Source organism: Raskinella chloraquaticus (SeqCode) (genome assembly GCF_021731865.1).
GTDB classification, from domain to species: Bacteria; Pseudomonadota; Alphaproteobacteria; order Rhizobiales; family UBA4765; genus Raskinella; species Raskinella chloraquaticus.
Genome location: NZ_JAKFWN010000004.1, coordinates 1 through 57,671 on the forward strand (window position 1 = coordinate 1; position 57,671 = coordinate 57,671).

A 57,671-nucleotide genomic window follows, 5' to 3' on the forward strand; every position below is an offset into this window, starting at 1 on the left:
TCACCTGCAGACCGGCCGCACCGAGCGGCGCTGCTATTTCCTCAGGCCGCACCAGCTTGTCGTAGTGGTGGGTACCGCGCGGCAGCCATCCCAAGACATATTCTGCCCCGATGATGGCAAGACCCAGCGCCTTCATCGTCCGGTTGATGGTGGCAATGAGCGCCACACCGCCAGGCTTCACCAGCCCGCCCACCGTGCCTAGGAACCCCGGCACATCGGCCACGTGCTCGACCACCTCCATGGCAAGCACAATGTCGAAGTGCTCGTCATCAGCCAGCAATGCCTCGGCACTAGTCGCCCGGTAATCAATTATAAGCCGGCTGTCCTCGGCGTGGAGGCGCGCAATCTCGACATTGCGCTCGGCCGGATCAATGCCAACCACCTCGGCGCCAAGCCGGCTCATCGGCTCGCACAGCAGGCCGCCACCGCAGCCAATATCAACAAGACGCAGGCCGGAAAGCGGCTGGGCTACAGCCGGATCAAGCGCAAAATGCCTGAGCGCCATCTCGCGGATATAGGCGAGCCGCACCGGATTGAATTTGTGCAGCGGCTTGAACTTGCCGTGCGGGTTCCACCATTCGCGGGCAAGCCTGGCGAAGCGCTCGACTTCCGCCGGATCAACGCTGGTCGTACTCTGCCGGTCGGCCTGACTCATATCGCTTATGCCCATTCGTCCTCGACCCCCCTCCTCGTCGGCGCCCCGGGTGCAATTGTCAAGATAACGGGATTGCGAATGCGCCCGCCAGCGGCTATCGAACCGGCGCACACCGTTTCAGGCCGGCAGGGTTCATGGCTAGATTGGTTCTTAAATTCGGCGGCACATCGGTTGCCACCATTGAACGTATCCGTAACGTCGCCCGCCATGTCGAGCGCGAGGTGAAAGCCGGACACCAGGTGGCGGTCGTCGTGTCAGCCATGTCCGGCACCACCAATCAGCTTGTCACCTGGGTCAAGGAAGCGAGTGAATTCTACGATCCGCGCGAATATGACGCAGTGGTCGCCTCCGGTGAACAAATCACCAGTGGGCTCCTGGCCATTGTGTTGCAGTCCATCGGCATCAAGGCACGCTCCTGGCAGGGCTGGCAGATCCCCCTCAACACCGATGACAGCCATGGCGCGGCGAGCATCCAGGATTTTACTGGCGACCGGCTGATCGCCGGCATGGATAGCGGCGAGGTGGCGGTGATTGCCGGCTTCCAGGGCGTCGCCTCAAACGAGCGCATCGCCACCCTCGGACGCGGCGGCTCGGACACCTCCGCAGTGGCCATTGCCGCTGCCGTCAAGGCCGATCGCTGCGATATCTACACCGACGTTGATGGCGTCTACACCACCGACCCGCGTGTGGTCGCCAAGGCGCAGCGCATCGAGCGTATCGCCTATGAGGAAATGCTGGAAATGGCTTCGCTCGGCGCCAAGGTCCTGCAGGTCCGCTCCGTCGAGATGGCGATGGTTCATCGCGTGCCGGTCTATGTGCGCTCATCTTTCGATGCGCCTGACGCCAGCAACTGGAATGGGACGCTTGTCTGCGACGAGGATGAAATCATGGAAAGTCAGGTTGTCACCGGTATCGCCTTTTCCAAGGACGAGGCCAAGATCACGCTCGTGCAGGTGGCCGACAAGCCAGGCGTCGCCGCCAAGGTCTTCGGTCCGCTCGCTGACGCCTCCATCAATGTCGACATGATCGTCCAGAACGTCTCGTCTGACGGCAAGACAACCGACATGACCTTTACCGTGCCGGCGGCTGAATTTGCCCGCGCCATGGATGTGCTGACCAAAGCCAAGAGCGAGATCGGCTACGGCGAATTGCGTGGCGACAAGGATGTGGTGAAGGTGTCGTGCATTGGTGTTGGCATGCGCACCCATGCGGGCGTTGCCGTCAAGATGTTCAAGGCGCTCGCCGAGCGCGGCATCAACATCCAGGCGATCACCACGTCGGAAATCAAGATTTCGATCCTGATTGAGGCTGCCTATACCGAGCTGGCGGTGCGCACCCTGCACACGCTCTATGATCTCGACAAGGTGTGATCGGCCGCAAGCGCGTCGGCTTCACCAAACATAACGCCACATGTGGTTAGCGAGCTTAGCGCTTCGTCAAGCGACGCCCACGCCTGAGCATCATGCGCCAGATGATGGGTGAGGAAGCCAACGGCCCGCCCGCCCTCCGCGCGCGCCAGGGCAAACGCTGACACCAGCTCCCGTTCGAGGCGCGCTGGCGACTTGCCGACACGTCCGCCGCGCCAGTCGATCAGGTCGACGTGGCAATTGAGTTCACCAAGGCCGGCGATGCCATCAAAGCGCGGCGGCCCAAACGTTGACAGCGTGGCAAAGCCCAGCGCCGGCAACCGGCCGGCAAGGTGTGCATCGATACGGTTCCATGGCGGCACAAGGATCCTCGACAGCCGATCACCAAACAGGGCGATGAGGCGTTGCTGCCCGGCTGCAAGGTCATGCGCGATCACCTCGAGGCCGCGCGCTCCTCCCAGCTCAACCGCGCGCTCGCCGGCACCCGCGTGGTTGCGATGCGCATAGCCGTGCTGGCACGGTGTGAAGAGCGCGACATCGGCAAGGCGCTCGGCAAGGGCTGGCTGCGCCGGCTGCGCGATGACGGCAAGGAGCACCGGCGCCTGACAATGAGCGCTGAGCATGATCAGCCGCTCAAGTGCTGGCGTGGGTGCGACGGCGTCATCATCACGCAGCCACAGCCGGGGCGACAGACCAGCATCGCGCCAGCGCGCGAGTTCATCGGCAAGTGCGATGAACGTCATGGCATAGTCCGCAGGCGCGAGCGCGATGCGGGTACAACAAGTCGTAACGCTGCCTCAAGCCGGTTGGCTGCAACGGCCAATGATCGCTCTCCCAGGACCATCCTGCGGGCCTCGGACCCGAGACGGCCTCTAAGCTCACTGTTTTGCAACAGACGGCGGATTGCGGTGGCAAAACCAGCGTCATCGCCTTCACTCACCAGAACGCCCGTTTTACCGCCCGTCACGCAGGCCGAAACCCCACCACTATCATAGGCAATCACTGGCAGACCGGCAGCCTGCGCTTCGAGATAAGCAAGCCCGTAAGCCTCACCAAGGCCCGGCCACACATAGAGATCAGCACGCGCAAGCGCGTCCGGCAGGTCTTGCGCCGCGATGCGCCCGGCAAAATGGATACGCCCTGCGGGAAGCATCGCGAATGCTGCTTCAACTGCCGCGCGCTGGGGCCCATCGCCAAAAAGCGTCAGCTGCCAGTCGATATCGCCAAGCCGGGTCAGGGCCTTTGCAAGATCATGGAAGCTCTGCAGCTTGCGCCCGCCCCGCATCATCGCCACGCACACCAGCTGCGCGCGTCGGTTATCAGGCCGTGGCCTCATCGGCGGCTCAAACAATGTGGTATCGATAAACGGCGGCAGATCGACCATCGCTGATTGCTCGACGCCGCCCGCCAGTAACCCTTCGCGGTCGCGCGCGGTGAAGGTGAAATGACACGCAGCCCTCGCCAGCGCCGGCAGGGATGCCTTGTGCCAGGCGGCCCACGGCCCAGCCGCCCGTTTGCCGGCAAAGGATGCTTCCGCTGTTACGTAGGGGATGGCGAGGGTCTGTGACAGCATCGGCCCGATGAGATCGGGCGCTTTGTAATAGGGGTGGTAGGTGAACCACAGATCGGGCGCCCGCTCGCCATCGTCAAACCGCCGGGTGAGGTGGTTGCGGTCGCGGCTGGCCTCTTCCTCAAGCCTCGCCAGACGAGACGCGTCGGGGTCCTTGCCATAGCTGCGCAATCTCGACGCGATCACCACCTCATGCCCGGCAAGCCGCAGCGCCGCCATCAGCAAATCGGCCATGCGGCGGTCGCCTGAGGGTGTATCGTCAGACAGATCAACCGTCGGACAATAGAAGGCAATGCGCATTGCGCTCCCGCCGGCCTTCAGTGATAGGGGTCGGCGGCGTCACGCATGCCATCGCCCATGAAGTTGAAGGCAAGGATGACGATGATCACCGGCACCACCGGCCACAGCAGCCAAGGGTAGAGAGCAACCACGTTGATGTTCTGTGCCTCGTTCAGCATGACGCCCCAGCTCGTGACCGGCGGCCGCAGTCCCAGACCAAGGAAGCTCAGCGCTGTCTCGCCCAGGATCATGCGCGGGATGGTGACGGTTGCTGACGCGATCAGATGCGAGATGAAGCCTGGAATCAGGTGAAGCGCAATGATGCGTGCCGGCCGCGCTCCCGCGAGCTGGGCGGCCAGCACATAATCTTCCTCCCTCAGCGACAGGAGTTTCGAGCGCACCGCCCGGGCAAGGCCCGTCCAGTCGAGCAGGCCGAGGATGATGGTGATCCCGAAATAGACGAGCAACGGGCTCCATGTCGCCGGCAGGATCGCCGAGAGCGCCAGCCAGAGCGGAATTTGCGGCAGGCTTTGGACAATCTCGATGGCACGCTGAACCAGCAGATCAAACGTGCCACCATAATAGCCGGCAAGTCCGCCGATGATAATGCCCAGAAGGAAGGAGATGCTGACGCCGATCAGGCCGATGGTGAGCGATACGCGCGCGCCATAGATCATCCGTGACAGGATATCGCGCCCGAGCCTGTCGGTGCCCGCAATATAAAGGCTGCCACCTTCGGCCGGGCACATGAGGTGCAGCGAGCCATCGAACAAGCCCCAGAAGCTGTAGCTGTCGCCATGGCAGAACCAGCGGATCGTCTGGATGCTGGATGTGTCGTTGGTGTATTCGCGGCGCAACGTGTCGATATTGAGCTTGAAACTCTCACCGTAAACGAACGGCGCCCTCAAACTCCCCTCATGGAAGATGTGGATCGCCTGTGGCGGCGAGCGGATGAAGGCGGTGTGGCGCGACTGGTAATTGTAAGGCGCGAAGAACTCGGCAAATGCGACAATGATGTAGAGAAGGATCAGCAAAACGGCTGAGATCACCGCCAGACGGTGGCGGCGGAACTTCCACCACATGAGCGTCCATTGCGAGGCGAGATAGGCGCGCTCCTGCGCCTCGCTCATTTTTTCGACCGAGTACGGATCAAATGGCTCGTCACGGAAGGTGTGGGGGAGCGGCGCTCCTGCCGCCGGCAGTGGCGCGTTCACTTCGTTTGCCCTCCCTGCAGCCGGATTCGCGGGTCAAGCAGCGACAAGGCAATGTCGGAGATGAGGACGCCGACCACCGTGAGAAAGGCGAGGAACATGAGAAACGATGAGGCAAGGAAGGTATCGCGCGATTGCAGCGCTCGCAGCAGCAACGGCCCCGTCGTTTGCAGCGACAGAACGATGGCCGTGATTTCCGCGCCAGACACGACATGAGGCAATACGTCACCGATGTCGGAAATGAAGAAATTGAGGGACAGGCGGAATGGATATTTCATCAAGGCACGCCCGGGTGGCAAACCCTTGGCGCGCGCCGTGGTGTAATACTGCTTCTGCAGCTCGTCGAGCAGATTGGCGCGCACCGCCCGGATCATCTTGCCCGTGCCGCCCGTGCCGATGACGATGACCGGTATCCACAGATGCTGCATGATCGACCAGAACTTAGACCAGCTCATCGGCTGATTGAGAAACCGGTCGTCCATCAGCCCGCCAATCGACACGCCAAACCACACATTGGCGAAATAGACGATCACAAGCGCCAGCAGGAAATGCGGGATCGCCAGCCCGAGCAGGCCGAGGAATGTCAGCCCGTAATCCCCCCAGCTATACTGATGGGTTGCGGAATAGATGCCGATTGGAAAAGCAATGATCCAGGTGAACAGAATGGTGAAGCCGGAAACGATGATGGTGAGCACCATGCGATCACCCACCAGATCGTTGACGGGCAGCTGATACTCGAAGGAGTAGCCCAGATCGCCACGCAGAAGATTGCTGACCCACAGGACGTAACGCTCAACCGGGGATTTGTCGAAGCCATATTCCTTGCGCAGAAATTCAATGCGCGTGAGATCGGCCTTTTCGCCCGATGCCAGGCTCTCGGACACGAGGGTGTCGAAATAATCGCCGGGCGGCAGCACCACAATGGAAAAGACCAGCACGCTGGTGACAAACAGCGTGGGGATCATGATGAGGATCCGTCGCAGGATGTATTTAAAAAGCATGTTACTGCCCCGCTGCGCTTTGATCGAACCAGTAACTGTCGGGCATCGTCAGGCCGAAATAACCGCCGGGCTCGTAAGCATAAAGCGCGGTTGCCGGCACGTTGCGCAAACGCTGCGACACCACGACCGGCTGCAATGTTCCGCTGATGATGCCGATGCTGTAGAGTTGTTCGGCATGGATCGACAGCATCTTTTTCCACACCACACGGCGCTCCTCGGTCGAACTTGACGCGAGCCATTGATTGCGCAGATGTACCAGCTCCTTGACGCCCTCCATATCGGGCTCCTGCCCCTCTTTGCCGTTGGTTTCGACCCATTGACCGAACATCGGCCAGTTGAACTGGTTCTGATTGGTGGGCGACAGGTCCTGGGGGTCCATGTCGGGCGAGGCGAGCCCGTTATCAATTCCCGGCCGCACTGACATAACGGTCGACCCTCCGCTGATGCGGCGGCGGAAAACATCGCGATGCGACGAGTGAACCAGAAGTCTGAGCCCAACCTTGCGTGCATCTTTCACCACGAGTTCGAGCGCGTCGGTCTCCTCCATGCTTTCGCCCGCTGATTCAACAATGATTTCCGCCCGTCGCCCATCGGGGAGAAAACGGATACCGTCGAAATCCCGTTTCTTGAGGCCCATCTCGTCCAGCAGGCGGTTAGCTGCCAGCGGATCAAACCGCGCATAGGACGAGGCGAAGACGTCATCGTAGAGAGGACTTTCCGGCATCACAGTCATGGCACTTTCGCGCGCCAGACCAAAGAAGATCACCTGATTGATATCACGGCGATCGACCGCCAGCGATAGGGCGCGGCGGAAGCGGACGTCGCGCACGATGGACCGCCACACCGGATCGCTGGCGTTGAGATTAGGCTGCAGCGCGATGTAGGAGCCTTCGGCACGCCGCCACAAATGGGTGAGAAACCCGTTGCGCTTTTCGGCCACCTTGAGAAAGGTGAAATTGTCGAAGCGCAGGTAGCGCGCCTGCAGGTCGGAATCACCTGCGCCTACCTTGGCGGGTATCAACTGGCTCGACACCACCGACAGCCGCAGATTGTCGATGTAGGGCAGCTGCCTGCCATTTTCATCGACGCGGTGATAATAGGGATTGCGCTCAAAGACAAAAACTTCCGACGGGAGCGGCGTTGTGTTTCGCCACGGGTCAAGTGACGGCAGCGCCGGATTCTCGGGGCGGAACTGGCGTGATTTGCGCTCGTGAAGCGCCCCCCAATCGCGCACTTTTTCTTTTTTGATCAATGCATCGAGCACACCTTTCTCGGCATAGCTCGTATGGAATTGACGCATATAATGCGCCGGCATGTAGATATAAACGGGTTGAGCCGCCGCCAGTGCCGGCAGAAATCCTGGATTGGGGACATCCCAGGTATAGCGAACCGTCAATGCATCAATGACCTCGAATTTCGGCTTGCGACCGAGGGGGCGCAACTGAAGGGGCGGCCCGCCAGGCGACAATCGCGGATTATTGGCGACATCTTCCCAGAAATAGCGGAAATCCTCGGAAGTAAACGGCTGACCGTCCGACCAGCGGTGACCGGGACGGATATGCAGTGTGAAGATACGCCCTTCAGCAATATCGACCTTGTCAAGAATGTCGGGTTCCAGCTGGAGCTTGGTATTGTAGGTGACAAGGCGGGCATAGCTATACATCACCGCCAGACGGATATCGCGCTGATCGGCAATCAGCATACGCAGCGTGCCACCATAACGGCCTGGCATCCGGCCGCTTTCACCCAGATTGATAACGCGCGGGCGCATTGGCAGCCGTTCGGCAACCGGCGGCATGTTTTGCGCGGTGACCTCGGCTTCAAACATCGGCGGTTCAATAAAGCTCTGCGCCCGCGACGCCGGCGCTGAAAGAGCGATCGCGACGCCCAGAAATCCGGTGCAAAAGCGCGCTGTCCTCATGCCACAAGATCCTTTGCATCGACATTGTCGCGCGCGAGCACGAAGTGCTTGTCGCCGACCTGAACCGGTTGCAGCGAACTGCCTCCGGGCGAGGGTGTGAATGCCGCCGGCCAGTGGTCGCTACCACCAGACGCTGCGAGCGCCGCCCGGTAATCCAGCGGCCGATCAAGATCGGCGTAAGGGACCGCCTTGAGCAACATCCGCGTATAGGGGTGGACGGGATTGGCGAAAAGCTGATGACGCGGCGCAATCTCGACAATGCGACCATGGGCCATGACGGCGATGCGCTCGGCCATATAGTTCACCACCGCCAGATTGTGCGAGATGAAAATGTAGGTCAGCCCCAGCTCTTTCTGCAAATCCTTCAGCAGATTGAGGATCTGGGCCTGTACCGACACGTCGAGGGCGGAGACGGGTTCATCGCAGATGATGATCTCGGGGCGCAGAGCCAGCGCCCGGGCAATACCGATACGCTGGCGCTGACCGCCTGAAAACGAGTGCGGGTAACGGTTGAGAAAACGCGGATCAAGCCCCACTGCCTTCATCAGCTCGGTGACGTCGCGATTTTGTTCGGCGACATCGCCGACGCCGTGAATTTGCAACGGCTCACGCAAGATATTGAGGACCGTCATGCGCGGCGACAGCGAACTGACCGGATCCTGGAAAATCATCTGCATCCGCGGACGAAAGCGGCGCAGCTCCTCGCCACGCAGGCCGAGAATATCGCGCCGGGTCACGCCATCATCGAACGTCACCGTGCCCTTGTCAGGCGTGACGGCGCGCATCAGCAGCTTGCTGACCGTGGTTTTGCCGCAGCCGCTTTCACCCACAAGCCCCAGACATTCGCCGCGCGCCACATCGAAGCTTACATCATCAACCGCAACAACCCCGTGCTGCGTGTTGGAAAACCAGCTTTCGCGCCGCGACTGATAGGTCTTGCGCAGATTGCGCACGCTCAGGATCGGCCCGCTCGCCGGAGCGGTGATGGCGGTCTTGGAAATCGCCAGTTTTTCACCAGGCGCGCGCACCACATCACGCAACGACACCAGCCGCTCGTTCTCGCCCATGTCGAAATGGGGCGAGGCCTTCAGAAGCCCTTTGAGATAAGGGTGCTGCGGGCGGCGGAAGATATCCTCGACCGGGCCGCTCTCCATGATCTCGCCATGGTAGATCACCGCCACTTCGTCGGCCATGTTGGCAACCACACCCAGATCATGAGTGATCAGCAGGATCGCCATATGCAGCTCCTGCTGCAAATCCTTCATCAGCCGCAGGATTTGCGCCTGGATGGTCACATCAAGCGCGGTCGTCGGTTCATCGGCAATGAGAAGCGCGGGCCGGCAGATGAGCGCCATCGCCAGCATCGCCCTTTGGCGCATGCCGCCCGACAATTCAAAGGGATACATGCCAAGCGTGCGCGCCGGGTCCTTGAAGCCCACCAGGCCAAGCATCTGCTCGGTCCGCTCCCGCGCCTGCGCCCCGGTCATTGTCGAATGAAGCCGCAACCCTTCCTCGACCTGATTGCCAACGGTGTGGACCGGCGACAACGAGGACATCGGCTCCTGGAAAATCATGCCGATCTGGCCGCCCCTGACCTGGCGATAGGCAAGGCCGTCGGGGGGCAGGGTGGCAAGATCGAGCATGCCGGACTGACTGTCGAAATGGATATGTCCGCCGGTCACTTTGCCCGCGCGTGGCAAAATGCCCATGATGGCTTGCGAAATAACCGATTTGCCGGAACCCGATTCGCCAACCAGCGCCACCGTCTTGCCTGCCGGAACACGCAGCGACACGCCGCGCACAACCTCATTTTGAAGGCCGTGCAAGGAGAAGGCTATTCTCAGCCCTTCGACCCGCAGAATGTCCATGGCGCTCCCTGTCCCTGCTGGCAAATCTAACCGTCGCCTTCCCAAGCGGCAACGTCTTTTTGCCGTTACGTCACTGCTGCGAGTTCGCCAAGCCCTCGGATCGGATAGGCCGAGATCGCGTTCTCGTGGCCAAGGACATAGATGTCCCGCAGACGCGATTGCATGATCGGCAATCCGGCGGCAAGCGCCGTTTCACGCGAGATAACAAGATCACTCATCATATCCTTTGACGCGGCTTCGAGTTTGCTGGCAACCGCCACCGTTTCCCCCAGAGCAAGCGTCACCGCCTGGGCCTGCATGGCGCCGACACGCGCGGTCAGAATACGCCCGGTATGTATACCAATTCCTATTCGCAACGGCAGCGACAACGCGCTCTGGAACTGGACATTCAGCGCCTCGATGGATTTGAACATGTCACGCGCTGCCTTCAGCGCATCCCGACTGCCCTTGTCCTTGTGCCCATCTTTTTTGAACACCGCTGTCAACCCGTCCACGACCACGATGTCGACATGCCCGTGATGGGCGCGAACCGACTGGATCATCTCCTCCTGGAAGCGGTTGAGAAGCACGACCAGCTCATAGGGAACCTGCGTGTTGACGAGGTTGGTAAAGGCGCGCAGGTCGACGACCAGGACGGTTGCCTGTTCCTCGAGTCCCCAGCCGGCATGCTCGCTCTGGGCGGCATGCGTATGCTCTCCCAGCACCGGCAGCAGGATTTGCGCCGACAAATCACGGAAGGGGTGTACCTGGCAGGCCAGACGCACGCCGGGCGGCGCGGCGATCTGTTCCAGAAGTGTGCGCTCGGCAACGCCAATCGGCGGCAGGTCCTGCAAGCCCTTGGTGACCAGAACGCGGCATGTGGCGCAGCGACCCCGCCCACCGCAGAGCGAGGGATGGGGGATGCGCTGGTCACGGCTGATCTCGAGGAGCGACTGCCCCGGCCTCACCATCACCTCGCCATGACCGACATAATTGACAGTGATGATGCGCCGCCGCCGCCGGCCAATCTCACGATAGCCAAGCACGCCGCCGACTGCGGCAAGAAGACCGAAGGCGCCGAGACGGCCGTAGAATTCCGTGCGGTTGACCAGGCTGATGACCGCCGGATCAATCGTCGGCTCGCCGTCATAGGGCTGCGCATCTCGCCCCGACACCAGAAAACCGGCCAGCGCCAGGGCCGGCACGAGGATAGCCACAGCCCACAGCAGATCATCCATGATCGTGCGTACCGACCGCTTGGCGGTGAAAATATAGTGAAAGCCGATAATGCCGTGGAACCATACCACCAGGACGGCCACCGTCTGAATCACGGCAGATTTCGGCCACAGGCGATGAAGGACGGCAACATAGCTCTCATCAAGCCCGTACATATCGCCAGCCAGACGCGTACCCGCAACATGGCCGATGATGAGGAAGGGGATGCTCAATCCCAGGATGAGCTGCAGCGCTTCCTTGAACGGCATGCGAAACGTGCCACGCCGCAATATGCGCGCCAGGGTGAAGGAGACATGGACGAAAAATGAGCCATAGAGCAGCCAGGTTCCGGGGCGGCTCTTCCAGATCACCCATCGCCATTCCTGCATTACCGACATTTGCGCAATGCCGATCAGACCGAGCGCATGGTTGACCAGATGCATGGTAACGAAGGCGAGCAGCACAAGACCCGACGTCAGCCTGAGTGTACGCTTCCAGTCATTGCGCAGTAAACGTGTTGTCAGCGCCTTGATGTTGAACGCGTTGTGACTTTCGACCGTTGACAGCATTTATCGTTCCGCAGCCTGGGCGCAGGCCAATTGTTGGAATTCATCGCAGATGCGGCTGTTGGCAGGCGCGCACGGTACCGTCTTGTTCTCAATGATGCGAGGCAACAGACACACGATCAATCAGGCGTTCGACGAGACCCGCCATAAAGGCGGTGATACTGGCCGCGCAGGCCGGGCAATCATGGATGAGATCGGTTAAAACTTCCGAAGGGATACGCAAAACATTTGTCCGTGTCCGGGCCCGGATGGAGACGCTTCGTGGATTGCCAGTAAACACTCCAACCTCCCCGACCACTTCCCCGGCACCGAACTGGCCAACCACTACATCTTCCTCTGGCCCCGGGATCGTCGCCTCGACATCACCATCGAAAATCGTATAGGCGGCGTCTGACGGGTCGCCATGGCGGAACAAATAATCTCCCGCCTCGTATGTCATCAATTCCCCCGCGTAGGCCAGGAGTTTGATCCTTCCAGCCGGAAGTTTCCTGAACAGCGGCGCCTTTTGCAGGACTTCGACTTCCCTTGTCAGCATCTGGCATCTCCTCAACGCGAAGTCTACGGAGTAAACGTCCAACCCGAAGGCAGGATGACAGAGAATGGTGTAAACGGAAACACCAATTGATATTGGCAATCTTCATTGCGGTTCGGTGCCTGCAACATGACGGGACGCGGATTCTTTCACCCTGAAGCCTGCTCGAGATCCATACCCTGCGCATTGCCGCCGGGCTGCGTCACCTGCTGCAGCCGCGCACCCTCAAAGCGCATGATCGTGCTGTAGGTCGCAGCGTCAGTACCTTCGTCAAGCGAGACAAAAATCGTGGTCGCCGGCAGGGCCCGGGCGAGGCCGGCCACTTTTTCGTGTGCATTGGGGGCGATGTAGCCTGCTTCATAGACCAGAATCTGCGGGCGCTTCACAAGCGAGCGCGCCAGATTGACCGCGTGCCGCAGAGTGGGTGTCAGCAAGCGGCCTGACTGCCCGCATGGCGTCGACAGGCCGATGCGCAGAATTTCGTCCTCGAGCCCCGTCTCGCGCAGCACATCCGACAGGAATGCCGCCACCCGGCGCTCGGCATTGGCAACGCTGCCGTTCACCCGGCCAAACAACAGATTGTCACGCAGCGGTGCGCCGCGAATGACCCGATCGGGGCGGTAGAATTCGATATAGCGCGCATAGTTTGCCGGCAGAAAATGTGAAAAACTCCGGCGTGCGCGCAAGATGCGCTCCACGAGCACGTCATCGACCAGGCCCAGGCGATGGCGGGCCTCGCAATATCCTAGCGCCAGAGCCACCAGTTTGAAGCGCCACACATATGTCAGATGGGAGCGCCCTTGCGGCGCCTGTGCGGTTTCAACCATCATCCGGAAATCCGGCATGTCGGCAGCCCGGATAAATGACATACGCTCGACGATCGCGCCGCCCGGCGGCAGGCTTGAAAACATGTCGATGGTGAATTCCGCCATCCTCAGGCCGATATTGATCAACGGGTCGACCAGGGCCTCGGCCTCGAGAATCGAGCGCACGTAGCGATCAGCACACAGGTCGTTATTGGCCAGCCTGTCGCCGATCGGCAGGCCAAAAAGCAGATTTTCGGCAATCGACGCATTGCGATTGAAGCCATCGGGATCAAAGAATGTGATGAGTTTGGAGAGGCCCGACGTTTCAAGTCGCGCTCTCGTGCTGGCACGTGCTGCAACGATGCGGGCTTCAAGCGCATGGTCGAGATCAATATCGAGCGGCCCCTCGAGGCCTAGGAAATAAACCTCATCCGCTCCCCCCGCCAGACGCAGCGCAGCAATGACGGCGCTATCGAGGTCAAGGACCTCCTCATCGCCCACAGATGTGTAATCAAGCCAGTCATTGTCCTTGCGCCAATAGGGCAACCCCGCGCGCTTTGCCTCGCGCGCATCGCGATCCTTCGGGTCGAACGCTTCCTGCCCGCCATGCCGTTGTAACGAAAAGAGGATATTTTGCCGGATGGTGGCGTTGATGAGATAGGGTTCGGGACCCACATAGCCAACAAGCCGCCCCAGGCTTTCACTTGACATTTGCGCAAAATCAGTCGCTCCGCAGGTGACTTTTCCGCGATATCCGCTGATCTGCTGACCAAGAATGCGTGCAAGCGAGTCGCGCCCCGACCCAGCCGCCCCCACCAGCGCCACCGTGCCCGGGCGCGCGATCCGCGCGTTCATGCTCTCAAGCATGACGGCGCCGCGGCCATCCGCGACCCTGACATCATCAAACTGGATGGGCTGGTTCACCGATGGCAGATCAACCGGCGCGCTATTGAGCGACGCCAGGCGGCGGGTTGGCGAGAATTGACTGACAATCTGCTCATATTTGATCGACATATCGGCTGCCTGCTGATCCCAGTCGATCAGTTCCTTGACCGGGGCTGGAAGCTCGCGATAAGCGGCAATCACCGCCACCAGCTGACCGATATCAAGACTGCCCTTCAGTGCCAGATAACCGCCGATCGAATAGAAGAAGAACGGCGTGATCTGCGACAGCAGCGCATTGAGAAATTTGACCGCGAATTTGCGATTGTAAAGGGCGACGCGAATATTGAAGAGAACGCTTAGGCGTTGCGAAATCTCGGCATGGGAATATTCACGCACCCCATGGCTCAGCACTGCCGGCGCCGCATCGACAATCTCGCCGATACGCCCGGCCAGTTCACGCGAGGCCAGCTGCCGTTCGCGTCCCAGGCGTAGCTGCTCTTTGCGCAGATAGGGTATGATCACAGCCTGCACGGCAACAATGCCACCGGCCATCAGACCAAGCCACAAGCTCTGGATCATGATGAAGGCAAGCGCCGTCAGGGCTTGTGTTCCCAGCATCGCCGGCTGCACAAACGCATCACCGATAAAGCCGCCGATCGGCTCGACCTCATCCTTGATCATGCTGGCGACTTCAGCCGGCTTGACGGTCCGGATATCTTCGGGACGAAAACACAGAAGCGTCGCAAACAGATCAAAGCGCAGACGGCGCATCATGCGCTCGCCCAGCACGCCCTTGCGCAGATTGATCTCATAGCGAAACCAGCCATTGATAAGCGTCAGCAGGAGAAAGATGCCGCTGAGGACGAGCAGATAATGAAGCTGATTGAAGAGGAAGCCGGAGAAAACCGGAACCGACCAGCCTCCGAGAAAATCAGGCAGATCGATTGAAAAGCTGAGCAGATTTGCCGTCAGCTGGCCATCGCGGAACGCTCCGCCCTGGATACCCTCGTTGACGATGCGTTTGGGCAGTTCGAGGGTGGCGAAGAAGAAGGGCAGTTGCAGCAGGATCAGCACCAGAATGACGAGCTGGTCGCGCCGGCTGTACCGCCAAATATAGCGGAAAAGACGCGGATCGATCTCGTTCATCAACGCTCCCGGCTGGCGGTTTGGCAAAAGGAAAACATAAGGTGCACGGCACAATGCGGATCGTGCACGCCTGAGGACACTGACGCGCCGAGCCCAATCGGTTTGGACCCTAATCGGTCAAATCATTCTGTCAACGCGGACGGGCTCGCTGCGCAACCAGCGCCTCAAGCAGAATCTCGGCCGTCCGCGCCGCCCCGTTCAAAACGATGCGCTGCGCGCCATGCGGCTGGCGCATCGTCTTGTCGATCACATCAGCAAGCGCTGCACTGGTCAGTTTCTCTGGATCCAGCAGGTTTGCAAGGCCTCGCCTCGCGAGAGATTGCGCGCGCTCGTTCTGTTCGCTCTCCCCTGCCGCGGTGAACGGCACAAGCACGCTCCGGCAGCCAGCGGTGAGCACATCGGCAACCGTGTTGTATCCAGCCTGCGAAATGGCGAGCTGCGCCCTGGCATAGCGTTGCGGAAGATCACCCACAAAGCGCACCAGATCGATGTTCTGTGTCCGGCACGATGCGTCAAGGCGGGCGAAGACATCGCCCGGCAGATAGGGACCCGCCACCACCAGCCATCGCGCATCTTTCATGCATGACATGGCCCGCGCCGCAATCGCGGTCTCAAGCAGTGCCCCGCCGACACTGCCGCCGCCAGCTGCCACGATCACATCATGGCTCGGAATATCCTCAAGCGGCACCGCTTCCGGCCCGACCAGCCCGGTATAGGCAAGCTTGTCGCGAATGTCGTCTGCCTCGGGAAAACTCTGGTCGAAGGGCGTTACCGCGCCGTCGCCATGGATGAGGACGAGGTCAAAGGACGAGTGGACGAGATCGAGCATCTCCTGCCGGCGTGCGGGTGATCGACCACCCTGCAGAATATCGCGGACAGACGAGACGATCAGAACATTGTTCTGCCTCTGGCGCGCTGCGGCAAGGAGCGGCAGCAATTCGAAACGCTGCCCGCGCCGCCCGAAAGGAAAGGCCTCGATCAGCAGGATATCGGCATTGCTGCTGGCAAAGGCCGCAAGGAGCGCATCCCGGCGCAGATCGCGGTGATGATCATCAAGGGGCGCCCCGTCAGCCAGACGCAGATCGCTAAATCCCCCGGGCCCGGCTTTCAGTGGCGGCAACTGCACAACATGAGCGGGAGAAAAATCAAGCCCCTCGACGGGTACGCCGCCGCTGGCAACCGTCACCTCGATGCCTTTGTCGCACATGGCGCGTGCCAGACGGGCAGCGCGCACCACATGGCCAATGCCCAGCAGGTTTTGCACGAAGAAGAAAACCCGCACCGTCATCACTGATCAATCGCAGCAAGCGGCACGCCGCAGTCGCGAAACAGACCAAGCAGGGTCATGAGCCCGCGACGATGATCAAAGACATGTCGGACACGCTTCTCGCCAGCCGCGCCCAATGCCGCGCGTCGCGCCGGTGTCGCAATCAGCATCTGCAGGGCCGCCGTCAATGCCGGCGCATCGCCTGGCGCCACCAGCACACCGGTTTCGCCATCGAGAATGAGTTCAGGTATGCCCGAGACGGCTGTCGACAGGCACGCCACCCCCTGGCTTTGCGCTTCCATCAGAACGTTTGGCAGGCCATCACGATCGCCATCCTCGGCGATCCGGGATGGCAGGATAAACAGATCGGCGCGGCGATAGGCGGCAAGCACCTCGATCTGGTCGCGGGCGCCATGCCAGATGATGCGATCCTGCAGGCCCAGCGCCGCAGCCTGCCCCTTCAGCCGCGAAAGCCCCTCGCCTCCGCCGATGTGCTCGAACCGCCAGTTCACGGAGGCTGGCAGGCCGGCCAGCGCCTTGAGAAGGAGGTCATAGCCTTTTTTGTCAACCGCCCTGCCAACCGACAGCAGTTGCACCGGGCGCGCCGGATCGCTGCCGTCAGGCGCCTGAGGAGCGGCACGACCTGCTGCAAAACGCTCGAGATCAAGGCCGTGATAGACGAGATGAACCGCATCCGCTCGTGACGACAGGGCGCAGAGCGTCTCGTACCCGACCTTCGTGCAGGTAACGCTGAAGCGGGCGCTGTCCAGCTTCTGTCGCAGCTCCCAGGGTTGCGACGTCCAGATATCTTTCGCATGAGCCGAAGCGCTCCACGCAAGCCCGCTCATCAGCGAGGCGTAGCGCCCGACCGACGCTGGTGTGTGGATGAAATGCGCATGGAGATGCACGACATCCGCACCAAGCTCGTCGACCAGAACGGCTGCCTGACCGAAACGACGAAAACGGTTGGGCGAGGGATCGCGCGGCAGGTCGGCAAGGATGGCACGAAGGGCGGCGCTGAAGCCGGCGCGCCGGCTGACGCGCCACAGCGCCCGCACCACGCGCCAGGGCTCCTGATAAAGATATTCCGGCAGATAAACGACCGGCGCCATGATGGCGCGATGGATCGGATGGATGCGGCTGTCGGTTGGCCGGCGCATCGAAAAAATGCGGATGGCCATGCCGGCCCGTTCCAGGCCGAAAATCTCCTGAGCGATGAAGCTTTCGGAAAGGCGCGGATAGCCTTTGAGGATGAAGGCGACGGAAATGGTCAATCGTCGTCCCGGCGTTGCTTCAACGAGGCCACGGCTTGCTGGCTTCTGTCGGAAAAATAACTGGCAATCCGGTCGCAGATGCGCTCAAGGCCGTCCATATCAACCGCCTTGAGTGCCTCGGAGGGACGTGGGCGCGTTGGCAGCTCATGAAGTGCTGCGGCAAGGAGGCCCGGATCATTCGCCGCGTCAGGATGCAGGACAGCACCAAGTCCAAGCGCGTTGGCACGTGTGGCACGGATCAGCTGTTCCTCGCGCGGCGCGACGCGCGGCACGAAGAGCGCCCTCTGGTCAAGCGACAGGATTTCACAAAACGTATTGTAACCCGCCATGCTGACAACACCGCTCGCAGCGCGCATGAGCGATAGCAGATGCGCCTCGAAATCAATCACGCGCGCATGGGGATTATGGCCGGCTTTTTGCGAAATATCCTTGCGCTCGTCGGTCGCCATGAAGGGGCCGAGGACAAGAACCAGCGGATGGGTCAATGTGGAATCGTGTTCGTAGGCGGCAAGCGCCTGCGCCATCAGTTGAGAACCATCACCACCCCCGCCCGCAGTGACGACCAGCATGTTATCCGGCCAGGCGATATCCGGCGCCGTGTCACGCACTTCCCGGCGCAAAAATCCGGTGAAAAGGCGACGGCTCCGCAACGCTGCTGAAGCGGGAAGATCGGTGAACGGATCCCAGAAATCCTCCGGCCCATACACCCAGATGTCATCATAATGGCGATCAATCTTGGTCAGCAGATCATTGCGCGCCCATTCCCGTTCGAGAAGACGGGGTGAATCCATCACATCACGCAGGCCCAGAACCTTCAGACAACCACGGCTGCCGAGAAGGGCGAGCGTCTCCTCGACTTCGCCGCGAAGTCCCATCGGCTCCTTGTCGACGATGAAGATGTCGGGATCAAACGACATCGCGGTGTGCAGAATGATGGAGCGCCTGAGCGCCAGCGTCTGCGTGAGGTCGATATGGCGATCAAGCGATGTGTATTCGCCATTATAGTTTTTGATGACGCTGGGAATTTTAACGAAATCCACTCGCGCCCTGAACTCGAAGGAGCTGGCGATGGGCGAGCCGGAAATGATGAGGACGCTGAGACCTTTGAATGAATCGACCAGCGCATGGGCAATCGCCTGGCAGCGGCGCAGATGACCCAACCCGAACGTGTCATGACTATAAATGAGAATACGCGCATGATCGAGCCGACGTGCCCGCTCCGGAGTGATGACGGGCTCGTTACCCGGACCACCCGCAGGATCGCCGTCCGCACTCGCATGTGAGGTTGCGCTTTCGGCGGTCGGTGGTGGACGGGTGAGCATAACCAATCCGTCCTGGTCTCAGCGGTCTATCGGCAGCCGACACAGCCCGCCGCTGGTGACCATCGCCGGATGTTGATCCCGTTGCCGGACTGTCATGCAATTGCCCCAACGTGCCTGTCGCCTCACGCACACGATCACAGCACGCAGCCATCAACCCGTCGCCGAGTCAAGCTTTGGGCGCCGACGATGGCCTGCATCGGGAATGCTACGACCCCGGCGGGGAGCGCCGCAGCTCGTCCATAGAGATAAGATAAGTATTTGTTCTTGAAAGAAATAAAATAGCGCACTAACCGGCTGACCCGCTGTAGATCGCGGCCAGCCGGGTTCTCAATTCACCTTTCAGCACCTTGCCCATGGCGTTGCGCGGCAATTCGTCGACAAACTCGATATGCTTGGGAAGCTTGTATTTGGCCAGTGTCTTGCCGAGCACCTGGATGATGGTATCCGCGCTGATCGTGGCGCCTGGCTTGCGTACGCAGACCGCCGTCACCCCCTCGCCAAAATCAGGGTGGGGAATACCGATGACCGCGCTTTCGAGAATGCCTTCAAGGCCGTCGATCTCGCTTTCGATCTCCTTGGGATAAACATTATAGCCCCCCGAGATCACCAGATCCTTCGCCCGCCCGACGATGTGGATATAGCCGCGAGCATCAATCTTGCCGACGTCTCCGGTAATGAAAAAACCATCATCACGGAACTCGGCCTTGGTCTTCTCCGGCATCCGCCAGTAACCGGAAAAGACGTTGGGGCCTCTCACTTCAAGGACGCCTACCTCGCCTTGGCCAAGAACGGTGGCGCTCTTGTCATCGGCAACCCGCACGTCGATATCAGTGAGCGGAAACCCGACCGTTCCGGCGATACGATCCCCGACATAGGGATTTGAGGTGATCATACCGGTTTCGGTCATGCCGTAGCGCTCGAGAATGGCGTGACCGGTACGCTGGCGCCACGCATCGTGCGTTTCGGCCAGAAGCGGGGCTGAACCCGATACAAAGAGCCGCATATGACGGGTCGCTTCAGGCGTCAGGCCAGCATGCTGCAACAGACGCACATAGAAGGTCGGCACACCCATCATCACATTGGCTTTCGCCAGCAGTGCCATCACCTCGTCACCGTCAAAGCGCGGCAGGAACAGCATGGACGCGCCCGACATCAGCACGCAGTTGATGGCAACGAAAAGCCCGTGAGTATGAAAGATGGGCAGAGCGTGCAGCAGCACGTCGTCCGCCGTGAAACGCCATGTCTCGACCAGTGTGAGCGCATTGGACGACAGGTTGCGGTGCGTCAGCATTGCACCCTTTGAGCGCCCCGTCGTTCCGGATGTGTAGAGAATGGCCGCAAGATCATCGGGCTCACGGACGACATCGTCAAATGCGCTGCCAGCACCCGCCGCTTTGTCGATCAGCGTACCCTTGCCATCGCCACCCAGCGTCTCGCAGACAAGAACCTTGTGTCGCGCGCCAAGTGCCGCCACCTCGGCGTGGATCTGCGGGCGACAGACAATGACCGCAGGCTCGGCATCACCGACGAAATAATCAAGCTCGGCCAGCGTATAAGCCGTATTGAGCGGCAGAAACGCTGCGCCAGCCCTCAGACAGGCAACATACAGGAATACCGCTTCCGGCGACTTGTCGATCTGGACCGCCACCCGATCGCCGGGCTTCACGCCCAGAGTGACCAGAGTGTTGGCGAGGCGGCCGCTTTCAGCCAGCAGGTCGCGATAGGTGTACACCTTGCCGCTTGCCAGCGTCATGAAAGCCCGGTCGTGCGAGGGCATACGGTCACGAATGAGCGAAAAGAGATTATCCATTTTTCATACCTGCTGAAATGGGTTTCGGCCCCTCTGACCTGGGACGCTTACGGCCGGGCATCCGCGATTTCGGGCCCGAGTATTTTTCGAACCACGCTACTGGTCGCGACCGTTCCTCGTTCGAAAAACGCTTCATGATTAGTCTCGATCGCCTCGAGATCATAAAGATAATTGACCATCAGACCATACGCATGCCGCAACCCGCGCGGCGAGCGATCGCCTAGAAAGTTCAGACGCTCGAGACGGGCGCCATTGCCAAGATGAAACCGGGCAACGGGATCAATCACCTTGCCGCGCCCATTCCTGGCCCGCGCCAGATAAAAGGCCGCAGCCTTCAGAAACGGTTCGCGCAGGCGCGCTGCAGCCGCCTCGTCTTCATGCCACAGCGGATCTTCGAGACCCTCGAGCGCTGCGCGGAGTGGCGCGGGAAGGGCAGCGGTGCCTGCCTCGCCCAGCCAGGCCGCAAAGCCCGGGACAGGAGACAGGGTGACAAAGGTTTTGAGCCCCGGCAGTTCGCGGCGCAATTCCTCGACCACCTGCTTGATCAGGAAGGAGCCAAAGGAAATGCCCGCAAGCCCGCGCTGACAATTGGAAATGGAATAGAAGACGGCCGTCGCCGCCTCCTCGGCCGGCACAATCGGGCGCTCGGTCGTAATCAACGGAGCAATCGCGGCGGGAATATCGCGTGTCAGGGCCACTTCGACAAAAATCAGCGGCTCATCGGCCAGCTGCGGATGGAAAAAGGCATAGCAGCGACGATCTTCCGGTTCGAGGCGGCCGCGCAAATCCTGCCAGCCCTGAATGGCATGCACAGCTTCATAGCGAATGATCTTTTCGAGGATATTGGCCGGCGTCGACCAGTCGATCCGTCGCACTACCAGAAACCCCCGGTTGAACCAAGACGACAGCAAATGGACCAGATCATTGTCGAGAACTGCAAGTCCCGCGATCTTGTCAAGCCGGGCGCGCACATCATCACGCATCATGACCAGCGCCGCCGTTCCCCCCGGCGCCAGATTGAGGCGGCGGATCAGCTCCTGCCGGCGCGGCTCCGCAGCATGATGGAGCTCAGCGGCGTTCGCCGTTGAAGGATCCTTGGTCCACGCATCGATGGCTCTCTGCAGGCGGTCGTGATCAGCATCGAACTGATCGGCGATCGCCGCCAGGAAAACTGTTTTTTCGGCGTCATCCAGCGTGCGATATCCATCCAGGACGCGCCGTGCCAGCGCCACGCCCGACGCTTCGCCGCGCCGCGACAGCAATGTCGCGGCAAGAGCGGCCAGATCAGCGCCGGTTGCCGGCGGACGTTCCTCGCGCGCCAGACCGACCCATCGTCTGCCGCGCTCGGTCACTGTTGCGAGAAGATCGCTGACAAAATTCATGCTTATCGCCCTGGACCAAGTACCAGATTAGGCAGCCCGGTCGCGACCTGCGGAAAGAAGCAGACGATAACGAGGGCCACCATCATCAGCAGAATGAACGGGAAAGTGTCCCCGGATCACGTCGCCCAAAGGGATATCGGGCACGACGTTCCTGATCATAACTATAGTGAGCCCAACCGGCGAATGGATCAAGCCCATTTCCATGACAATCACCATGGCCGGCCCCAACCCTGCGGGCTTGCGAAACCTGCGGCAGGATGGCGATGCCATTTTCAGCCGGAAGCGGCGGATGATCACACAGCTGTTACAGCGTCGTGATTGTATAGTAGTGTGACAGGCGGCGGCTCAGCGGAGACACGGAAAATGGCAGCACCCTCCTTCATCATGCGCCTTGTCGCGCAACTGAGTCTCGTATTGCTTCTCGTTGTCCCGGCGCTTGCCGACAAGCGTTTCGTACACGCCAGCCTCGCCTCCGCCGCGCTGAAATATGAAAGCCGGATGAGAACCGAAGCCGATCCCGGCACCAGGCCGCTCGCCCAATGGCTGCGCGATGGTGACGCCGCACTCGCCCGTAACGACCAGCGCGCCGCCGCCAAAGCACTCGCAGCCGCCGCCAATCTCGACCGCACCAATATCAGCCTGCTGCTGCGCCTGTCTGACGCTTACGGGCGTATTGATGCCCGCGACAATTACAGCGAAAGGCTCGATCTGCAGTCACGTGTCACCGCCTTTGCCTATCTCGCCTATCAACGTGCCACCGCCCCTCAGGACGAGGCGCGCGCGCTGGCGGTTCTCGGGCGTGCCCTTGCCGGTCAGAGCCTGTGGCGGCCGGCGCTTGACGCGCTGAAGAAAAGCCTGGAGATCCGCGACGACACGGCACTGCGTGCAGCCTACGAGGAGCTTGAGACCCAGCATGGTTTTCGCCTGCTCGACTATCAGGTCGATGCGGACGCTGCCTCGCCGCGCGCCTGTTTCCAGTTCTCCGAAAACCTGCCGAAAAAATTTGATGCAACGCCCTTCGTCTCGATGCCGGGCGGCTTGCCCGGCGGGGTGACGGTCGAGGGTCCGCAGCTATGCGTCGACGGGCTGAAACATGGTGAGCGCTATCAGATCACGTTGCGCCAGGGCATTCCGGCTGCCATCGGCGAAGTGCTGCGCCGACCCGCCGAGTACACCTTATACGTCCGCGATCGCACCCCGTCCGTTCGCTTCACCGGCCGCAACTATATCCTGCCGCGCACTGGCCAGACCGGCATCCCCCTCGTCACCATCAATCTCAGCGAGGTTGCCGTCACCTTCTACCGGTACGGTGACCGCTCGCTTGCCCAGGCCGTGCTGGCTGATGGCTTCCTCGGCGCCCTGACCGGCTCAGGTGCCCGCGCGGTTGGCCAGGAACACGGGCAACAGGTGTGGCAGGGAAAACTCACGACGGAAAATCGTCTGAACGAGGAAGTGACAACCGCTGTCGCCGTCAATGAGGCCCTCGGCACCACGCTGAAACCCGGCCTCTACATCATGGTGGCGCAGCGCCCTGATCTGACGAGCGATGACAGCGATTATGAAACGCAGGCGACGCAATGGTTCGTTGTGTCCGATCTTGGCCTGTCGACCGCGCTCAATGATGACGGCCTGGCAGCCTCTGTTCGCTCGCTCGCCACCGCCGCACCCCTGGCGGGCGCGACGCTGCGCCTCATCGCCCTCAACAATGAGGTGCTGGCAACCACGCGCAGCGACGCAACAGGTGCAGCGCAATTTTCCGCCGGCCTCGTCAATGGCGAGGGCGGCGATGCCCCGGCTCTCCTGATTGCCGAGAAAGACGGCGATTACGCCTTCATCAATTTGCAGGCCACTGCCTTTGACTTCACCGATCGTGGCGTTGGCGGGCGCGCGGCGCCTGGCGCTCTCGACGCGTTTGTTGTCACCGAGCGAGGCGTCTACCGCTCCGGCGAAAGCGTGCACGTCACCGCCCTGCTGCGCGATGACGGCGCCAATGCCAGGACGGATATCCCGATCCATCTCGTCATCGAGCGCCCTGATGGCGTCGAGGCTCGGCGTATTCTGGCCGAGGATGGCGGGGCGGGCGGGCGCGTCTGGCGCTATGACCTCACACCAGGCGCGATGACGGGAACCTATCGCCTCAAGGTTTACGGCGACCCTAAACGCCCGCCTGTCGGGCAGACGACGTTTCTGGTGGAAGATTACGTTCCCGACCGCCTCGAACTGGCATTATCGAGCCCGCGCCCCGAGACATCACGCGACGCGCCCGCCCGCATCGACATTGCCGGGCGCTGGCTGTTTGGCGCCCCCGCCGCCGGCCTGTCGCTCGACGGCGAGACGATCATCTCACCCGCCGAGGCACCACCTGCCGCACTTGCCGGCTACAAGGTGGGCCTGCTGGACGAAGAAGTCCTCGTCCAGCGCCAGCCGCTCGCCGATCTGCCAACGACAGATGCTGCCGGCAAGGCATCCTTTGCTCTTGCCCTGCCCGATACTCCGCCGTCAGTCCGACCGATGAAGGTTGAAGCGCTCATCCGCCTCGTTGAGGCCGGTGGACGCGGCGTTGAACGCAAGCTGTCGCTGGCGCTGGCCGAACCGCGCCCATGGATCGGCATCAGACCGCTTTTCGGCGACACGATCGGCGAAGGAGAGGTCGCCACTTTCGACGTCGCCTATCTTGGTGCAGAAGGGCGGCTGGCGGCAAGCGCTGGCCTCAAATGGCAGCTGTCGCGCATCGACGTCCGCTTCCAGTGGTTCCGCATTGATGGCCGCTGGAGCTTTGACAAGGTGACGGCAGCACGCCGCGTTGCCGATGGCGAGATCGCCATCGCTGCCGATAAGCCGGCGCGCATTTCCGCCCGCGTCGAATGGGGCACCTATCGCCTTGACGTCCTCTCGGCCAAACCGGGCGAAGCGGCAACCAGCATCACCTTTTATGCCGGCATTGCCGGCGGCCAGGCGCCCGATGCCCCCGATACCCTCGAGGTCGCGGCCGACAAACCGGCCTACGCACCTGGCGATACCGTGAAACTGCGCGTCACCGCCCGCAACGATGCCGAGGCCACGCTCTATCTCGCCGGCGAGCGCATTCATTCAATCCGTAACATCAAGCTGGCGCGCGGCGCCAATACCATTGATATCGTTGCCGATGCGGCATGGGGCGTGGGGACCTATGCGGTGTTGACAGCCATCCGCCCGCTTGACGAGGCCCAGCGCCGCCAGCCCGGCCGCGCCATCGGCGTGCGCTGGCTTTCCCTCGACACGACAGCGCGCGCACTCCCCGTGACGATTGATGCGCCTGCTGTCGTCCGTCCGCGCCAGAAGCTGACGATTCCTCTGAAGCTTGACCTTACGCCGGGAGAGGAAGCGTTCGTGACGCTGGCTGCCGTTGATATCGGCATCCTCAACCTCACCGGCTACAAGGCGCCCGACGCCAACGCCTATTATTACGGGCAGCGCCTGCTTGCCACCGAATTCCGCGATATCTATGGCTATCTCATCGACGGCATGCAGGGTAATCGCGGGCGATTGCGCTCCGGTGGCGATGGCAACAGCGAGGGGCTGCAGGCAAGCCCGCCGACGCAAGCCCCGCTTGCCCTCTTCAGCGGTATCGTCAAGGTCGATGCCAACGGCCAGGCCACCGTCACGTTCGATCTGCCGGCCTTTACCGGCAGCATGAGGGTGATGGCGCTGGCGTGGAGCAAGAATCGGCTGGGCCATGCGTCTGCCGATGTGATCGTCCGCGATCCGCTGGCCATAACCGTGTCAGCCCCGCGCTTTCTGGCAGTCGGTGATCGCTCGCGCCTGCTTGTCGAAGTCAATAATGTCGAGGGCCCCGCCGGCGATTACCGGCTCACCGTCACGACCAACGGCCCGGTGCGTCTTGCCACGGGCGCTGGCCCGCACATCCTTAAACTGACAGCCGGTGGGCATACGGCCATGACCATGCCCATCACGGTTCAGGGGATCGGCTCAGCCGATTTCACCTTCACCCTCACCGGGCCAAACGGCATCGGCTCAGCAGCCGACCTCAAATTGCCCTTACGCCCGGCAAATGCGGTTATTGCCCAGCGTATCCTGCGCTCCATTCCGCCCAACGGCTCGCTCGAGTTCGGCAGCGAACTCCTGACAGATATTGTTCCGGGCACCGGCGCGGTCAACCTCTCGGTTGCATCTTATCCGGCACTTGACGATGCGTCCTCGCTCGAGGCGCTTGCCCGCTATCCGCTCGCCTGCACCGAGCAATCCGTATCCCGTGCCCTGCCTCTTCTCTACCTGTCGCAGCCCGGCGCCGGCCCTGGCGCACAAGACGATATGGTGCGTCTTGCCATCGATCGCATTCTCGGTCGTCAGGCAGCCAACGGATCGTTTGGGCTGTGGAGCGCGGGCGGCAGCGATCTGTGGCTTGATGCGCTGGTGGGAGACTTTCTCACGCGCGCCCGGGAACGTGGTATCGCGGTACCCGCAAACGCGTTCGCTCTCGTTCTGGATCGCCTGCGCAACGCCACCGTCAATCAGGGCGAGCGCGCCGATGACGCCATCGCCTACGCACTCTATGTGCTCGCCCGCAATGGCCGCCCGGTGATCGGTGATCTGCGCTATCTTGCCGATACGGACGCAAATGACAGCCTGTCGGCTCTCGGCCGTGGCCAGGTCGCAGCAGCCCTTGCCCTTCTGGGCGATCGCCGGCGCGCCGAGCCGCTTTTCACCAAGGCGGTCGATGAGCTTGAGGACGTCAATGGCGATGAGCCGGGGCGCAATGATTACGGCTCGACGTTGCGCGACGGCGCAGCGCTCGCCACCCTCATCAGTGAATCGGGTCTGCCGGCGCGCGCGCTCCAGCGCACCTTGAGCGCCGTCGACAAGGCGCGCGGCGCGCGGCGTACTTTGTCAACGCAGGAGCATATGTGGATCACGTTGGCCGCACGCGCCGCGCGCGAGGCCGGCAATCCCCTCGCTTTTTCCTTGCAGGGAACAGCCTATCAGGGACCGCTGGCACGCCGCTACCTGGCCGACGATCTCACGGCGGGCAGAATAACGCTCGTCAATCGCACCGCCACGCCCTTGCCGGCAACCCTGACCATCACCGGTTCACCCCTGACACCAGAGCCTGCGACGACAGGCGAGTTGAAACTTGAGCGCAGCTATGTCCGTCTCGATGGCACCAAGGTTGATCCGAAATCGGTTCGCCAGAACGACCGGCTGGTGGTTCTCCTGAAGGTCACCGACCCGGACCCGCCCTTTGCCCATCTGCTCATCACCGATCCGCTGCCGGCGGGTTTTGAAATCGACAGTCCGACACTCGTTGACAGCGCCAAACTGACCGGCACGCCAGCTGGCGATAACGCGCCCGACGCCGTCTACAAGGAGTTTCGCGATGATCGTTTTATCGCCGCGTTCGATCGCAATGATGGGCAGCCGGCCGAATTCACGGTGGCCTATATCGTGCGCGCCGTAGCGCCCGGTCGCTTCGCTCATCCCGGTGCCAGCCTCGAGGATATGTATCATCCCGACCGCTTCGCCCGAACGGCCGCCGGCACTGTCGAGGTGACGATCGCGCCATGATCAGCCGGCGGGCAAGGAACAGTCTTGCGCTGTGCGCTGCAGTGCTGCTGCTCGGATTTGCCGCGCCGCCCGCTGCGCGCTTTGCCATCCGTCAGCTTGCCCCGCCATCCCTCGCGCCGGCCAGCAATCTGTCAACACTTGTCCTTGATCGTCACGGCGAGCTGCTTCGTCCCTTCCTCACCAATGATGGCAAATGGCGCCTGCCCGTGGATGTTGAGGCCATTGACCAGCGTTTCCTCGCATTACTGATCGCCTATGAAGATCGGCGTTTTTATTCCCATAGCGGCATCGATGCGCTGGCACTGATCCGCGCTGGCTTCCAGCGCCTGTGGCGCGGGCGAGTGGTGTCCGGCGGCTCGACCATCACCATGCAGCTTGCCCGCCTGCTTGAACCGCGCCCGGAGCGCAGTCTGACGGCTAAATTGCACCAGATGTTGCATGCGCTGGCGCTGGAGGCGCGCCTGAGCAAGCGGGACATCCTGCGCCTCTATCTGACGCTTGCGCCCTATGGCGGCAATCTGGAAGGGTTGCGCACCGCAAGCCTCGCCTATTTCGGCAAGGAGCCGCGCCGGCTCAGTATCGGTGAAACGGCCCTGCTGGTCGCGCTGCCGCAAAACCCCGAGGCACGCCGCCCCGATCAGGCGGTAGCCGCCGCGCGCCAGGCGCGAGAGCGTGTCTTGCGCCGGCTCGAGCGGCTGGGTGCCGTCAGCAGCGCCGATATCGCCGCCGCCGCCGATGAGGTCATACCCGTATCACGCCGCGCCATACCCCTTCACGCCGCCCATCTGGCCGAACGTCTGATGTCCTCCACGTTCGGTTCGCAGCAGATCATCACGACGATCGATAAATCTCTGCAAGTGAGCCTTGAAGCGCTCATTGCCGAGCGGGTGGCAAGTCTGGGACCGAAATTATCAGCTGCCATCATCGTCCTTGATAATGGCAGCGGCGCGCTCCGTGCCCATGTGGCATCCGCTGGCTATCTTGATCGCACCCGTGCTGGCGCGGTTGACATGACGCTGGCGCTGCGCTCGCCCGGCTCGACGCTGAAGCCGTTCATCTACGCTCTTGCCTTCGATGAGGGGCTTGCTCACCCCGAGACGCTGGTGAGCGATGAGGCACAGCGCTACGGTGCCTACGCTCCCGTCAATTTCGACCGTGGCCACCAGGGCACGCTCAGCGTGCGCAAGGCATTGCAACAATCGCTTAATCTTCCGGCGATTGAATTTCTCGAACGTCTGACACCCCAGCGGTTCCTGTCACGCCTCAACGCGGCAGGCGCGGCCACAATCCTGCCAAACGGCACCGTGCCCGGTCTTGCCGTTGGTCTGGGTGGGCTGGGGATGAGTTTGAGCGATCTCGCGCGGCTCTATAGCGGACTGGCGCGCGGCGGCACAACCATCGCGCTTCGCTCGCAGGCCAGCGATCCGGTGATCGAGCAGCGCCTGAGCGACCCTCTCGCTGCCTTTTATGTCGCCGACATCCTGCGTCAGGCACCACCGCCCGATGGCATGCTGGGCGGGCAGTTCGCCTTCAAGACAGGGACGTCCTATGGTTTTCGCGACGCCTGGGCGGTTGGCTTCACCCGGCAGACGACGATTGCCGTATGGGTTGGCCGCCCCGATAACGGAGCGGTTTCCGGCCTGACCGGGCGCGGCGCCGCAGCGCCGCTATTGTTTGAAGCCTTCGCCAGATTGCCGCGCGCCGGCGATCTGCCAGCGCCGCCAGACGGCGCGCTGTCGGTGACGAACGCGTCCCTTCCCCCGCCTTTGCGTGCGTTTGGTCAGGCTGCTTATCGCTTCAGCCAGTCCCATGGCGGAACGTTGGGCGAAGCACGCCTCAGCGTCGCCTTCCCGCCCGACGGCTCCCGCCTGGAACGCAATCCGGACGAGCCGATCCTTCTCAAGGGTGCGGGCGGCGTGACGCCGCTGCAATGGTTCGTCGATGGCGTGCCATTGCCCGGAGACGACATCCGCCGCAGCGCCGAATGGCTGCCGCGTGGGCCTGGCTTCGTCCGCATCTCGGTCAATGATCGCAGCGGGGCGAGCGCGTCGGTGAGAATCCGCCTCGATTGAGCACACTTGACCCGCTGCAAGCTTTCGTTTGCCTTGGGCCCGCCTGATTCGTAGGTGAGGAGACCGGGATGCGGACAACGCGGCTATGCCAGATTCTGGCAACGATCCTGATGTGCCTGGCATTCGCCGGCGCAGCGCTGGCGACCGATGCCACCGTCAAGAAGCGTCTCGATACCCATCGCGCGCTGATTGAACGGCTCAATGCAGCCCTCCAGCGCCAAGGTCTCACCCAGGACGAATTATCGGGATTGCGCAGTGACATCGACGGCGCCAGCGGCGATCTTGGTGACCTTATTGTTGATCTTGAACCCGACGCCAAGGCGAGCGATGAACGACTGAAACAGATCGGGCCGAAGCCTGAAGGCGGGCAGAGTGAAGCACCGGAGATAACGAAGGACCGCGAGGCGGAAAGCAAAAACCTCAACGAATTGAACACCGCGCTCCGCCAGGCGCGTGTGCTGCAGGTTGACCTGTCGCAATTGTCCGACCGCATTATCGAGCGCCGGCGCGATCTTTTCACCCGTCAGATCTTCGAGCACACCCAGTCGATTCTCGATCCCAGCCTCTGGCGCGAGGTGTTCAGCGCCCTCCCGCGCATCACCGTGGGTATCAGCTATCTTGTCTCCGACTGGATTGCCATCCTCAGCAGGACCGGTAATTTTCTTGAATTTGCTGTCCTTCTGGCGGTGATTGGCGTTGCCACCATCCTCTACCGCCCCGTCCGCCAGCGCCTGCTGTCAGCGCCGGTCAGCGCTCTTTTCCGTCACGGCAAAGCCGACAAGCCAAGCCCCATGGAGCGCGCCCTGCTGGCGGTATGGACAGCGCTCATCAACGCCCTTTTGCCGGTGGCAGTTGTCTTTCTTGTGGCCCGCGTTCTGGCCGGGCTTGATCTGCTGCCCTTCCGTTTCCGCATCCTTGCCGATGCGGTGATTTATGCCACCGCCATCTTGACCGGCGTCAGGGCGATAGCCCTCACACTGTTTGAGCCCGCCCGGCCATTATGGCGCTTGTTGCCGATGTCCGACCGTCTGGCGCAACCTGCCATGGCAAGCCTCACAGCCATCGCCTCCGTCATTGCCGGCTTTCATCTCCTCCAGCAGTTTAACAACACCATCGCCGTTCCCCTGCCGGTGACGCTTGCCACGTTCGGCACGAAGGCGCTCATTTTCTCGATCGTTCTTGCCGCCGGCCTCGCAGCCGTCGCCTATGTCGAGAACTCGGAACAGGAGGAGCGCGCAAAAAGCGCCTATGGTGATCCGGCACTGAGTTCGCCGCTGTGGCGGACACTAAGGCTGGCGCTCTGGCTCGCCGTTCTGTTTGTCGGTGGCGGCGCGCTCTTCGGCTATCTCGCCTTTGCGTCATTTCTGGCCGGGCAGGTCGTCTGGGCGGTCATCATCCTCGGCGTGCTGGTGATTGCTCTTAACCTCATAGATGTCGCGGTCGGCGAGATCACCCGCCCCGACACGCGCGCCGGCCGGCGCCTTGCCATCATGCTGGGCATCGAATCAAGTTCCGTTGCGCTCTCCGGCATTCTGAGTTCCGGTATCCTGCGTGCCTTCGTTACGATTATTGCGGTCTTCATGCTGATCGCGCCATGGGGCGTTGATTCACGCGACGCGCTCGACATGATGCGCGCCGCCTTCTTCGGGGTGAAGATCGGCGGCATCACCCTGTCGCTCGCAGCCCTTCTCGGCAGCCTTGGCATCTTTACCATCGGCCTCATCATCACCCGGGCGGTCCAGCGCTGGCTGGACCAGCGCTTTCTGCCAGCCACCCGCATGGATATCGGCCTGCGCAACTCGATCTATACCGGCATCGGCTATATCGGCATCATCATCGCCGCCGCCATCGGCTTTACCTATCTCGGCATTGATTTCCAGAACCTCGCCATCGTCGCCGGCGCTCTGTCGGTTGGTATCGGCTTCGGCCTCCAGTCGATCGTATCGAACTTTGTGTCAGGGCTCATTCTTCTTGCCGAACGCCCGATAAAATCGGGCGATCTTATCGTTGTCGGCGATGCCGAAGGCTATGTGAAGCGCATCAACGTCCGCGCCACTGAAATCGAAACCTTCGATCGCGCCGTGCTGATTGTACCAAATTCCGCACTGGTCTCCGGCAATGTCAAAAACTGGATGCACAACGATCTGCTGGGCCAGGCCAAGATACGTGTTGGCGTCGCCCACAGCGTCGATCCCCATAACGTCCGCGATCTTCTGGTTGAGATCGCCAGGGTGCATCCGATGATCTTGCCACAGCCCTCGCCGAAGGTGTTGATGAGCGAGATCACCGAAGGCGCGATGATTTTCGAGCTGCGCAGCGTTGTCGCCAATGTCGACAATGTCGCAACAGTCTGTAGTGATCTGCGCTTCGAGATCGTGCGTCGCTTCGCCGAAGCCGGGTTTGTCATCCGCTGATGACCCCTTCCCATGACTGGCGGGCGATGCCCTGGAGATGATGATGACGCATATGAAGTCCCCGCTGTCGCTGACGCTGCTGGCGGCCCTCTGCCTGACCCTGACCGGCTGTGGCGAGCCCCGCCTCGGCTCGCGCCCCGTACCGCCGCTCTTTCAGGATATGGCGCGCTACGGGCTGACGGTCGATCTGCCAACCGCAGCGTCGGTCTTCACCGGCTATCGGCATAATTTTGGTCTGTCGGCGGTTGAGCCTGATCCGCGCCTTGTCGAGGTCGCGCGCGAGATGGCGGCAACGCTTGCCGGGCGCGACGACATCAAGGCTTCCCTGACGCAGACAGCCATCACCGAGCGATTGAACAGGCGCGGCATTCAGGTGGTGCAGGCGGGTGAAAATGTATCAGCCGGCTATCACACGCTCGCTGAAGCCTTTTCCGGCTGGCGCGGCTCAAAGCCGCATGACCAGGTGTTGAAGCTGCCCGGCGCCACGCATTTTGGTATTGCCGCCATCTATGCACCGCGCTCGAAATATAGTGTGTTCTGGGTGCTGGTGATGGCTCGCAAGGGGTGAGGCGATCATCGGAGCACGGCGATGCTGCACAGCGCTGACGATTACCAGTCCCTCCGCCGGAATTTTACGTGGCAGATTCCTGCTCGCTACAACATTGCTACCTATTGTTGTGATCGCTGGGCCGAAACTGACCCGACGCGCCCCGCCATCTTGTGGAAGGATGACCACGACCGCATCGCCGCGCTGAGCTTCGCCGATATGCAGAAACAGGCCAATCGTCTGGCCAACGCGCTCCAGGCGCTGGGCATTCAGCGCAGTGATCGCGTCGCCATCATCCTGCCGCAGGGCTGGCAGGTGCCGGTCATTCACATGGCGCTCTACAAGCTGGGCGCGATCGCCCTGCCGCTCGCCGTTCTCTTCGGGGTCGAGGCGCTGGAATATCGTTTGCGCGATGCCGGCGTCACACTGGCGATCAGCAATCTCGTGGGCCTTGCCAAGATCGCCGAGATTCGCGCTCGCTTGCCGGCGCTGTCGACATTGCTCTCGACCGAGGGCCCGGCCGCCGGCGCGCTGGAATTCACGGCGCTGCTGGCGGGTGCCCGCGACCGGTTTGTGACCGCCGACACCGGGCCCGATGATCCGGCGATGATGATCTACACATCCGGCACGACCGGCCCGCCCAAAGGCGCGCTCCATGCCCATCGTGTTGTCCTTGGCCATCTGCCAGGCGTCCAGATGGCACATGCCTTTCTGCCCGAGGAGGGAGACCGGCTGTGGACGCCCGCTGACTGGGCCTGGGCGGGAGGGCTGCTCAACATCCTGCTGCCCGCCCTTCATTTCGGTCTGCCGGTCGTGGCCGGGCGCAATGAAAAATTCGACCCTGATCGCGCTTACGGGCTCATGGCCGACTTCGCGGTCCGTAATGCCTTCATCCCGCCAACGGCTCTGAAAATGCTGCGCACCGCCCCGCTGCCTGCCGGGCGCCACAAGCTTGTTTTGCGCACCATAGGCTCAGGGGGAGAAAGCCTCGGGGCTGAAACCTTTGCCTGGTCGCGCGAGGCCTTCGGCTTCGCGGTCAATGAATTCTATGGCCAGACGGAATGCAATCTCGTGCTTGCGTCCTGCGCCCGCATTGGCGTCAGCAAAGCCGGCTTCATCGGCAAGCCGGTACCCGGCCATGAGGTGGCCGTCATCCGTGATGACGGAACAATATGCGCCGCCATGGAGCCGGGCCAGATCGCTGTCAGGCGCCCTGATCCGGTGATGTTTCTGGCCTACTGGAATCAACCGGAGGCGACCACCCGCAAATTCATCGGCGACTGGATGACAACCGGCGATCAGGGGCTGGTTGATGAAGAGGGCTATGTCCATTTCATCGGCCGCGATGATGATGTCATCACGTCGGCCGGCTACCGTATCGGCCCGGGCGAGATCGAGGACTGCCTGCTGAAACACCCGGCCGTTGCCCTTGCCGCCGTGATCGGCAAGCCGGATGCGCTGCGCACCGAAATCGTCAAGGCTTTCATCCAGTTGAAAGCCGGCCACAGTGAAAGCGAGACGTTGCGCAACGACATCAGCGCCTTTGTTCGCGAGAGATTATCGGCTCATGAGTATCCGCGCGAGATCGCCTTCGTCGACAGCCTGCCGATGACAACGACCGGCAAGATCATCCGTCGCCTGCTGCGCGATCAGCTCTGAATGATCGGCCCGCGCCGCCAGATGCCAAGTGCCAGGCGATGGCGCCGCCACGCTGCCGAAATCAGCAACATGGTTTCGATGATGAGCGTCAGCGCTGCCGCAATCGCCAGCCCGGCGACACCGAAGGCATAAGCAAGCGCTGCCTGCAGGACGAGGCCAGTCACCAGGGTAATCACATAGACGCGGGCGCAGGCGGCCTGATCGCCGATCGCTGCCAAAAGACGCTCTGCCGGCCCGATCGAGGCGCGGGCAAGGAAGCCGAGCGCCATGACAAACATCAGCGGGTAGTAGGGGACGAAATCACTCCCAAACAGCGACAGAAACGGGCGGCCTAGCGCCAGCATGAGCGCAAGCGAGGCGAAACTCGCCCAGAACATCCAGCCCGTGCTCCGCCTCACAATGGCGGCAAGCTTATCCTTCTCGCCACGCGTGTGGTGTGCAGCCAGACGATGCGACACCGCCGCCCCCACCGCAAAGGACACAAACGCACCCAGCACCATGGTTTTCGTCACAGCATAATAGGCGCCGACATCCTGCGGCGTTGCAAGAAACGCAAGGATGACCACATCGCTGTTCTGCACGATGATGCGTGAGCCTTCCGACACCAGCAAGGGCAGGCTGGCGGCAAGCCATGCCGGCGTTGCGTAAGAAAGCGATCCGGCCGTGACCCGGTTTGCCAGCAGGCGCGACAGCAATATCGCCTGAACGATACCAGTGGCCCAGGTGGCGATGACGGCACTGACGGCAATGGTCCGGGCATTGGGCATGAAGCCTGCCGCAAGTGCCAGAAGCGCGACAGCAAACAGCAGAAGCGGGCGCAGAAGATAAGGCGGCGCTAACCCGAGCAGCGGCGCGTCATGGCAGCGCGCGAGCGCGTCCTGGATTTCCGTTAGAGTAAACAGCGGCAGGCAGCACAGCACCAGGATGAGCGGCGCGATATGCGCATCCGCGATTGACCAGACGATGTTAATGACATGGATCATCATCGCCGCAACGATGGTAGCGCTGATGACGGCGATGATGCGGCTCACCCGCAGGAAGCCGCGCAAGCCGGCGATGTCGTGATTGGCTTTCAATTCGGCAATGAGCCGGGGCGCTGACAAGGAAAGACCCAGTCCCGCCAGATGTCCGACAATCAGCACAACCGACCACACATAGACATAGATGCCGTATTCGCCGGCACCGATGCTGCGGGCCAGCCAAATCTGCATCGCATAGGTGATCACAGCGCTTGCCAGTCGCAGCGCGAACGCAAGAACGGCAGCCTGAGCGCCCATGCCCGACGCAGAAACGCGCCGCAACACCACCCGCCACCACGCTGGCTTGTCCGCCTTCAGTTCCGCAGGCGTGGAAGTGCTCTTGGCGCCGATCTGGAGACTGATATCGCTCAACTGTCCCCGCTTCCTGGACTGCCACAGGCGCGCATCGTGTCAAAAATCAGGGGGAGTTTAGCTTTTCGCCGTTAAAAAACAGTGCCACCGCCATTCTGACCATGGCAACTGTTACGGTTTGACAGGGGCGGGGTTGGGTGGGCTGGTCCGGAGGCGACGTTGGGGCTGGGGGCTGGGGTGCCGCCGCCCCCGGACCAAGCCCGAGGCAACATCTGGATGATGACGACGGCGCATGGCGCTAACGCGACAGTATTGGGGCGGAAACGTGACATTATCGTCTATTTTTCTGGGCTGGTTGTGCTGCCGCTTTTGCCAGTTCTAGGACGATATGTCGCACCCTTGCAGAGCCCGGCGGTTCACGGCATGTTTTGGCAATCATCGAGCCGGGGCCCGCAGCAAGGTCCCGTCAGCGGGCCAGGCGAGGGAGGACATGTGGCTGAGACAGATGCAGGTCACGACAGCGCCAAAGGTGCGGTCCTCGCCTTTCCGCTGGCAGCACCGCGTCCACGGATCATGTTTGACCGACGCGAATTGCAGGTCATCCTGCGCCTCTACGGGGTGATGGTGGCGGCGGGCGAATGGCGCGACTATGCCATCGACATGTTGAGCGAACAGGCGGTTTTTTCGGTTTTTCGACGCTCCAGCGAAATGCCGCTCTACCGCATCGCCAAGACCCCGCGCAACGCCCGCAAGCAGGGTATCTACAGCGTCATGACCGCTGATGGCCGCATCCTCAAACGTGGCCAGGACCTGACACAGGTGCTGCGCATCCTGTCAAAAAAGCCCAAACTGGTCACCTGAACGCAACAGGCCCCGGAATGCATCCGGGGCCTGCGATTTGAAGTGTTGTGCTCAGGCGATCAGTCGTTGCGGTTACCAAAGAGCGACAGCATCATCTGGAACATGTTGATGAAGTTCAGATAAAGCGACAGCGCGCCGGCAATCGACAATTTCTGCACTTCGCCAAGCTCAAGCCCGTCGTAATAGGATTCCTTCAGGCGCTGGGTGTCGAAGGCGGTGAGGCCGGCGAACACCAGGATGCCGATGCAGGAAATGGCGAATTGCAGGGCCGAGGAGGCGAGGAACAGGTTGACCAAGCCGGCGATGACGATGCCGATCAGGCCCATGAACAGGAAATTGCCCATGCCGGTGAGGTCGCGCTTGGTGGTGTAGCCCCACAGCGACAGCGCGGCAAAGGAGGCGCCTGTCATGAAGAACACCTGAACAATCGACCCCAGCTTGTAGACGAGGAAGATGGTCCCCATCGACACGCCCATGACGCCGCAGAAGAGCCAGAACAATAACTGGAGCGTCGAGGTGCTGAAGCGCTCAAACCCGGCTGACAGGGCAAAAACAAAGCCCAGTGGCGCCAGCATCAATACCCATTTGAGCGGGCTGACGAAGACCAGGCGACCGAATTCGGTGAGATAGGTGTTCTGGCCGATGCGCGCCGCCGCCTGCGAGGCATCGCCTGTGACAGCCAGACTAGCGACAAGATAGGCGGCAAGGCCCGTCAAAGCCACGCCAAGCGCCATGTAGTTGAAGACGCCAAGCATGAAGCTGCGAAGGCCCTGGTCGACGGACATGTCCATCGAACGCGCATAGGGCGCGTAAACGGGACGATCGAAGTTTTGCATAGCAATACCCCTGTAATAGTGCCGGATCGTGACGATGACCCCGACACGGAAATCGATGAGCCCAATGCTCACCCCGACAATATGCCTACGACGAAAGTCTAGCGCAAGGGGGGTCGCCCATAAATTCGCAGCGGTGGTTAAGTGCGTTACCCTGATGCGAACAGGTCGTGGCCCTAGATCGCGCGAAGCAATCTGGCCGGCCGCTGTCGCAGCAGCGACCATGCGCCCGCCAGCCCGAAGGACAGGGTGACGGCAAGCGACAGCCCGGCAATCGCCATGGCCAGGCCGGCGGAGCCGACAAAATCGACTTTCATCACCTTGGTGACCACCATCCACGCCACGCCATGCCCGGCAAGAATGCCGATGGCCGCCGTCACCAGGCCAAGCAACAGAAATTCGACCGCAAGCGCCCCAACCAGCGTGAGCCGGGTCGCGCCCAGCGTCTTGAGAATGACCGCATCGAACAGGCGGGCGCGGTGGCTGGAGGCAATCGCCCCCGCCAGCACGAAGAGGCTGGCGATAATCGCCACGCTGGCCGCTCCACGCACCGCTATCGCCAGTTTGGCGACCAGATTATTGATTGTCTCAAGCGCTTCCTTGACGCGGATAACCGTAACGGCGGGAAAGGCCTCACCCACCTGCCGGAGCAAGACGGTTTCATCCGCAGCCTTCGTTGATCCCGGCAGCGTCAGCGTGGCAAGCTCGCTCATCGGCGCACCGCGAAAGGTGGCGGGCGAGAACATCATGACGAAATTGATGCCAAGCGTTTCCCATTGAACCGTCCGCGTATTGGCGATCTCGGCATCGATATTGCGCCCCAGCACATTGACCGTGACCTGGTCACCCACCTTGAGGCCAAGGCCGCGAGCGACCTTTTCCTCAAATGAGACCAGCGGCCGGCTTTCATCGGCCGACCACCATTTGCCATCAACCAGTCGCGCATTCTCCGGCAGCGTTTCAGCCGTCGTCAGGCCGCGATCACCCGAAAGCACCCAGGCAGCGTCCGCTGACGCCTTGACCGCTTCCGCCGGCACACCGTTAAGCGTGACGATCCGCCCGCGCAGCAGCGGAACGCTATCGCTCTTGCCGTCGGGCGCGGCTTTGGCAAGAAAGGCGCGGAAGGCTGGCAATTCGCTGCTGCGAATATCGAGAAAATAAAAGCTTGGTGCCCGCTCCGGCAGAGCAGCGGTGAGCTGACGGCGCAGATTACTGTCGATAAGGCCAAGCGCTACCAGCAGCGTCAGACCAAGACCGAGCGAGAGAACAACTGCGGCCGTTGGCGCGCCCGGCCGGTAAAGGCTGGTGAGAGCAAGCCGCACAGGGAGAAACGTGTACCGTGGCACGGCAGCTGCCAGCCACATCACGAGCCGGGCGGTGAGGCGCAGCACGACGAACGCCGCAATGGCCGCCGCTGCATAGATTGCCGGCACCCGCCAATCATCTGCCGTGAGGGTGGCAACCGCAATCACCGCTATCGTCGCCGCCAACGCTGCGAGAATATAAGCCGCACGCGGACGCACAGGCCCGCCCTGCCGGTCGTCGCGATATAACGACTGGACGGGCACGTCATGGGCTTCGCCAAGCGACCACACGGCAAAGGCAAAGGAAATCATCAGCCCATAAAAAGCAGCCAGAACGAGCCCTGAGGGATAAATGCCAAGCGTGACATTAAGTGGCAGAAGATCACCAAACACAGTGATCAGGGCAAAGGGCAGCGCCAGACCGATCACACAGCCAATTGCAATTCCAAGCCCCGCCACCATGCCGGCCTGAACGAGATAGGTGAGGGCGGCAAAACCTCCGCTTGCGCCCAGCGCTTTCAGTGTTGCAATCGCCGGGCGCCGCGCCGCGATCTGGGCGGCGACCGCATTGGCAACGCCCACGCCGCCGACCAGGAGAGCGGTGAGCCCGACCAGATCGAGAAACTGGGTGAACCGCGTGATGTTGGAAGCCAGTTGCTGCGAGGCATTGCCGCGGGTGCGCGCCTCCCATCCGGCGCTGGGGAAATGGGTGCGCGCCTCGTCGGCAAGCGCCTTTAACCTCGCAGCCGACGCCTGCGGCAGTGCGATGCGGTAGGTCCAGCGCACAAGGCTGCCCGGTTGCAGCAGCTGGCTTGCCCTGAGCGCGTCGGTCGAGACCATCACACGCGGACCAAATCCGATGCCGCCGGCAAGCTTGTCCGGCTCGCCATCAAGACGGGCACGGATCTGCAGGCTCAGCCCGCCGAGTGACAGACGCTCACCCACCGCAAGACCGAGCTTGTCGAGGAGAGCGGCTTCGGCAACCGCCCCGAAGGCGCCATCGCGAAACGCAAAAAGATCGCTTGGCGCTACCGGCGGCGCGGTGATCAGACGGCCCGCCAGCGGATAGGCGTCGTCGACCGCCTTCACCTCAGCAAGCGTCTGGCGCCCGTCGACCCTGGCCATTGCCCGCAGCGTCGCCTGACGGCTGACCGGCCCCAACCCGGCAAAATAGGCAAATTCATCGCCATCCGCCTCGCGATGGCTGAGCGACCACGAGACATCGCCACCAAGGATGCTTCTGCCCTCGCGCTGCAGGCTGTCATTGAGGCCGCGCGCAATGGTGTCGACCGTAACGATGGCTGCCACACCAACCGCGAGGCACCCGACAAACACCGTCAGCCCCTGAAAGCCGCCGCGCAGATCACGCAACGCCAGCCGTGCCGCCAGGGTCAGGCTTTGCCACATCGTCAAGCCCGTCACGCCGCCGCTCCGGCGGTACGATCGGCACTGTCGCTGTCGATGCGCCCTGCCCGTAACGTGATCTTCCGGTCACAGCGATTGGCGAGGTCGCCGTCATGGGTGACGAGAACGAGGGTCGTTCCTGTTTCCATTTGCCGGCGAAACAGCAGGTCAGCGACCTGGGTGCCATTCGCCTCATCGAGATTGCCGGTGGGCTCATCAGCCACCAGCAATGTCGGCGCCCCGATCAGCGCCCGGGCAATGGCCACACGCTGCTGTTCGCCGCCCGATAGCTGGGCCGGGTAGTGGGTGAGCCGCTCGCCAAGCCCGATCAGCGCCAATTCCTCGCGCGCCCGGGCAAACGCATCCGCCCTGCCGGCAAGCTCCAGCGGCACAGCCACATTTTCAAGCGCCGTCATGGTCGCAATGAGATGAAAGGACTGGAAAACAATCCCGATCCGCGCGCCACGAAACCGCGCCAGCCTGTCTTCGCCAAGCCGGGCGATATCCTCGCCGGCAACGATCACCTTTCCTGAATCAGGCGGCTCAAGCCCGGCCAGGACCGCAAGCAGGGTTGATTTTCCTGATCCCGACGGCCCCACCACGCCAAGCGAAGTACCGCCCTCGATATCAAGGGTGATCTCTTTGAGAACATGAACGCGCGCGGCGCCCTGACCAAGCGACAGGTCGACTTTTTCAAGGCGCGCTACACTTCCGTTCACCATCGACCTCACCTATCTTGGACCAGGCATCCCCATATGTGGATGAAATTGCGCAATGCCAATCCCTGTCGTTATACTGTTTTGTTGTAACACTGGATTGAGCGGGGCGGCGATGATGATCAGGGGACGTTCAAGACCATCATGAGGAGGATTGCCGCGTATCTTGCCCTCACGATCAGCCTTGCAGGCATTCTGGCAGCGCCAGTCGCATCGGCGGAGCGGACGCTCAGGCTGGTCGCGGTGGGCGACAGCCTGACAGCTGGCTACGGCCTGCCGGCGAAGGACAGTTTCCCTGCCCAGCTGGAAGCCTTGCTGCGCCAGCGTGGGCTCGACGTGCAGCTCATCAATGCCGGCGTGTCAGGCGATACAACGTCTGGAGGCCTGGCGCGCTTTGACTGGTCGGTCCCTGAGGGCACAGACGGGGTTATTCTTGAACTGGGAGCCAATGACGCCCTGCGCGGTCTTGACCCGGTAGCAGCCGAAAAAGCCCTTGATGTCATGCTTTCGCGTCTCCAGGAGCGCCGCATACCGGTCCTGCTCGCCGGCATGTACGCGCCGCGCAATCTGGGGCCGGAATATGTAACGGCATTCGATGCCATCTACCCGCGCCTGGCTGAAAAATACGGGACTGTTTTCTACCCCTTTTTTCTCGAAGGCATGATGGGTGTCCCCGCTCTGGACCTGGGTGACGGGCTTCATCCCAATGCCGAAGGGGTCAACGTGATCGCCCGTGGCATTCTGCCGAAGGTGGAAGAGTTGATCACCCGTATCCGCCAACGCTAGTCGTGCCTGCGGCAATTGCCCCATTGCCCGGCGCTAGCCCGCAGCGCTAGAAGCATTGTCATGAATGATCTCGCCGCCCCCTCCGGCCTCGCCGCCCTTGCCAATCCCAGCAAGTTTCTGGCACTTGCCGCGCGGCTGTTGCCCTGGCTGAGCGCAGCGACAGTGATCCTGCTGGTGAGCGGCCTCTACGCCGCTTTCTTCATCGCTCCGCCGGATTACCAGCAGGGCGAGACGGTACGCGTCATGTTCATCCACGTACCCAGCGCCTGGTTGTCTCTTGCCATCTACACGATGATGGCGATCGCCGCCCTCGGCACGCTGGTGTGGCGCCACCCGCTCGCTGATGTCACCATCAAGGCCGCCGCGCCGCTGGGAGCGGTTTTTGCACTCATCTGTCTGGTTACCGGCTCGCTGTGGGGCCGGCCGATGTGGGGCACGTGGTGGGTGTGGGATGCCCGCCTCACCTCCATGTTCGTGCTCTTTCTGATGTATGCGGGCATCATCGCTCTGGCGCAGGCGATCGAGGAACCGACCCGCGCCGGCAAAGCGGTGGCTATTCTGGTGCTGGTGGGGTTCGTCAACATTCCCATCGTCAAATTCTCGGTCGATTGGTGGAACACACTGCATCAGGGTGCCTCCGTGTTCCGCGCCGGCGGGCCGACGCTTGACCCGTCCATACTCTGGCCATTGCTCCTCATGGCGCTTGCCTTGTCATGCCTGTTTGCCGTCATGCAGCTTTTGGCCATGAAGGCCGAAATTGCCCGCCGCCGCGCCCGCACCCTTGCCATTCTGGCCGCCAGCCGGCCCGCCTCGCGCGCCACGATAGGCCGGTGATGATCGTGCTCTGGCCCCATGGCAGCTTCATCATCGCGGCCTATGCCTTCGCCGTGCTGGCGTTGATCGGACTTTTCGTCTGGATCCTCCTCGATTTGCGCCGCCAAACGCGGCTTGTCGTCAGGCTGGAGGCGGCCCGCACCATGCACACCGATGATTCGGCATCGCCCACCCCATGATCTCCTCACCCGGCCAACCGGTTGCACCTGAGCCCGCACGCGCGCGGCGCCTGCTGCTGATTTTGCCCCTGGCTGCCTTCTGTGCGTTGGCCTTGCTGTTTTTCCTCAAGATCACCGATAGCGGTAATCCCGCAACCCTGCCCTCGGCGCTGCGCGGCAGGCCCGTTCCCGACTTCGCGCTGCCATCCTTGGCGGGAAGCGAGCATCCCGGACTGAGCACTGCCGATGTCAAGGCGGGGCGCGTCAGCCTCGTCAATGTCTGGGCCTCGTGGTGCATCCCCTGTCGCGACGAGCATCCGATGCTGATGGCTCTCGCACAGAGCCCGGATTTCGACCTTTACGGCATCAACAACAAGGACAATGCCGAAACCGCTCGCCGCTTTCTCGGCCAGCTCGGCAATCCCTTCAAACGCATCGGCAGCGACAGCAATGGTCGCGTCTCCATCGACTGGGGGGTTTACGGCGTGCCCGAAACCTTTGTCGTCGACGGCACGGGTACCATCACGCTGCGCCATGTCGGGCCGCTGAGCCCGGATATCATCGACAAGGTCATTTTGCCGGCGATTGCGGCGGCCGCACAGCGATAGGCCCCGCAATTCTGGGGATTGTTTGCGGCATCGAACGCCGGCGCGGCTGAGATTCGAACCCTTATTTTTTCGACAGCAGCGGATTTGACACAAATCCGCATTCCCATCTCGTCTTGTGCCATCGCTACAGATTACTTTAAGGTCTTGATTATTAACGCAATGAGCGGAGAGCGGCGTGAACCCCCTGATTGTACCTGTGATCTTGTGCGGTGGTTCCGGCTCTCGCCTGTGGCCGGCCTCCCGCGAGGCTTACCCGAAGCAGCTTTTGTCGTTCGGGAATACAGGGTCGCTTTTCCAGCAGACCATCGCCCGGGTCACCGGGCCGGAATTTGCCCCGCCCGTCATCATTTCAAACAATGATTATCGGTTTCTGGTTGCCGAACAGATGCAGTCCGTTTCCTGCAAGGGGGATCTGATCCTCGAGCCGGCGCGCCGTGACAGCTGCGCCGCGATCGCCGCAGCAGCGATCTATGTCATGGCGCGTGATGCGGACGCTGTCCTTCTGGTTTTGGCAGCCGACCATGCGATTGCCGACACGGCCCATTTCGTTGATCACGTCTTGCGCGGCAGGATGGCGGCTGAGAGCGGACATCTTGTGACATTTGGGGTCACGCCGACCTCGCCATCCACCAGTTACGGCTATATCCGGCCAGGCCCCGCTTTGCCCGATATGGCGGGTATCAACAGGATAGACGCCTTTGTGGAGAAGCCGGATCGGGCAAAGGCACAACATTATATCGAAGCCGGATATCTGTGGAATACGGGCAATTTTCTGTTCACGGCCCAAGCTTTCCTGCGGGAATTGAAAGCCTATCAGCCCGTCATCTTCGAAACCGTCAGCAGGTCTGTACAATCAGCCACACGTGATCTCGATTTTATTCGGCTCGATAGCGCGTCTTTCATGGAAGCGCCGTCGATCTCCGTCGACTATGCCATTATGCAGGAAACAAAATCGGCAGCCGTCATTCAATCGGATTTCAACTGGTCTGATGTTGGCTCCTGGGACATGATATGGCAATTGTCTGAAAAAGATGAATATAATAATTCGATAGAAGGAAATGTCGTTTTACATAACACAAATAATTCATATGTACGATCGCAAAACATACTCACGACTGTAGTGGGGCTTAATGATGTTATTGTAATCACGACAAGAGACGCTGTTTTAGTAACATCACAGGGAAAATCCGAAGAGCTAAAAGGCCTGGTAGCGAAACTTGTAAAAAACAATCACTCTGAAGCACGCGATCATGTGCGCGTTTATCGCCCCTGGGGTGATTATGAACAGATTGATAAAGGAGCGCGCTATCAGGTCAAACGTATAACTGTAAAACCAAACGGTAAACTTTCATTACAGAGTCATAAACATCGATCTGAACATTGGGTTGTTGTTTCAGGATCGGCGCACATAAGTGTAGATGGAGTTGATAAAAAATTAGAAGAAAATGAATCGATCTATATTCCCTTGGGTTCAATACATAGGCTATATAATCCAGGTCCTGATAAACTTGAATTGATCGAAGTACAATCCGGAGATTATTTAGGTGAAGATGATATCATACGATATGAAGACATTTATAATCGAGTATAAATAACATTTATTTTCATGTGACATTTTTCTGATTTTAATCGTCTGTGACGTCTCATTCAGAACAAGGCCGGCGTGGGCGGGATGTGTTGACGAAGGCTGCAAGCCCCTGCGGCGGCCATCCCGTATGTGCGGTCGAACACCAGGATAAAGTCAGAATAAATAATTGATATCGTTAAAGTTTTCTCAACGCCACCCGATCAATCGAATGATCGGCGCCCTTGGTAAGGATGAGATCGGCGCGCTGGCGTGTCGGCAGGATGTTTTCCAGCAGGTTTGGCAGGTTGATGCGGCCCCACAGGCGGTTTGCCGCTTTCAGCGCCTCGCCCTCCGACATTTCGGCGTAACGGTGAAAATACGAGCGCGGATCACGAAAGGCCGTTTCACGCAGGCGCATGAAGCGCTCCACATACCAGTCGTGGATTTGCTCTTCATCGGCATCGACATAGATGGTGAAATCAAAGAAATCAGAGACGAAAGGCATCGTGCGCCCGCCATGAGCAGGGCGGGAATATTGCAGCACGTTGAGACCTTCGACGATGAGGATATCAGGGCGGTCGATCTCGCTCGTTTCCTCGGCAACGATGTCATAGAGGAGATGTGAATAGACCGGTGCCTTGACGTGGCGCTTGCCCGCCTTGATGTCGGAGAGGAAACGCAGGAGACGCTTGGTATCGTAGCTTTCGGGAAATCCCTTGCGCTCAAGACTGCTTTCAGCCCGCAGGACGTCGTTGGGGAACAGGAATCCATCCGTCGTCAGCAGATCGACCTTGGGCGTCGTTGGCCAGCGCGCCAGCAGCGCCTGCAACAGGCGCGACGTGGTCGACTTGCCAACCGCCACCGATCCGGCAAGGCCGATGAGATAGGGCACCTTGCCCTCATTGCCCTGATCGCCGAGAAAGCGGGCGGTTGCCGAGAATAATTGCTGGGTTGCGGCGACATAGAGCCACAGCAGGCGCGACAGCGGCAGATAAATCCGCTCCACCTCCTCGATCGAAATCTGGTCATTGACCGAGCGAAGCTTCTCCACCTCGGCCGCGCTCAGCGTCATCGGCGTATCAGCGCGCAATTGCGACCATTCCGCCGACGAGAATATGCGGTAGGGTGATAAATCATCGCCGGTGATCTGATCCATACGCTCTCCAGACGCCTCTGAACCTGGCGCAGTGCCCGCTTCAAGGTTGCTTGCGCGCCGCCTTTTCTTCAAGCCCGGATTGCACCATACGCCCTTCGATGAGGGCGCTGACTTCTGCCAATGTAATACCCTTGACCTGCATCATCACCAGCAGATGGTAGAGGAGATCGGCGATCTCGCCAACCAGCTCTGGTCGCTCCTCGGCAAGGGCGGCAATCACCACTTCGACCGCTTCTTCACCAAGTTTCTTGCAGATCTTGGGCAGGCCCTTGTCGATGAGCCGGCGCGTATAGGACTGCGCCCCGCCATCGCGCGCGCGCTCGGCAATGATCGCCGCCAGCCGGTCGAGACCATGCGCGGACATATCGCTTTGTGTGTTGACTACCAATTGCGTCATCGGCGACCCTCCATGAGGTGGCGCGACTCATCTAGACCACTGACGATGAATTCAACGCTCATGGTCGATTTTGTCAATGCGCACCGGCACACCATGCACGGCCAGATAGGCTTTCACCTGTCCTATGGTGAACGTGCCGAAGTGAAAAACCGATGCCGCCAGAACGGCCTGTGCATGGCCTTGCGTAAGCCCGAGAAGAAAATGGTCAAGCGCCCCGACACCACCCGACGCGACAACGGGGACGCTCACCGCATCGGCCACCTGTCGGGTAAGCTCAAGGTCAAACCCGCGGCCGGTACCATCGCGGTCCATCGACGTCAGGAGAATTTCACCGGCACCGAGCCTCGCGACCTCCCGGGCGAACGCCACCGCATCGCGCCCGGTGGCACGACGCCCGCCATGAGTGAAAATCTCATAGCGCGGTGCCGCATTGGCCGCCTGAACCGCGCGCGCATCGATGGCGACAACAATCGCCTGCGCACCGAATTTGTCTGCCGCCCGCCCGACAAGTGATGGATCGCGCACGGCGGCTGAGTTGATCGACACCTTGTCAGCCCCAGCCAGCATCAGATCGCGGATGTCGGAAAGCTCGCGTACCCCCCCGCCAACCGTCACCGGCATGAAACAGGCCTGGGCCGTTCGCTCGATCACATCAAGCAGCGCGCCGCGCCCCTCCTGGCTGGCCGTAATGTCAAGAAAGCACAGCTCATCCGCCCCCGCCGCATCATAGGCCCGGGCCGCTTCAACCGGGTCCCCGGCATCCACCAGATTGACGAAGTTGACGCCCTTGACGACGCGGCCATCCTTCACGTCGAGACAGGGGATAATGCGCTTCTTCAGCATCACGCAGCGCCTTTGCCAAGCCGCGCCAGGGCCTGGCGCGCCGCCAGCCGGCCATCATAGAGCGCCCGCCCGGCAATCGCCCCGGCAAGGCAGGCGTTTTCAGGCGCGCACAGCGCCTCGATGTCAGCCATGCCCGCAAGCCCGCCGGAAGCGATCACCGGGACCCTTGTTGTCGCCGCCAGCGCCCGTGTTGCCGCCAGATTGAGGCCCGTCAGCAGCCCGTCTCGGCCGATATCCGTGAAAATGATGGCACTCACCCCAACATCCGCGAAGCGCTGCGCCAGCTCCGTCGCGCTCAAGGCCGTTGTTTCCGCCCAGCCGGCGACCGCGACCATACCCTCCCTGGCATCGATGCCAACGACGATGCGCCCGGGATAAAGCTCGCAGGCCTTGATGACGAGCGCGGGGTCGCGGGCAGCCGCCGTGCCAAGAATGACACGGGTGACACCAGCCGACAGCCAGCCGGCGATGGCATCAAGATCACGGATGCCGCCGCCAAGCTGCACGTTGAGGCTGGTTGCCTTGATGATGGCATCAACAGCGGCGCGATTGACCGAGCGACCGGCGAAGGCGCCATCAAGATCAACCACATGGATCCATGAAAACCCGTCAGCAGCAAAGCTCGCCGCCTGCGCGGCCGGCGCGGTATTGAAGATAGTGGCACTCGCCATCTCGCCTTCTCTGAGACGTACACAATGGCCGCCTTTGAGATCGATAGCCGGAAAAAGGATCATGGGGCCCACTTGAGGAAATTTGCGAGGAGAGAAAGCCCCAGAACCTGACTTTTCTCGGGATGAAACTGGGTGCCAACCATGTTGTCACGCGCGATGATGGCGGTGATCGGCCCGCCATAATCAGCACTTGCCACGATGTCTTGCACCGCGCTGGGCAGAACGTGATAGCCATGGAGAAAATAAGCGTGATGCCCGTCCTCACCCAGTTTCAACCCGTCGAGCAGGGGGTGGGGGCGGTGCTGGCTCAGGGTGTTCCAGCCCATATGCGGAACCTTCAAGGTTGGATCGCCAGGCTTGATCGCCTCGCACGTGCCTCCGATCCAGCCAAGTCCCGGCGTCAGCCGCGCTTCCAACCCCACATCGACCAGAAGCTGCATGCCCACGCAGATGCCGAGAAACGGTCGCCCGCGCGCACGCACGCTTTCCTCAAGCGCCTGATCAAGGCCTGGAATCGCCAGCAGGTTTTCCCGGCAATCGGCGAACGCGCCATCACCTGGCAGGACAATGCGCTCAGCCTTCATGACGTCGTCAGGATCGCTGGTGACGCGAATGTCCAGCGATTGGCCAAGCGACCGGGCAGCCACCGCGAGCGCTTTTTCCGCCGAGCGCAGATTGCCGGCTCCATAATCGATGAGGGCGATACGCAAGGCTCAGCCTGTCATGCCGGCTTGGCTTGGCGGCGACAGCGTGAAATAGCGCTGCTCCGCTTCAATCCGGCTGTTGCCAACAACGCTGGCCACATGGAGAAAGCCGCGCCGGCGCAACGTGTCCTGGCGCAATGCGGCTGCCTCGAAGCCGAAGTAAAGACCAATGAGGAGCGAGGTTGCGAGCGCGATATTGCTGTCAACACCCAGAAAATATTCACCCGCTGCAAGGCAAGCGACCACCAGGACATAAACCACAAGCGGGCGCCAGACGCGGTAGACGACGAGCCAGACGAGCGGGGCAATAAATGCAAGGAACGAAAAACCTTCGCGGACAAAAACGAATTTTTCCGCCGACGGTGCAATCCCCAGAGGCGCATGCACAGTATAGATGCCCGGCCTCATGCGCCGATCCTGCCCTTGGTCGTCGGCAGGGTGTCGCCCAGCCGCGGATCACGCGCCACTGCGATCCGCAACGCGCGTGCTACCGATTTGAACGTCACCTCGGCAATATGGTGGGCATTGCTGCCGCGCACATTGTCGATGTGCAATGTGATCGCCGCATTCATGGCGAACGCCTGGAAGAATTCACGCACCAGCTCGCAGTCAAAACTGCCGATCTTGGCCGCCGGGAAGCTGACGTTGAAGACCAGAAACGGCCGGCCCGACACGTCGATGGCCGTGCGCGTGAGAGCTTCATCCATCGGCACCGAGGCTTCACCATAGCGCGTCAACCCGCGCATATCGCCCAGCGCCTGGCGCACCGCCTGCCCAAGCGCGATGCCGACATCCTCGACCGTATGGTGATCATCGATATGAAGATCACCCTTGGCGGTGATTTTGAGATCAAACCCGCCATGGCGCGCCAGCTGGTGAAGCATGTGGTCGAAAAAGCCGACCCCTGTCACCACTTCACACGCGCCCGCCCCATCGAGGTTCACCTCGACGCGGATATCGGTTTCTTTGGTCGTGCGGGTAATCGTTGCCTGCCGCATGGGTCTCACTCTGGACGTCTTTGTGTCCCTTTATCAGGCGCAGGCGTGCGAGGCTATACCGCCATCCCGCCATATCGTCTGGCAGCGCCGGTCGAACTCGGGTAAGGGAAACACCCTCCCCGGTTCTCAAACGGCGACGGACAACACATGACCCTTTCCAGGGCGGCGGTCGAACAGGCGCTGTCACAGATCCAAGATCCCGCCGGCCACGCGCTGACCAGCAATGAGCGCATCGAATCGCTGGTGATTGACGGCGCCACCATCCGCCTCACCTTGCGCATTGCGGCAGCCGAAGCAAAAGCCTTCGCCGACGTGCAGAAGGCTGCCGAAGCAGCTCTGCTCGCATTGCCGGGGATTACGCGGGCGCTGGTCATTTTGACGGCAGAAAAAACGGCATCAGCGCCGCGCGCGCAAGGGTCAGCGCGCGACATTCCTGGCGTTCGCCATATGGTGGCGGTGGCGTCCGGCAAAGGCGGCGTTGGCAAATCGACGCTTGCCGCCAACCTCGCGCTTGCGCTGCGCCGCAAGGGCCTGGCGGTTGGCCTCGTCGATGCCGATATCTATGGTCCCTCGGTGCCGCGCCTCATGGGGGTGAGCCGGAAGCCGGAATTCATCGACGGCAAAATGCTGAAGCCGATCGAGGCGCACGGGCTTAAAGTGATGTCGATCGGTTTCATGGTGGAAGAGGAAAGCCCGCTCATCTGGCGCGGCCCGATGATCGATTCAGCCCTCACCCAGATGATGCGCGAGGTCGCCTGGGGCGACCTTGACGTTCTGATCGTCGACATGCCGCCGGGAACGGGCGACGCGCAACTCACCATGGCGCAGAAAATGCCGCTCGATGGCGCCATTATCGTCTCAACACCCCAGGACCTTGCCCTGATCGACGCGAGGAAGGGGTTGACGCTGTTTGCCAAGGCTGACGTCAAGGTTTTCGGCCTGGTTGAAAACATGTCGACCTTCATCTGCCCCGCCTGTGGCTCTCGCTGCGATATTTTCGGTCATGGCGGGGCGCAGCGGGAAGCGGAAAAGCTCGGTCTCGATTTCCTCGGCGAGATACCGTTGCACATGGCAATCCGTGTTGCTGCCGATGCCGGGGCGCCCAGCGTGGTTGCCGATCCCGATGGACCGCACGCGGCGGCCTATGGTGCCATCGCCGCGCGTCTGTGGGCAAAGCTCGCTGCGCGCATATGATCCTCGAGCGCCCAAAATTGGCCACCCCCTTGTTCCATCCCGGCTCACGGTTTATCGCCTCGTTGACCTGTCGGCCCGCCAGGGAGGCCCTGTAATGCCCGGCCGTTTCGCGCTCATCGATCTTGCTCCCTGGACTGATCGGGCCGGCCGGCTGTCATGGCTGAAGCTTGCCTGCTTTATTGGTGCGCTGCTGCCCGCTTGCTGGCTCGCTTACGCCTACGCAACCGATAATCTCGGGACCAAGCCGCTGACCGCGCTCAACCACGAGACCGGCCTGTGGGCGACGCGGTTTCTGGCGGTGACGCTGGCAATCACGCCGTTTCGCCGGATTTTTGCCTGGCCTCGGCTTATTGTGCTGCGCCGGCAATTGGGCTTGACCGTGCTCGCCTATTCGCTGATCCACGTTGTGATCTATGTGATCGACCAGAGCCTCGATCTTGTCTTTGTCCTGAGCGAAATCGTCCATCGCTTCTATCTCGGCCTCGGTACCATCGCGCTTGTCATCTTCCTCGTTCAAGGCGCAACCTCGAATGATGGAGCACTGAAGCGTCTTGGCTCCGTGCGCTGGAACGAAATTCATCGCCTGATCTATCCGGCGATCCTCATCGTTCTTCTGCATTTCCTGCTGCAGTCAAAGCTCGATGTCAGCGAAGCCTGCCTCATGCTGGGTCTGTTTGCCGCGCTCATGCTCTACCGCCTTGCGCATGATATCGGCCTGCCGCTGAAATTCCCGACGCTCCTTGGTGTAGCTGTTCTATCCGGCGTCCTGACCATGCTGGCCGAGGCCGGCTGGTACGCCAGCGGTGGACGTATTTCCTTCTGGCTGGTCCTCGAATCAAACCTCGATCCGCTGTCAACCTTCCGCCCCGGCTGGTGGACCTTCGCCAGCGCTGCCCTGGTGGCGGTGCTGGCGTTTGCCCGCGCCTGTTTTGCCGAGCCGGAGCGACCGGCACGACGCCATGCACCACATCGCGCTTGAAAGCGTCGATTCGACCAATGCCGAGGCCCAGCGCCTGATCGCCGCCGGCGCCGTCCGCGGCTGGACGATGATCACGGCGCACCTGCAGCACGCCGGCCGCGGCCGCCAGGCGCGATCATGGACGTCCCCGCCCGGCAACCTCTATGTGAGCTTTATTGTGCCCAAGGATCAGCGGGGCGAATGGCGCCGCCCCTGGCTGTCAGGCTTTGCGGTGGCCCTGGCACTTGCCACCACCGTGGAAGACCATATCGACGACGGCGCGGATGTGCGCATCAAATGGCCGAATGATGTGCTGATCGCCAACGCCAAGGCCGGCGGCATCCTCATCGAGGCGGGCGCCGCTGCGCCCTTTCTCGTCATCGGCATCGGGGTCAATCTCGCCTCGCACCCGCCCGATACACTTTATCCCGCGACGCATGTGGGTGCCCATCGCACCGGCCTCCTCGCGCCTTCGGCGTTTGCAAGCCGGCTGGCAGCCCATCTGCAGCAGATGATTGAACGCTGGCTAGCCGACGGTTTTACCCCCATCCGCGCTGAGTATCTGAAAAAGAGTCATCGCCCCGGTGATCCTCTCACCATCGGCGCCAGCAGTGCAGCGCCGCGCCACGGCAATTTCATCGGGATCGACGAGGAGGGATGCCTGTGCCTTGAATGTGATGGCGCATTCGTTCGCTTTGCCGCCGGTGACGTCTTCCCCACGCTCACGCCATCGCCGTGAGGGCGGAAAGGCGCGCCGGCAGGGTGGCGATCCGCTCGGCATCGGCATTGGCAAACGCAAAGCGCAGATAGCCATGATCGCGCGGCTCGAAATAAGTGCCGGGAAGGGCCAGAACGCCCTGTTGCAGCGCCATGCGCCGCGCCACCTCTTCGCTCGACAGATGAGGAAAACCGTGACGGACATAGGCAAAATAAGCGCCGATTGACCCTATTTTCCAGTCTTTCAGCAGCGCAAACGCATCATGGAACGCAATGGCGCGGCGCAGAATATCATCGCGGTTGCGCAAGCGGTGGCTGGTGAGCGCACCGATTGCCCAGGCGCAGGCGATCTGACCGGGGCGCGGCGGACAGATCTGGAGCGTATCCAACACTTTGCCCAGATCGCTGCGCCAATGCTCGGGCACCACCATGGCGCCAAGGCGATGCCCGGGAATGCCATATGCCTTGGAGAAGGAATAAAGCTGGACGACATGGGTCCGCTTCCCGGCGTCGCGCGCAAGCAGGCGATGCGGCGGCAGCGCCTCGTCGGCCAGAAAATCGCGATAGGTCTCATCAATGACCAGCGTCAGTCCGCGCCGCTCGCACAGATCAGCGAACGCCTCGATGATCGCCGGGGGGTAGACGGCCCCTGTCGGATTATTGGGCGTGACCAGAATAATCGCCCGCGTCGAGCGGTCGATGAGTTTTTCAGCCTCGCCCGCATCCGGGACGAAACCTTGCTCCGGCGGACAGGCAAGAACGCGCGCCTCGATGCCCAGCATTCCCAGCGCCATCGCGTGATTGAAATAGCATGGCGTGGGCAGGATGAGATTGTCACCGGCCCTGGCAAGCGTCATCGCCGCCATGACAAAGGCAAGATTGCAGCCAGCCGTGATCACCACGTCCTCTGGCGTGAGCTGGCTGGTGTAAAGGCCGTTGACGTGATCAGCGTAAGCCTCGCGCAGGATCATGTCGCCGGCGATCGGTCCGTAGGCGGCCGTGGTACTATCGCCAGCAGCCTTTGCCAGCCGATCACGCAATGCAGGTGGCGGCGGATCGGCCGGCACCGCCTGCGACAGATCAAGCGGCTCCCCGGCGCGCCCATCATAGGCCGCAAGCCATGATTTGGCTTCAGGTATCGGCGGGCTGGCGACAGCCGCAAGCCAGGGATTGAGAGGTGTCAAACTCATCGATTAGCGCAATCACAGAGGTTTATGGGCAAATCCGCAGGCAGATGTCACATGTGTCCGCCGGCTCTGCCCGCCCGGCTGCCGATGGCCCGAGCGCCTAGCGCTTCTTGCCAAGCCGGCGTGCATTGCCACGCAGCGTCCGCCCGCTGGGCTCCATGGCGGCGCGCGCCGCGCGCTCGGCCCCCCGCAGGGCAGGCTGGAGCGAGGAGCGCCCGCTCATCATCGCCGCGCCCATATCCATCGACGTTTGCACCATTTCCTTCTGGATTGCTGCCACGCCCTCGGCGAAGGCGTCCACTTTCTCGCTCACCATACGCTCGCTTTCCGAGCGGCCCTTGGGCACGAAGCCAAGCGCCTCCCACCACAGCAACGGCAAACGTTGTGCCACGACATAGGGAACCAGGAAATAATCGGACAATGTCATTGAAGCCTCTATCCTGGTGCGGCACCGGAAGCATCCGGTGGCCTTCCACCTGATCGCGACCTTAGCGCATTTTCAAGAAAATCCCATGCGTCCTGATACCAGCTGCCACTGATGTAATGTCCGCCGTCATGAAAACAGGCCTTGAGGCGATGACCGCTGCCACAGGCCGTATCTGTGCGGCAATTGACACCCTCTGGCCCGCCTGACAGCCGCACGCGCTCGTCTCTCCCCGCCGCAATCGTGCAGCCATTGATGCGCCGCAGCGTATCGAGGCTGGAATAGGCATTTCCCTGATGAAGCCCCGGGCGGATAAAGCGCCCCTTCACCGGCACCGTATCATCGGCAAGGCCGTGAATATGCATGAGATGAACCGGTCCGTTCCGGCAGGCTTTCGGTTCCGGCACCCAGAAGGCGCCGGAGACGGCTGCAAAAGCGGTAAACCGACTTGGTCCCTCGCAGGCCATGTACCATACCATCGATCCCCCCAGCGAAAAGCCGGAGGCCAGAACCCGCATCGTATCAATGGGAAAGCGCTTTTCGACATCGTCAAGTACTGCGCTGATATAGGCAAATTCATTGCGTTGGCGCGGCTCACCGAAGGCCGGCAGGTTCCACACCAGGCCGCGCGCCTCGGCCGCGACCACCAGAATGCCCAGCCGGTCGAAGACCGCGAGTGCGTCCTTGTCGTGCATCATGTCATCCGCCGTCATCTGGTAGCCGGGGAAGTGGACGATCATCGGCAGGCGCGATGTCCCGTCCCAGCCAGCCGGCGGGCGCACCAGATAGCGCCCGTCCTTGACGCGGCAGGGCGAAGACGAGCCACAGGCAAGGCCTGCCGTGGACAAGCCGGCAACCAGGGCAAAGATCAGCAGAGCAAGGCGAAGCATGGAACTGTCCTTGGCTGTTTGGACTGGTGCTAGCCGCTGACGGCGCCAGGGAGAAGAAGAAAACAATCACGATCTCTCGATTGCTCGCACCTCTCATTGTCGCCTAAACTGCCATGGCTATGGCGCCACAGCGAATGGATTGTCTCATGAATGAGGTGCCAAACCTCCTCAGCCCGGCGGAAATCGAGCGTTACGCCCGCCATATCGTCTTGCGTGAAGTGGGTGGGCCTGGCCAGCAGCGCTTGAAAAAAGCCCGCGTCCTGGTCGTTGGCGCCGGCGGCATCGGCGCGCCCGTGCTCCTTTATCTGGCAGCTGCCGGAATCGGCCATCTCACCATTATTGATGATGATAGCGTGTCGTTGTCCAATCTGCAGCGCCAGATCATCCATGCGACCGAAGATGTCGGCCGCCGTAAAACCGACAGCGCCCGTGCCGCTTTGGCCCGCATCAATCCGTATGTGGACGTCGAGACGAAACCCGTGCGGCTGGACGCGGCAAACGCCCCCGCGCTGGTCGCCGGCCATGATATCATTGTCGATGGCTCGGATAATTTTGCCACGCGCTATGCCCTGGCTGACGCCTGTGCCAGGAACCACGCGATCCTCGTCAGTGCCGCCGTCGGCCGGTTCGAGGGATCGCTGACGACGCTGAAACCCTTCGCCCGACGTGATGACGGTCGCTTCTTTCCCGGCTATCGCGATATTTTTCCTCTGCCGCCCCCCGACGGCACCGTGCCGAGCTGCGCCGAGGCGGGTCTACTGGGCACGCTGACAGGCGTTGTCGGCACCATGGCCGCGATGGAAGTGCTGAAGGAAATCCTGCTGATCGGCGAGGGGTTGGCCGGGCGCCTGCTTCTGATCGACCTGATGGGAATGCGGATCGAGGAAATCGCTTACGGCTAAACCTCCCCTGACACCTGCTACGGTGAGGGAGGGGTACCGCTGAGCGCCCATGTCGCCACGGCGCGGGTGAAGAACACGATTTTGATGATCTCGCCGTCCTCGACGACGGTGTAGCACGTGTCTTTTTTCTCACCCGTCCAGCGCGAGCAATAGGCGTCCCCGGCAAATTTCCATTTGCCGGTCACCTTGTCGCCCTTGGCGTCCGTCCGCTCGATCACACCGTCCTTGTTGAAGACCAGGGTGAACAAGGCTGTTGAGCCACGCCCGCGCGATATAATCGGCACGCCGTTGAAAAACCGCGTTTTCAGCTCGGCTTGCGGCAAACGGCGGGGGAAATTACCCGCTGCCGGCGGCACCTGTTCGCCCGCCGTCGGCACCTCGCCATTCAACGAGGCCTGTGTCTGGTCCCGGGTGGCCTTCGCTTTCCTGTTGGCGCCATCGGAGCGTTTCGGTGCTGCCCGGGCTGATGGTGTCTCAAGGGCGGATTGCGGCACGTCGCCGGGCGTCAGACGCAGCTGTGCTCCAGCAGGTGACAGCCAAAGCCCTGCCAGCAGCACGATAACCGCACCCGCCGCCAAACGATGACCCGCTATTCCCGACCGCATTCTGCCTGATCCCGCCTGGGCTGATGGCGCACGCACATGCCTGTCAATAAGCCGCACGGCCCATATTTCCGCCTGCAGCTGGTACTGCCAGCAGGCGGCGCGCACCGCAATCTCTCGCACACAGCCTTGAGATTTTCCTTAACGGGCGTGCTTTTTCGGCCTCACAACATGCTGGGCAGAACGCGGTCAGGGGGGCGGTGGCCATCCATCCACGTTTTGATGTTGACGATGACCTTCTCCCCCATTTCGATGCGCCCCTCAAGCGTCGCTGATCCCATATGCGGCAACAGCGCCACTTTGCCGGTGCGCGCCAGCCGCAACAGTTTGGGATTGACCGCAGGCTCGTGTTCGAAAACGTCGAGGCCGGCGCCAGCGATCTCGCCTGCTTCAAGCATCCGCACCAGCGCATTCTCGTCGATGATCTCGCCGCGCGCCGTATTGACGATGTAGGCGTCCTTGCGCAGCAATTTGAGGCGGCGCGCCGACAGAAGATGGAACGTTCCGGGCGTGTGCGGACAGTTGACGGATATGATATCCATGCGCGCCAGCATCTGATCGAGGCTATCCCAATAGGTCGCCTCCAGCTCTTCCTCAAGCGCCGCTGCCACACGCCGGCGGTTATGGTAGTGGATCGACATGCCGAACGCCTTGGCCCGGCGGGCGACGGCCTGGCCGATGCGACCCATGCCCAGAATGCCGAGCCGCTTGCCCCAGATGCGGTGACCCAGCATCCAGGTTGGCGACCAGCCGGTCCACTCCCCCTGGTCGAGCACGCCAAGACCCTCGGCCACGCGGCGCGGCACGGCAAGAACGAGCGCCATCGTCATATCGGCGGTGTCCTCCGTCAGCACGCCAGGCGTGTTGGTGACAGTGATACCGCGCTTCATGGCCGTGTCGACGTCAATATTGTCGACACCATTGCCGAAATTCGCGATGAGCTTCAGCGAATCGCCTGCCTGAGCCAGGAAACTCGCATCGATGCGATCGGTGACGGTCGGCACCAGCACTTCGGCCGTGCGCGCAGCTTCCAGCAGTTTTCCCGGCGTCATCGCCGTTTCGCTGTCGGCAAGGCGCGTGTCGAACAATTCGCGCATGCGCGTCTCGACCACGTCAGGCAGCCTGCGGGTCACCACCACCAGAGGCTTTTTTCTGTTTGGCATCGTTCCCTCTTCTGTTCCGCTCATCGTCAGCGGATTTATAGCCTATTAACCGAGCTTGCCGCATTGTGCCGCATTCCACCACCCTTGCGAATGGCGCTTGTTCCTATCAGAAGGTCGCTTGGTGGCAAAGCTTGGTGGCACCGCCTTTGAATA

The 57,671-nt window shown here is 61.5% G+C and carries 47 protein-coding genes and 1 pseudogene; 16 read left to right on the forward strand and 32 right to left on the reverse strand.

Annotation, left to right across the window (positions count from 1 at the left end; all coding sequences use genetic code 11):
* Window positions 1–655, reverse strand: a 655-nt coding sequence (gene ubiG / locus ACINK1_RS01635; protein ID WP_395759947.1) for a bifunctional 2-polyprenyl-6-hydroxyphenol methylase/3-demethylubiquinol 3-O-methyltransferase UbiG, incomplete at its 3' end; no start/stop codon positions are given.
* 134 nt (window positions 656–789) lie between these two features.
* Here ubiG and ACINK1_RS01640 point away from each other — a divergent pair.
* Window positions 790–2,025 carry an aspartate kinase gene (locus ACINK1_RS01640; protein WP_395759948.1) on the forward strand — a complete coding sequence of 412 codons (1,236 nt, stop codon included), beginning with the start codon at window positions 790–792 and terminating at the stop codon, window positions 2,023–2,025.
* Here the strand turns inward: ACINK1_RS01640 and ACINK1_RS01645 are convergent.
* From ACINK1_RS01645 to ACINK1_RS01715, 15 genes and pseudogenes are all read right to left on the reverse strand, one after another.
* Window positions 2,004–2,765 carry a polysaccharide deacetylase family protein gene (locus ACINK1_RS01645; protein WP_395759949.1) on the reverse strand — a complete coding sequence of 254 codons (762 nt, stop codon included), beginning with the start codon at window positions 2,763–2,765 and terminating at the stop codon, window positions 2,004–2,006. The two genes, ACINK1_RS01640 and ACINK1_RS01645, sit on opposite strands and share 22 nt — an antisense overlap.
* The gene (locus ACINK1_RS01650; RefSeq protein WP_395759950.1) at window positions 2,762–3,892 is read right to left on the reverse strand and encodes a glycosyltransferase family 4 protein; all 1,131 of its coding nucleotides are present in this window, start codon (window positions 3,890–3,892) and stop codon (window positions 2,762–2,764) included. Before ACINK1_RS01650 ends, ACINK1_RS01645 begins: the two co-directional genes overlap by 4 nt.
* 17 nt (window positions 3,893–3,909) lie before the next feature.
* Window positions 3,910–5,085, reverse strand: coding sequence for an ABC transporter permease (locus ACINK1_RS01655; RefSeq protein ID WP_376800431.1), 1,176 nt, complete (start codon window positions 5,083–5,085; stop codon window positions 3,910–3,912).
* Window positions 5,082–6,083: an ABC transporter permease gene (locus tag ACINK1_RS01660; protein ID WP_376800432.1), complete on the reverse strand. Its 1,002-nt coding sequence runs from the start codon at window positions 6,081–6,083 to the stop codon at window positions 5,082–5,084. The genes ACINK1_RS01655 and ACINK1_RS01660 overlap by 4 nt, the downstream gene beginning before the upstream one ends.
* Window position 6,084: 1 nt before the next feature.
* A complete protein-coding gene (locus ACINK1_RS01665) occupies window positions 6,085–8,004 on the reverse strand; it encodes an ABC transporter substrate-binding protein (protein WP_395759951.1) in 1,920 nt (639 codons plus the stop codon).
* On the reverse strand, window positions 8,001–9,872 hold the full coding sequence (locus ACINK1_RS01670; protein WP_395759952.1) for an ABC transporter ATP-binding protein: 1,872 nt from the start codon (window positions 9,870–9,872) through the stop codon (window positions 8,001–8,003). The genes ACINK1_RS01665 and ACINK1_RS01670 overlap by 4 nt, the downstream gene beginning before the upstream one ends.
* A 65-nt stretch (window positions 9,873–9,937) precedes the next feature.
* Complete coding sequence (locus ACINK1_RS01675; RefSeq protein WP_395759953.1) at window positions 9,938–11,635, reverse strand: adenylate/guanylate cyclase domain-containing protein; 1,698 nt, start codon at window positions 11,633–11,635, stop codon at window positions 9,938–9,940.
* Window positions 11,636–11,723: 88 nt separating this feature from the next.
* The gene (locus ACINK1_RS01680) at window positions 11,724–12,167 is read right to left on the reverse strand and encodes a Crp/Fnr family transcriptional regulator (RefSeq protein WP_376801803.1); all 444 of its coding nucleotides are present in this window, start codon (window positions 12,165–12,167) and stop codon (window positions 11,724–11,726) included.
* A gap of 146 nt (window positions 12,168–12,313) precedes the next feature.
* Window positions 12,314–15,001, reverse strand: a complete 2,688-nt coding sequence (locus tag ACINK1_RS01685; RefSeq protein WP_395759954.1) for an ABC transporter transmembrane domain-containing protein — start codon at window positions 14,999–15,001, stop codon at window positions 12,314–12,316.
* Window positions 15,002–15,131: 130 nt separating this feature from the next.
* On the reverse strand, window positions 15,132–16,289 hold the full coding sequence (locus ACINK1_RS01690; RefSeq protein WP_376801801.1) for a glycosyltransferase family protein: 1,158 nt from the start codon (window positions 16,287–16,289) through the stop codon (window positions 15,132–15,134).
* Window positions 16,289–17,542, reverse strand: a complete 1,254-nt coding sequence (locus ACINK1_RS01695) for a glycosyltransferase (RefSeq protein WP_395759955.1) — start codon at window positions 17,540–17,542, stop codon at window positions 16,289–16,291. Before ACINK1_RS01695 ends, ACINK1_RS01690 begins: the two co-directional genes overlap by 1 nt.
* Window positions 17,539–18,864 carry a glycosyltransferase family protein gene (locus ACINK1_RS01700; RefSeq protein WP_395759956.1) on the reverse strand — a complete coding sequence of 442 codons (1,326 nt, stop codon included), beginning with the start codon at window positions 18,862–18,864 and terminating at the stop codon, window positions 17,539–17,541. Before ACINK1_RS01700 ends, ACINK1_RS01695 begins: the two co-directional genes overlap by 4 nt.
* 286 nt (window positions 18,865–19,150) lie before the next feature.
* Complete coding sequence (locus ACINK1_RS01705; protein WP_376801798.1) at window positions 19,151–20,674, reverse strand: malonyl-CoA synthase; 1,524 nt, start codon at window positions 20,672–20,674, stop codon at window positions 19,151–19,153.
* Window positions 20,675–20,721: 47 nt separating this feature from the next.
* The gene (locus ACINK1_RS01710) at window positions 20,722–22,056 is read right to left on the reverse strand and encodes a malonyl-CoA decarboxylase (protein WP_376801797.1); all 1,335 of its coding nucleotides are present in this window, start codon (window positions 22,054–22,056) and stop codon (window positions 20,722–20,724) included.
* A 2-nt stretch (window positions 22,057–22,058) separates the two neighbouring features.
* Window positions 22,059–22,281 (reverse strand): annotated as a pseudogene (locus tag ACINK1_RS01715) (TRAP transporter large permease subunit); the annotation flags it as partial.
* Between the two features lie 138 nt (window positions 22,282–22,419).
* Here ACINK1_RS01715 and ACINK1_RS01720 point away from each other — a divergent pair.
* The 5 genes from ACINK1_RS01720 to ACINK1_RS01740 all read left to right on the forward strand — a co-directional run bounded on the left by ACINK1_RS01720 (window position 22,420) and on the right by ACINK1_RS01740 (window position 34,310).
* The gene (locus ACINK1_RS01720; protein ID WP_376801796.1) at window positions 22,420–27,618 is read left to right on the forward strand and encodes an alpha-2-macroglobulin; all 5,199 of its coding nucleotides are present in this window, start codon (window positions 22,420–22,422) and stop codon (window positions 27,616–27,618) included.
* Window positions 27,615–29,690, forward strand: a complete 2,076-nt coding sequence (pbpC, locus tag ACINK1_RS01725; RefSeq protein WP_376801795.1) for a penicillin-binding protein 1C — start codon at window positions 27,615–27,617, stop codon at window positions 29,688–29,690. Before ACINK1_RS01720 ends, pbpC begins: the two co-directional genes overlap by 4 nt.
* Before the next feature lie 68 nt (window positions 29,691–29,758).
* Window positions 29,759–32,104 (forward strand): DUF3772 domain-containing protein, encoded by a 2,346-nt coding sequence (locus ACINK1_RS01730; protein WP_376801794.1) that lies wholly within the window; start codon window positions 29,759–29,761, stop codon window positions 32,102–32,104.
* 43 nt (window positions 32,105–32,147) lie between these two features.
* Window positions 32,148–32,672: a CAP domain-containing protein gene (locus tag ACINK1_RS01735; protein ID WP_376801793.1), complete on the forward strand. Its 525-nt coding sequence runs from the start codon at window positions 32,148–32,150 to the stop codon at window positions 32,670–32,672.
* Between the two features lie 21 nt (window positions 32,673–32,693).
* Window positions 32,694–34,310, forward strand: a complete 1,617-nt coding sequence (locus ACINK1_RS01740; RefSeq protein WP_376801792.1) for an AMP-binding protein — start codon at window positions 32,694–32,696, stop codon at window positions 34,308–34,310.
* On the opposite strand, the gene ACINK1_RS01745 is transcribed toward ACINK1_RS01740, so the two are convergent.
* On the reverse strand, window positions 34,301–35,701 hold the full coding sequence (locus ACINK1_RS01745; protein ID WP_376801791.1) for a lipopolysaccharide biosynthesis protein: 1,401 nt from the start codon (window positions 35,699–35,701) through the stop codon (window positions 34,301–34,303). The two genes, ACINK1_RS01740 and ACINK1_RS01745, sit on opposite strands and share 10 nt — an antisense overlap.
* 432 nt (window positions 35,702–36,133) lie before the next feature.
* On the opposite strand from ACINK1_RS01745, the gene ACINK1_RS01750 reads away from it, so the two are divergent.
* A complete protein-coding gene (locus ACINK1_RS01750) occupies window positions 36,134–36,502 on the forward strand; it encodes a DUF2794 domain-containing protein (RefSeq protein WP_376801790.1) in 369 nt (122 codons plus the stop codon).
* A gap of 59 nt (window positions 36,503–36,561) precedes the next feature.
* On the opposite strand, the gene ACINK1_RS01755 is transcribed toward ACINK1_RS01750, so the two are convergent.
* From ACINK1_RS01755 to ACINK1_RS01765, 3 genes are all read right to left on the reverse strand, one after another.
* The gene (locus tag ACINK1_RS01755) at window positions 36,562–37,338 is read right to left on the reverse strand and encodes a Bax inhibitor-1/YccA family protein (RefSeq protein WP_376801817.1); all 777 of its coding nucleotides are present in this window, start codon (window positions 37,336–37,338) and stop codon (window positions 36,562–36,564) included.
* A gap of 173 nt (window positions 37,339–37,511) precedes the next feature.
* Window positions 37,512–40,061, reverse strand: a complete 2,550-nt coding sequence (locus tag ACINK1_RS01760; protein WP_376801789.1) for an ABC transporter permease — start codon at window positions 40,059–40,061, stop codon at window positions 37,512–37,514.
* Complete coding sequence (locus ACINK1_RS01765) at window positions 40,058–40,765, reverse strand: ABC transporter ATP-binding protein (protein ID WP_376801788.1); 708 nt, start codon at window positions 40,763–40,765, stop codon at window positions 40,058–40,060. Before ACINK1_RS01765 ends, ACINK1_RS01760 begins: the two co-directional genes overlap by 4 nt.
* A gap of 138 nt (window positions 40,766–40,903) precedes the next feature.
* Between ACINK1_RS01765 and ACINK1_RS01770 the strand changes: the two genes are divergently transcribed.
* The 5 genes from ACINK1_RS01770 to ACINK1_RS01790 all read left to right on the forward strand — a co-directional run bounded on the left by ACINK1_RS01770 (window position 40,904) and on the right by ACINK1_RS01790 (window position 44,736).
* Entirely contained in the window at window positions 40,904–41,545 is a 642-nt protein-coding gene (locus tag ACINK1_RS01770) for an arylesterase (RefSeq protein ID WP_376801787.1), read from the forward strand.
* Between the two features lie 60 nt (window positions 41,546–41,605).
* Window positions 41,606–42,379: a heme ABC transporter permease gene (locus ACINK1_RS01775; protein WP_376801786.1), complete on the forward strand. Its 774-nt coding sequence runs from the start codon at window positions 41,606–41,608 to the stop codon at window positions 42,377–42,379.
* Entirely contained in the window at window positions 42,379–42,558 is a 180-nt protein-coding gene (gene ccmD / locus ACINK1_RS01780) for a heme exporter protein CcmD (protein WP_395759957.1), read from the forward strand. Before ACINK1_RS01775 ends, ccmD begins: the two co-directional genes overlap by 1 nt.
* A complete protein-coding gene (locus tag ACINK1_RS01785; RefSeq protein ID WP_376801785.1) occupies window positions 42,555–43,145 on the forward strand; it encodes a DsbE family thiol:disulfide interchange protein in 591 nt (196 codons plus the stop codon). The genes ccmD and ACINK1_RS01785 overlap by 4 nt, the downstream gene beginning before the upstream one ends.
* Before the next feature lie 175 nt (window positions 43,146–43,320).
* Window positions 43,321–44,736, forward strand: a complete 1,416-nt coding sequence (locus ACINK1_RS01790) for a mannose-1-phosphate guanylyltransferase/mannose-6-phosphate isomerase (RefSeq protein ID WP_376801784.1) — start codon at window positions 43,321–43,323, stop codon at window positions 44,734–44,736.
* A 172-nt stretch (window positions 44,737–44,908) separates the two neighbouring features.
* On the opposite strand, the gene coaA is transcribed toward ACINK1_RS01790, so the two are convergent.
* From coaA to hisB, 7 genes are all read right to left on the reverse strand, one after another.
* On the reverse strand, window positions 44,909–45,868 hold the full coding sequence (coaA, locus tag ACINK1_RS01795) for a type I pantothenate kinase (protein ID WP_376801783.1): 960 nt from the start codon (window positions 45,866–45,868) through the stop codon (window positions 44,909–44,911).
* Between the two features lie 40 nt (window positions 45,869–45,908).
* Window positions 45,909–46,232, reverse strand: a complete 324-nt coding sequence (locus ACINK1_RS01800; RefSeq protein ID WP_376801815.1) for a phosphoribosyl-ATP diphosphatase — start codon at window positions 46,230–46,232, stop codon at window positions 45,909–45,911.
* Window positions 46,233–46,316: 84 nt separating this feature from the next.
* The gene (gene hisF / locus ACINK1_RS01805) at window positions 46,317–47,108 is read right to left on the reverse strand and encodes an imidazole glycerol phosphate synthase subunit HisF (RefSeq protein ID WP_376801782.1); all 792 of its coding nucleotides are present in this window, start codon (window positions 47,106–47,108) and stop codon (window positions 46,317–46,319) included.
* Window positions 47,108–47,842, reverse strand: coding sequence for a 1-(5-phosphoribosyl)-5-[(5-phosphoribosylamino)methylideneamino]imidazole-4-carboxamide isomerase (gene hisA, locus ACINK1_RS01810; protein WP_376801781.1), 735 nt, complete (start codon window positions 47,840–47,842; stop codon window positions 47,108–47,110). Before hisA ends, hisF begins: the two co-directional genes overlap by 1 nt.
* A complete protein-coding gene (hisH, locus tag ACINK1_RS01815) occupies window positions 47,839–48,489 on the reverse strand; it encodes an imidazole glycerol phosphate synthase subunit HisH (RefSeq protein WP_376801780.1) in 651 nt (216 codons plus the stop codon). Before hisH ends, hisA begins: the two co-directional genes overlap by 4 nt.
* 3 nt (window positions 48,490–48,492) lie before the next feature.
* Complete coding sequence (locus ACINK1_RS01820; RefSeq protein WP_376801779.1) at window positions 48,493–48,891, reverse strand: DUF2628 domain-containing protein; 399 nt, start codon at window positions 48,889–48,891, stop codon at window positions 48,493–48,495.
* Window positions 48,888–49,481: an imidazoleglycerol-phosphate dehydratase HisB gene (gene hisB, locus ACINK1_RS01825; protein WP_376801778.1), complete on the reverse strand. Its 594-nt coding sequence runs from the start codon at window positions 49,479–49,481 to the stop codon at window positions 48,888–48,890. Before hisB ends, ACINK1_RS01820 begins: the two co-directional genes overlap by 4 nt.
* Before the next feature lie 147 nt (window positions 49,482–49,628).
* Here hisB and ACINK1_RS01830 point away from each other — a divergent pair, with 147 nt between their 5' ends.
* From ACINK1_RS01830 to ACINK1_RS01840, 3 genes are all read left to right on the forward strand, one after another.
* The gene (locus tag ACINK1_RS01830; protein WP_376801777.1) at window positions 49,629–50,675 is read left to right on the forward strand and encodes an Mrp/NBP35 family ATP-binding protein; all 1,047 of its coding nucleotides are present in this window, start codon (window positions 49,629–49,631) and stop codon (window positions 50,673–50,675) included.
* A 94-nt stretch (window positions 50,676–50,769) separates the two neighbouring features.
* Window positions 50,770–51,654 carry a sulfite oxidase heme-binding subunit YedZ gene (locus ACINK1_RS01835; protein WP_376801776.1) on the forward strand — a complete coding sequence of 295 codons (885 nt, stop codon included), beginning with the start codon at window positions 50,770–50,772 and terminating at the stop codon, window positions 51,652–51,654.
* Complete coding sequence (locus tag ACINK1_RS01840; protein WP_376801775.1) at window positions 51,635–52,372, forward strand: biotin--[acetyl-CoA-carboxylase] ligase; 738 nt, start codon at window positions 51,635–51,637, stop codon at window positions 52,370–52,372. The genes ACINK1_RS01835 and ACINK1_RS01840 overlap by 20 nt, the downstream gene beginning before the upstream one ends.
* Here the strand turns inward: ACINK1_RS01840 and ACINK1_RS01845 are convergent.
* The 3 genes from ACINK1_RS01845 to ACINK1_RS01855 form a co-directional block, all read right to left on the reverse strand.
* Window positions 52,356–53,540 (reverse strand): aminotransferase, encoded by a 1,185-nt coding sequence (locus ACINK1_RS01845; protein ID WP_376801774.1) that lies wholly within the window; start codon window positions 53,538–53,540, stop codon window positions 52,356–52,358. The genes ACINK1_RS01840 and ACINK1_RS01845 overlap by 17 nt on opposite strands.
* A 97-nt stretch (window positions 53,541–53,637) precedes the next feature.
* Complete coding sequence (locus ACINK1_RS01850) at window positions 53,638–53,964, reverse strand: hypothetical protein (RefSeq protein WP_376801773.1); 327 nt, start codon at window positions 53,962–53,964, stop codon at window positions 53,638–53,640.
* 8 nt (window positions 53,965–53,972) lie between these two features.
* Window positions 53,973–54,851, reverse strand: a complete 879-nt coding sequence (locus ACINK1_RS01855; RefSeq protein ID WP_376801772.1) for a PHB depolymerase family esterase — start codon at window positions 54,849–54,851, stop codon at window positions 53,973–53,975.
* 146 nt (window positions 54,852–54,997) lie between these two features.
* On the opposite strand from ACINK1_RS01855, the gene moeB reads away from it, so the two are divergent.
* Window positions 54,998–55,753 carry a molybdopterin-synthase adenylyltransferase MoeB gene (moeB, locus tag ACINK1_RS01860; RefSeq protein ID WP_376801771.1) on the forward strand — a complete coding sequence of 252 codons (756 nt, stop codon included), beginning with the start codon at window positions 54,998–55,000 and terminating at the stop codon, window positions 55,751–55,753.
* Between the two features lie 17 nt (window positions 55,754–55,770).
* Here moeB and ACINK1_RS01865 read toward each other — a convergent pair whose 3' ends face one another.
* The gene (locus tag ACINK1_RS01865) at window positions 55,771–56,358 is read right to left on the reverse strand and encodes a hypothetical protein (protein WP_376801770.1); all 588 of its coding nucleotides are present in this window, start codon (window positions 56,356–56,358) and stop codon (window positions 55,771–55,773) included.
* 161 nt (window positions 56,359–56,519) lie between these two features.
* Window positions 56,520–57,518 carry a D-glycerate dehydrogenase gene (locus ACINK1_RS01870; RefSeq protein WP_376801769.1) on the reverse strand — a complete coding sequence of 333 codons (999 nt, stop codon included), beginning with the start codon at window positions 57,516–57,518 and terminating at the stop codon, window positions 56,520–56,522.
* Window positions 57,519–57,671: the final 153 nt, after the last annotated feature.

Bases quoted from the DNA above. Each gene is read 5' to 3' on its own strand.
- ACINK1_RS01830 (WP_376801777.1), top strand. From the start codon at position 49,629: ATGACCCTTTCCAGGGCGGCGGTCGAACAGGCGCTGTCACAGATCCAA.
- ACINK1_RS01705 (WP_376801798.1), bottom strand. From the start codon at position 20,674: ATGGATAATCTCTTTTCGCTCATTCGTGACCGTATGCCCTCGCACGAC.
- ACINK1_RS01870 (WP_376801769.1), bottom strand. From the start codon at position 57,518: ATGCCAAACAGAAAAAAGCCTCTGGTGGTGGTGACCCGCAGGCTGCCT.
- ACINK1_RS01670 (WP_395759952.1), bottom strand. From the start codon at position 9,872: ATGGACATTCTGCGGGTCGAAGGGCTGAGAATAGCCTTCTCCTTGCAC.
- ACINK1_RS01680 (WP_376801803.1), bottom strand. From the start codon at position 12,167: ATGCTGACAAGGGAAGTCGAAGTCCTGCAAAAGGCGCCGCTGTTCAGG.
- ACINK1_RS01865 (WP_376801770.1), bottom strand. From the start codon at position 56,358: ATGCGGTCGGGAATAGCGGGTCATCGTTTGGCGGCGGGTGCGGTTATC.
- coaA (WP_376801783.1), bottom strand. From the start codon at position 45,868: ATGGATCAGATCACCGGCGATGATTTATCACCCTACCGCATATTCTCG.
- pbpC (WP_376801795.1), top strand. From the start codon at position 27,615: ATGATCAGCCGGCGGGCAAGGAACAGTCTTGCGCTGTGCGCTGCAGTG.
- ACINK1_RS01800 (WP_376801815.1), bottom strand. From the start codon at position 46,232: ATGTCCGCGCATGGTCTCGACCGGCTGGCGGCGATCATTGCCGAGCGC.
- hisF (WP_376801782.1), bottom strand. From the start codon at position 47,108: ATGCTGAAGAAGCGCATTATCCCCTGTCTCGACGTGAAGGATGGCCGC.
- ACINK1_RS01650 (WP_395759950.1), bottom strand. From the start codon at position 3,892: ATGCGCATTGCCTTCTATTGTCCGACGGTTGATCTGTCTGACGATACA.
- ACINK1_RS01845 (WP_376801774.1), bottom strand. From the start codon at position 53,540: ATGAGTTTGACACCTCTCAATCCCTGGCTTGCGGCTGTCGCCAGCCCG.
- ACINK1_RS01735 (WP_376801793.1), top strand. From the start codon at position 32,148: ATGACGCATATGAAGTCCCCGCTGTCGCTGACGCTGCTGGCGGCCCTC.
- ACINK1_RS01855 (WP_376801772.1), bottom strand. From the start codon at position 54,851: ATGCTTCGCCTTGCTCTGCTGATCTTTGCCCTGGTTGCCGGCTTGTCC.
- ACINK1_RS01685 (WP_395759954.1), bottom strand. From the start codon at position 15,001: ATGAACGAGATCGATCCGCGTCTTTTCCGCTATATTTGGCGGTACAGC.
- ACINK1_RS01675 (WP_395759953.1), bottom strand. From the start codon at position 11,635: ATGCTGTCAACGGTCGAAAGTCACAACGCGTTCAACATCAAGGCGCTG.
- hisB (WP_376801778.1), bottom strand. From the start codon at position 49,481: ATGCGGCAGGCAACGATTACCCGCACGACCAAAGAAACCGATATCCGC.
- ACINK1_RS01730 (WP_376801794.1), top strand. From the start codon at position 29,759: ATGCGGACAACGCGGCTATGCCAGATTCTGGCAACGATCCTGATGTGC.
- moeB (WP_376801771.1), top strand. From the start codon at position 54,998: ATGAATGAGGTGCCAAACCTCCTCAGCCCGGCGGAAATCGAGCGTTAC.
- ACINK1_RS01835 (WP_376801776.1), top strand. From the start codon at position 50,770: ATGCCCGGCCGTTTCGCGCTCATCGATCTTGCTCCCTGGACTGATCGG.
- hisA (WP_376801781.1), bottom strand. From the start codon at position 47,842: ATGATCCTTTTTCCGGCTATCGATCTCAAAGGCGGCCATTGTGTACGT.
- ACINK1_RS01740 (WP_376801792.1), top strand. From the start codon at position 32,694: ATGCTGCACAGCGCTGACGATTACCAGTCCCTCCGCCGGAATTTTACG.
- ACINK1_RS01700 (WP_395759956.1), bottom strand. From the start codon at position 18,864: ATGCTCACCCGTCCACCACCGACCGCCGAAAGCGCAACCTCACATGCG.
- ACINK1_RS01645 (WP_395759949.1), bottom strand. From the start codon at position 2,765: ATGACGTTCATCGCACTTGCCGATGAACTCGCGCGCTGGCGCGATGCT.
- ACINK1_RS01785 (WP_376801785.1), top strand. From the start codon at position 42,555: ATGATCTCCTCACCCGGCCAACCGGTTGCACCTGAGCCCGCACGCGCG.
- ACINK1_RS01850 (WP_376801773.1), bottom strand. From the start codon at position 53,964: ATGACATTGTCCGATTATTTCCTGGTTCCCTATGTCGTGGCACAACGT.
- ACINK1_RS01710 (WP_376801797.1), bottom strand. From the start codon at position 22,056: ATGAATTTTGTCAGCGATCTTCTCGCAACAGTGACCGAGCGCGGCAGA.
- ACINK1_RS01765 (WP_376801788.1), bottom strand. From the start codon at position 40,765: ATGGTGAACGGAAGTGTAGCGCGCCTTGAAAAAGTCGACCTGTCGCTT.
- ACINK1_RS01775 (WP_376801786.1), top strand. From the start codon at position 41,606: ATGAATGATCTCGCCGCCCCCTCCGGCCTCGCCGCCCTTGCCAATCCC.
- ccmD (WP_395759957.1), top strand. From the start codon at position 42,379: ATGATCGTGCTCTGGCCCCATGGCAGCTTCATCATCGCGGCCTATGCC.
- ACINK1_RS01770 (WP_376801787.1), top strand. From the start codon at position 40,904: ATGAGGAGGATTGCCGCGTATCTTGCCCTCACGATCAGCCTTGCAGGC.
- ACINK1_RS01640 (WP_395759948.1), top strand. From the start codon at position 790: ATGGCTAGATTGGTTCTTAAATTCGGCGGCACATCGGTTGCCACCATT.
- ACINK1_RS01690 (WP_376801801.1), bottom strand. From the start codon at position 16,289: ATGACGGTGCGGGTTTTCTTCTTCGTGCAAAACCTGCTGGGCATTGGC.
- ACINK1_RS01660 (WP_376800432.1), bottom strand. From the start codon at position 6,083: ATGCTTTTTAAATACATCCTGCGACGGATCCTCATCATGATCCCCACG.
- ACINK1_RS01840 (WP_376801775.1), top strand. From the start codon at position 51,635: ATGCACCACATCGCGCTTGAAAGCGTCGATTCGACCAATGCCGAGGCC.
- ACINK1_RS01755 (WP_376801817.1), bottom strand. From the start codon at position 37,338: ATGCAAAACTTCGATCGTCCCGTTTACGCGCCCTATGCGCGTTCGATG.
- ACINK1_RS01820 (WP_376801779.1), bottom strand. From the start codon at position 48,891: ATGAGGCCGGGCATCTATACTGTGCATGCGCCTCTGGGGATTGCACCG.
- ACINK1_RS01665 (WP_395759951.1), bottom strand. From the start codon at position 8,004: ATGAGGACAGCGCGCTTTTGCACCGGATTTCTGGGCGTCGCGATCGCT.
- ACINK1_RS01720 (WP_376801796.1), top strand. From the start codon at position 22,420: ATGGCAGCACCCTCCTTCATCATGCGCCTTGTCGCGCAACTGAGTCTC.